Here is a 41,235-nt window from a genome sequence, read left to right as displayed (position 1 = left end):
TATTTTATATTTATGTTTATTCGGCTGTTTACTTATAATACCGAGCTCTTTCATTAAGCTAGCAGCTTTATAGCGACCAACATTTTCACCCTCTTGGGTAAGCTGGCCAGCTATTGTCCTTGCACCCGCGGAGCCTCTGCTACGACTATGTATATCAACAACTTTTTGACGCAGCAATGCTTGCTCAGGTGTAACAATACCCCGATATTTAAGTCGATAATGATAGCTACTACGAGGTATTTCAAATAGCTTACATAATGGCTTTATTGAATGAGGCTCTTTTGATAATGCTGCTATCAAATCTATCGTTTGATGTTGTCCTGCATTAAAAGAGCGGAAGCTTTTTTTAGAATATCGTTTTCCCACTCAATCTGTTTAATTTTTGCTTCGAGTTCTTGAATGCGTTTTTGTTCTGGTGTCATGGCTTTTGAAGTTGGTGTTATTCCACCATGTTCTTGCTTTAGCTGAGCAACCCAGCGACTCATTGCTGTATATCCGACACCAACAGCATTACATGCTTCTTGTATTGTGTAGCCTTTATTTAGGACTAAATTAGCAGCATCGTGCTTGAATGCGACTGAATAAGTTGTTCGAGCTTTTTTCATTATGTACACCATTTTGATATTAAGAGTATTTTATCCTATTTAGGTGTACAAGTTCATTAAGCCACAACAGTTGAAAGGGAGAGTGGTCTAGCTTAGTTTCTGATTAAATAAATTTTATATTATAGAGCGCAAGGTTAGGAAACATCTTAAAGGGCGTTTATAATATTAGCCTAAAAGTTTTATAAGAGTTATGAGTGATATGGACAATACGTTATTTGAAGATGTAAAAGAAGAACTTTCAGAATCAGGGGAAAAAATTGGCATTGAAGCAGAAAATGATGAAGATGTAATTGAGCCATTTGATCCTGAAGAGATTTCAATTCAGCAGCGTGTTGTATCTATGGATGTCATTATCCGTCGATTAAAACAAGGTTCTATTCAATTAGCACCATCATTTCAGAGAAATGAAGTATGGGATATAACTCGTAAAAGTCGATTAATTGAATCATTAATGTTAAATATTCCTTTACCTATGTTTTATGTGGCATCAGATGAAAAAAGCCAGTGGGAAGTTGTTGATGGTTTACAACGGTTATCGACTATTCGCGATTTTATGATTGGAGACAAAAATGGAGAGATGCTTAGACTTAAAAATTTAGAGTTCCTTGGCGAGAAGTATGAAGGGAAGACTTTTCTTGCAATAGAAAATGAACCAAGTGCACAAAAATTAGTTAATGATATTTATGAAACTGAAATGCGTTTTACAGTTATTAATCCGGGGACGCCAGAAGCTGTTAAACGTAATATTTTCAAACGTATCAATACTGGTGGCATGCCTTTAACTACTCAAGAAATTAGACATGCATTATATGAAGGTATTTCTTCTAAATTATTAAAAGAATTAGTGACATCACCATCATTTAAAGGTGTTATTGGTAAAAAAATCAATGATAGCCGAATGGGTGTTAGTGAATTAATGCTCCGCCTAATTGCCTTTATGGTAATGGATAGAAGTGCTTATAAATCAGGTATGGACTCTTGGTTGAGTAATGCTATGCGTGTAATTAATTGTTTTCCTGATCCAACAGAAGATGAATTAAATAAAATATTTCAGAAAAATGAGGTACCAAAGCTAAATATAACTTCAGTTGAAGAAATAAAAGAAAAATTTATACTCGCAATTAATCGAAGTGAAGAGATATTTGATGGGCATGCTTTTAGAAAATCATTACCTAATGAATATCGTAAGAGTCCAATTAATAAATCTTTATTCGAGGTATGGGGGAATATTTTGTCAGATTTATCTGAATATGAATATGAAATATTAAAGTCGAATAAATATGAATTAATTGAATCTTATAGTGAGTTACTAAAAAAACTTGAATTTAATAATGCAATAAGTCGTCATTCATCAACGCAAAAGGGTATCATTGATAGTTTTAATAGTATTAAAGAGTTGGTTTTAAAAAATATAACTGATTGTGAGGGAAATAAAATTGATTAATGAATTACATATTAAAGGATTAAAATCTTTTGTTGATGAGAAAATTGAATTCTCTAATTTAACATTATTAGCTGGTTTGAATAATAGTGGAAAAAGTTCTGTTATTCAGGCGTTACGTATGTATTCATCCGCATTAAATGGTATGTCCCCGTTACTTTGTGGACATGGTGATGTATCTGATCTTCGTTCTGATTTTGTAAGCAATACTGATGATATTTTAGTATCCCTAGATTTTGGTGAGGGTAAAAAAGGTAAAATGCTTCTATCTGATCATTCTGTAGAAAAACCATTAATTGGACCAGAATTTTTTTATGTAGGAGCAGATAGACTTGGGCCTCAATCTTTTTTACCTCTGAACTTATCTCTTGATGCAAGACCTAAAGTTGGTGATAGAGGTGAGTTTGTATTTGATTTTATTGAAAAATTAGAAAGATATGGCTTCTTATTACCTGAAGATTTAATACATCCAGCTTCTCGTGGCGAAACATTTGAATATGTATTACAAGGATGGCTTACTGAAATAGCTCCTGGCGTAGAGTTTTCGTTTTCAACTAATAAAAAAGCAGATATTTCCCATGCTGAAATTGATAATTATCGACCAGCAAACGTAGGCTTTGGTTTGAGTTATACGCTTCCTATTATTGCTGCCACGTTAGGTGCTACAGCTATTGCTCCTACTTTAATTGATCAGGATGATTGGGTTACTGAATGGGAAAATTTAAAACAAAAAAATGGTGTGCTTTTAGTTCTTGAAAATCCTGAGGCTCATTTACATCCTCGGGGGCAAACAGCTATGGGTAAATTGATTGGTTTAGCTGCGGCGAGTGGAATTCAAATTGTAGTTGAAACACATAGTGAACATGTGATGGATGGTATTCGAATTGCAGTTAAACAAGGACTACTAAATAGTGAAAAAGTGAAGTTTCATTATTTATCAAAAGATAAAAGCGGTTTAACTAAAGTAGATTCTCCAAATTTAGATGCAAATGGAAAACTTGATTTTTGGCCTGAAGGTTTTTTTGATCAAACATTAAAAAATCGTTCAATTTTGGCAAAAAGGACGCGCTAATAATGGATCATGTTATCTGTATAAATCAGAATAGCTTTCCTGCAGTAAATTCAATACAAGGAGCTCAATTATTTGATGACTCTTTACAAGGGGTATTAGAACTTCAAGATGGAGGACAAGATCGTTTTTTATTTTATTTAGATACTAATTCTGGTGATTTATCTAATTTTGAAATAGCTCCCAATTTCACATATGGACAGTTTATTGAAGATTGTCCAGATCAGGACTTGGCTGTTTTTTTATCTGAAGTTGAAGATAAATGCCCAGCATTAGATTCGTTATCAGAAGAACAACAAGATGAAATGACTGCGCATGATTTTTATATACCAAATGAACCTGTTGGTAACTATCCTGATGTTTATTCTATGGCTTGGTCATTATCAGGTTATTTACTAAGCATTAACACGGGTGGATGTTGGACTAACGATCAAATTAGTATTGCGCGATCTGATGGGGAGGGAAGATTTGTCGATGAAATATTAAATCTTAGGAATATTTCAAGTCAAAATCATGGAATTATTCATTATAACGCATTGAATGAGATTGATTTAGAAAGTATAGCGTCTCCTCATCTTATTTCTGAATCATTACTTACATGGTTTAATTCTCAAACGACTGAGAATAAAATCCGAATTGTTGATAAAATTCGTTTATCTTGTAATAGAGAATTTCAAGGTTCTAAACCGTTATTTGAGACATTGACTAACGGTAATGGGTTGAGAGAGATTAGATTCTCAGCATATGCAGGAGGGGCTATCAGAATTTTATTCAAACATTTTCAAAATCATCAGCAGGCTCTTCTTGTTGGTTTTATTAAACATAGTGATTCTGAAGGCTATACAGCAGCCATGCGGCAAGCTGATGATATATATAATAATTTATAAAATATAATTTATTGGGATATCTAGTTATTGACTTTGTTATGATATTTATGCAACCCCCCCCACATTGCAGAACCTCACCTACTAGGTGGGGTTTTGTCGTTTTAGGATTCCATTAAATCCATAACCGTCCTTTGAGGCGGTTTTTTTATGTCTGAAATTCGCCTATGAGAGAGAAAGTTATTAGCTGGTTTGCCTACCTGTGGGCAGGTTTAACTGGTGTAGCCTCTGGTCTTTCCATGAACGAAATAGGGGTGCTCATCTCTATTTTTGCCACCGTATTTACCGCGTTTATTAACTGGTTTTATCGACATCGAACCCTCAAAGCCCTGCAAAACCATCCAGAGGTGAAGAAAATCTATGAGCAAATTGAAGAAGACTAGTGGCGTTATTGGCTGCTTGGTTGCCAGTGTGTTGGCGGTTGTAGCGGGTACCGATCACGATTTAAAAACCACCCCTGATGGATTAGCGTTTATCAGTAATCTAGAAGGGTGTTCATCATCCGCTTATCAATGCAGTGCCGACCGTTGGACTGCAGGGTTAGGCCATACCACAGGAGTAAAACAAGGCGACAAAGCAACCACCGAAACCATTGCTGATTGGTACATTGAAGATATCAGCGCGGCGGAAAAGGTGGTTGATCGGCAAGTTAAATTACCTGCTGGCCCTCAATACGATATGGCAGTGTCATTTGTGTTTAACCTTGGGGCTGGCAATTTTCGCAGTTCTACCTATCTCAAGAAACTTAAAGCAGGGCAGTTAACCGCTGCCTGTAATGAATTTCCACGCTGGGTATTTGTGAATGGTAAAGATTGTCGACTTGATAGCAGTCACTGTGCTGGCATCGTTAAACGCCGTTTAGCAGAGCAAAAGGTGTGCTTGTATGGCTATCAGTAAGTTCAAGCTCATCGGGGCTGTTGGTGTATTAACGGCATTATCGATATTGGCGTGGACGTATTCACAGACAGTGCAAAAGCTAGAAGCGGCTCAAGCACTGGTTGTGGAACAACAAACCCAATCACAGCAGTTAGTGGACGTTAATCAGTCGATGCAATCTACCATTACCCGTTTAGAGCAAGCATCCCACCAAGAACGATTAGCCGCTGAACATAACGAACGTCAACGTCAGCAATGGCAACAACGGGCGTTAAAAGCACAACGTCAAATCGATAAGGATATTGCTCATGAAAAGTGTGCTGATTTGCCTATCCCTAATGCTAGTCAGTGGTTGTACTACACCAAGCCCACAAGTGGTCACTCAATACAAAATTGAATACATCAAACCACCTGCAGCGTATTTGATTAGTTGCAAACAACCATTCCATAAACCGCCGATGACTTGGGGTGAAGCCGCTAAGCGTGATCCAGTATGGTTACACCATTTCTCGCTGTGTGCTGCACAAAGGAGAATAAAGGATAGCCATAACTTTGAAGATCAATCATGAGTAATTACACTTAAGTCTCAAGTAGCTTATGGTGAAATCAATGACAATTTTAAGATGTAAATTGCATCTTTTATCTTGTGATTAATAAATATTTGGCGGTTTGATATTTATATTTTTTAAAAACAAATTTATAAAACAATAGAGAACACATAAATTTATATGTGTTCTCTGTTTATATTATTTTTTTGATTTAGCTAAAATTGTAACGCCTTCCGTATAGCTAAATCCATAACCCCAACCAAAACTCATATTAGGGCTAGATGAGTAATCATTTTTATACCTTCCGGATATTAAAGGTATAATGTTTATGACTTCAAATCCGCCTTTTTCTAAATCAGCAATAGCTTTTTCAATGCGCTTAGTGAATTTTTCACCATCCATTTCTTTGTCAGAATATCCTTCTGAGTGCCATACTTTTTGTTCTTCATAAATAGGGATTTGTTCTTCTACAAACCTTTTAGAGAATATCCCTTTTTCTACTTTTACTGTTTTAGAACCCACTTCGACTTGATCTGTCGACCAATAACCATATTCTATAAAGGGGGCTTCTACCCATATTGTTTTTATTGTCATAAATTTCAAAATAATAAAGATTTTTTATATTTAATCATATATGATTTTTTAAATATGATAAGAACGTTTGGTTTTTTAAAATAAATATAAATATAAATATAAATATAAATTTTAATTGGTTAGGTTCTTATGTATAAAAAGACATACAAAGTATTTAGTGTTTAATGTTTATTCCAAATTAGAATGCTAAATTTTATTAGAAGAACTACGGATAGATAAACTAAGTTAGTTATTGATATAGCTCAACTAAACAAATTTAATAATCAGACGAATATCAATTAAAAGTAAAAATGCGCCGTGTAGAATTATTTCAAATTAATCTATAGGGGTGATTATATGAAAAATTGTTCGTTACTTAAATTAAGTTTAGTTCTACTGCCACTGCTAGTTGGTTGCTCGACAACGAAAGAAGTTAATAATACAAGTGAAGCATATAATATTGCGAACCAAACAATTTTAACTAAAGATTATCGAATATTATTAACGAAATATAAATGTCCACTCAAGGATTATTCTGCTGATGACGTTAAAGCTATTCAAGCAGCATTTGAAAAGCGATCACCCGGTAATTTATCTATTGCTTTTGGTGTCTTATCTTTGCTCGGTGGTGATTTAATGTCTGGTGGTATTGATATTGTTGGTGGTACCACAGCGAATATTGCAAGCTCTCGGCATAGAGCCTCAAATCCAACTTGGTTTGCAGCTATTCCCAAAAAGCAGGCTAAAAATGGGTTAGATGCAACAAATCAGGTCAGAAAAACAATACAAAATGAAGCGATTAATTTATTAGAAGAATATGGTGTTGAGCTTGAAAAGGTTGTCATAAAACCGGAGAGAAAAGCTGTATTTGGTGGAGAAATATCTAGAGAAGTTGCTTATAAGGTTAAAAATTCGGATGTTGTTTACGGTTTTCATTTTAATGAAATTTATCTAAGTAATGAAAGAGTTGAAATGGTAGAAGGAAGAACAAATTTTATTGCTGATAAAGAACAATTTGTTCTTGGTCCTGAAACTCAATTCTATGGATTAAATATTTTTAATAAAGAATTTTTTATTAAAAACAAGATTGCACCATTTGATGAAAAAGATGGATATGACGTATTTATGAATAAATTAACATCACGATTGCCTCAAGGTTATTTCTATTATTCATCACCATCTGAATCAGCGAATTTTATTCCTGCTATTTATAAGAATGGTAAAAAACACCTCTTTTTATCTAAAGGTATAGCACTATAAGAAAAGGTGGTGATCGTTGGACTCATAAAGGACGTCTACTTTAAAAAGCAAATTCAAGTGACCTTATAACGTTGAATATTTCGATTAAGAAACTTATAAGGCCTAATTTTGATATTCAATTGAAGTCAGGCCTTTTAATTTGATTTTGATCCGCTATCAGAAGTGCAATTTAAGACGTTTTTCCCTGAGACTTTCTCTGTTACAGAGGCCCAAATCAAAGGCTGTCGAGTGAATACTGAAGACTTGATTGATATCTTGCCGGCGATTGGCCAACAGCAACCACCACAACGATTATTACTGATGATGATGTTAGCCCATGGCTCGTATTGGTGAAACCAGAAAGGCTCTATGGAAGAACATCAGTTTTATTGAAAAGCGGTGGCTAATTCCTAAAGAAGACGCCAAGAATGGGGTAGCAATGAGCTATCCACTTACCGCTGAGATGATTGAACTATTACGCTCATATCAAGCATGGCAACGTGAGCTAGGCTATAACAGTGATCACTTGTTCCCGTTATCTCGTTGGAATAATCAGCCAATCCACAGTGCTAAAGCCAGTGAATGGGTGCGGGGAGTGTCAAAGAAAGCATGGAGTGCTCATGATCTTAGAAAGCGAGCACGTTCAATATGGGCAGAATTGGGTGTTGATTACATTGTGTGTGAATCACTGTTAAATCATGCTCGGGATAAGCTAGATCAAGCCTATATCCATACACATATGGAGTTACAGAAGAAAGAAGCGTTAGAAACGTACCATAAATGGCTTAAAAAAGGATGGTGTACCTGTCTAGCACCTGTCTCGATTCAAAATCCAATCATCGATAAACTCTTATCCAGACTGGCTTGAAGCCACTTTTCATTATAAACCTCAGCGGATGATAATAAGAATGCAGATTTGTACGAAAAACGAACAAATCAACGTTAATTTGATGGAAGCTGCACGAGCTGTTCCTCATCAAGTTGGCTTAATAAAATTGAGTAAAACCCAGTTGAAAGTTCTGCAGTCGATTATGCCTGGTGAAAAGGTAACAGCAGGGCAGATTGCCGAGCGTTGTGAGTTGTCGAGTTCGTGGGCCAGTACTTTGTTGAAGACGGTTTGGGAAAGAGGGTATTTGGTGAGAGGTGGCCATGTTCGAATGAATGGCGGACTTGAATTTGTTTATTCATCAGCGTGATTTTGAATGAAAATTGATGTATTAGCTTATTCATGATCTAGCAGCATTATGGTGTAAAAGTCACTTTGTGGCTCAGTACTTTTATATATTAGTAATATTTTCTTAATTTACTAAAAATCAAGACTATATATTGAAATTACTGGTTAATTTAAGGTGTATGCCTGTGGGGGATTATTAACTTTAGTTCTTGGCTCTCATTAATTATATATAGATATATAAAGTAAAAGTGCTACCAACATCATGATATTTAATGATTAAATTGAATACAGTTGTAATGTTTGCAGTTATATTACTGTTAAAAAATGAGAATGCATTATTATTAATATTAGTATGGATATACTGTAGATGTTTAAGAATGAAGCAAAGATGCAAGAGTGGTTAGTAGAAGCGTTAAAAGATTTAGATGGGTTAAACGATCTAATATCAAATTCTGATTATTTATATAGTTACGAACCTAATAGTGAAGAAGCAAGTAAGGTATTGAGTTCATTCATTAAGTGTAGCCGCTCTCTGAATATATTAGAACTCATATCAAAAGACGAAAATATTTCCATGAAAACCCCCGATTCTTTAAGACCTGATTTCTTATTCTATTCTGCAGAATCACAGGGAATGGTTATCGTAGAGTTGAAAAATATTAGGGGGCCGACGAGAGAAGTTGGTACCGAGTTATCTGCTTATTCCTGCGAGGTGAGAAGTTATATCCCATATTTATCTGAAGGGGATCTTTTTCATGTGATAGTCTCTAATCATTGGCCGACCTTACTGAGGCATTATATTTTCCATGAAATATTTTGGAATCAAAAAAACATCATATGTCTTCAGCCAATAAATACAGATGATGGAATAAGGTTGAAAATTATAAGTATTGATTTAGTGTTAGAGGCAAATGTTGGTTTTAGTATTTCGGAAAAACATTTAGCTGGTTATCAACTGTGTTTGTATGATAAACATTCATACGATCGTAATGCTGATAAAAATCGATTAGATGTTCATATTGAACAAATGAAAACCGCAATACATGTAATGTCCTCTGAAGGTCATAGACAAAGATCAAGTGGTTTTGCTTTTCTTTGGAAAGACTATCTAGAAATTAGTATAGCCCCATATAGTATATCTATTTTTAACATGGCCCCGTTTAAATCTATTGAACGATTTTTGCATGAAGCTAATAGTATAAATGAGTTAACCAACATACAAATGCGTTTTCTAAAATTGACCCAATGGCATGCACCAACTGGTCATGGAGATGCATTGCAAAGTATTTCTGATGCAGGTAAACCTTTTTTAGAAAAATTTTGTTCTCCGCACTTAGAGGGATTTCATGAATGGGGGGACTATAAGCCGATGATGTTAAATAGAGCAAAACTTTTGTCTTTTCACTGTTGGGGTATTTTTGAAGAGATGAGAAATATCGTTTTAAAACAAGAATACGATGCGGGAAATTTAGATCTAAGAGTGGATGATCCTCAATTAGGATTAACAGTGATTAATCGCATTATAGATGATGAATATGAGTTTATAAGTGTCGGTGATCTAGATCTTGAGTCTGTTTAAAATATGTGCAGAGAAGCTAACACTTTTTAAGTGGTTAGGTTCTTCTTGGCGTTCAAAAACGTCAAACGAGTCAGACTCTCGGGAAATAAAAATTTTTCGACTCTCTTAGCCACCACCACCGAGGTTGGTGATTTAGACTATTTTCGGTGGTGAAGGGTAGAGCGTGATGCGTAACGTAATGATGATTTGTCATGTGTACTTATAAGTTTAGAACCATCTGAATTGCTTTGGGCAGAGGCGTGTTAGTGCAATAGCACTAACACTGTAGATTAGATAAAATATCTTGCAAACTTGAACGTTTATTTATTCTTTCAATTGTCTAATTTCCAAAAATACGTCACTCACAGAATCATATTTGACTTCATTGTCTTGTGTCTTACTAAATAAGGTTAAGATACTATTGATTTGCTGTAATAAATCAATGATTTTGGCTGCTCTATTGACGTGATCAGGTTTAGCTTGGGGCCACTCAATATAATTCATTTGATAGCCTCTAGTACTATGGGACAAGATCTTATTAAATATCTTATGAGTAACATCTGCTGTTGATTTAATGTCAATTAACTCTAATAGAGAAATCATAACCTTTGAATCAAAGGGCATATTTTCCTCAATACATAACTGAAAAATGAATGAATCGTTTGCGATATTATAAGTATTGTCCCAATTAAATGTTATACCACACTCTCTATACAACCACTCGCGTAGCTTGGACTGTATTGTTACACAATGTTGATGTATCGATGGTTCTTTTAATAAGTTTGGATCTAGAATGACTGAAGAGTGAATATGGCATAAAGCGATTTCCACAAAAACTCTTACTTCGGACAATAATTCATCTAAACCCTTGTCGATTTGCATTGGTGTAACACCGCTATACGGTGATTGTTCTGGCGATATATAACGTCGTTCAAAGTCTGGTAGTCTTTCATGTAATACGTTTAGAGCTTCTTCAGATTTAGTGAGTACTTCAATATTCAGTTTCTCTTTGATTGTTAAGACGTTGGATATCTTGGCCTTATTCCACATGTTGTACACAGTACTATGCATCACTCTTAATTCTTTATCAGAATGGCCACTAATTAGATCATCAATTTGTTGGCTAACTATTGAAATTAAAGGTGAAAAATCTGGTATGTATAATACTTTGCTCTCTTTTTTCTCAGAGATCAGATTAAAAAAATCTACGATGTTACGTTCATCTATTCTCTTGATATGGCGTCCAGTTTTTGGATCAACCAACTGTGTTCTAGCAATAAGTTCTTCTTTCACTTCTAATTCCTAATATTATATTTATGGGAATAATCCGACGTTAATCGGAAATTTCCTTATCCAACCTTGTTTATGTATGTTAGATAGAGTTATGTAAAAAACTAGGCTAAATAACGAATGAGCTTGAGTTTTATGTAGTAAAGTAGCGTAAATATGTTAGTTAATCGTTCACATTATACTAATTGATTTGTATGAAAAAACTAATTTATATCAAATGTTTAGAATGTTCCAAATATATTGCAATTACACTTCAATCTCGACTTAAACAGGAATGTAAATATTATTTTATGAAATGGTGAATAATTGTTGGTATTGTAAGGTCTTTTGAAACAATATCTTCTCGAAATAGCAAAAATGGTCATGACTCCAACCTGTTGATCAATAGTAAAACTCTCGTTCGATAAAGGCACCGATGACCTTATCGTGCATTTCTTCTGATCTGGAGAAGCTGATAGTTTTTCGAACTAGTCGTTTCAAGCGAGTTATTAGGGGGTGATTGGTTCGTTCAATCCTTTGCGTGTACCGCTTACCTATGTTGTGCTTCTCTCTTGGCGAGAGTTTTTTAAAGTGCGTAAAATAGTGTTGTAAGCTCCTTTCAGTATACGCCCAGTATCTCTTACGCCAGAGCTATTCATTGCCATTTCAACAATATTATCTTTAACGTCAGGTTAAGCATAGTCGAGCTGAAAAGTACGTTTACAATTGAGGCACCGAAAACGTTGATAGCCAGCAGCACCCTTACCATACTTTCGAACAGCATTATGCTGACTGCAAAAATACAAACTCTATTTAATAACAGAAACATTATTATTCACAATAATTGAATGTAGATGAAAATTTTATTGTGGTTTGAAATTAATATATTTGATACGAGAGAGGCAATTTTATTAGAAGACGTCGATATAATTGTATATACAGTATCAAATTCAGGATCATGGAAATCATGTGGAGTGGTGGCATTCAGTTGTTTGAGGGCACTTCAATCTATACTAATTTATTTGAATTAATAACGAACTTTGTCCTTGAAGCGTCCTAGATATCAAATGAACTCGTTTAACTAATATATATCAAATAGTTACAAGATACGTATTAGAGTCAATCCAGTATAAGTTTAGCTCATTGGCCTTTTCATTATTTTTCTATCATTGCGGAGTTAATGAAACTGCTAGTTATCTCCTAATATAAAGGTGGCATCCATGCCATTCTTACTTGAGCTAATTAGATTTGAATGCTTTTAATCTGAAAGTTAGCCATCTCAAGCTGAGTGAAATACAATGTAAACCCGTTGAATAAACCAAAATGAAGCCATAATTCCCATGATATATAACGGTGCTTGTTGAAATATCCGTTGCTGGAAAAACGCAATTTTAGAGCAAATTTTTAATATCGTTAATAATATACTTAGAAAGATAAGCTGTCCGAGTTCAACGCCAACATTAAAACATGCCAGAGCTAAAGGAATACTGGTTTGTTGCAGTCCCGCAGCTTTTAATGCGCTTGCAAAGCCTAAACCGTGTAATAGTCCAAATGAAAACGAGATCAGCCACGGGAATCGTCGGCTCAATGTTGGTTGATCTTTATTGTTAGGCCGTGTTAACTCATAGCATAAAAATAAGATACTCAACGCAATACAGGCTTCGACGGGTGGCTCGGGTATCTGAATTAAATTAAGTGCCGATAAACTTAACGTAATACTGTGTGCCAATGTAAAACACGTAATAGCTTTTAAAAAGGTACGAAAATCACGAGTAAATAGCAGTAGACCAGCGACGAACATAAGGTGGTCGATGCCAGTTAAAATATGCGTTATGCCTAAGGTTACAAATAGCTTTATAGTCGACCAAGTGCTTACTTTGCCCGCTAATAATAAATGACTATGGCCTTTATAAAGTACTAGGGTGTTTATTTGGCCGTGTTGGCTGGTGGTTTGCGTTAAGAGCTGAATATTGTTTAACCCTTGGAATGTAATCATTGGGGCGGTGCTTGTGATTGGAAATACCAATAAATAACGTTGTAGATCCATTCCAAAACCATCAAGACTATTTTGGGTGCTTAGTAAATGAATTTTACCACCATCGGTAAGTACTGGAGTAATTTTGGTGTGTTCTCCAGCCACTACGGGTAGTTTTAGGGTTAATTCATATTGATGGTTATTTATTTGGCTTATTAAGCCTACCGCTGGCTGATAAGGATGAGCCACTACTTGTGGGCTCCACACCAAATTCAATGTCATATATAAAACCGCACATAGAGCAGTGTAAAAGTTATGCTTATACATTTTTAAGTAAGGTCTTTGTTGTGACTACGATGCCAGAGTTAGCGGGAAGTTCAATACGGTATTTGTTTATCACGTTGGCTATTTTTGTATGAATAACAGCATTGGTATAGTCATTTGTTAACATTGATTTTGCATCTTCAAAGCTTAGAATTCCCGCTTTTTTGTATTGAATTAATTTAACGGTAATCGGGCCAAATGGAGTATTGATTGGCTTAGACCATGTTTTAGGCGTGATAGTATTTAAAGTTGTCACTATCGATGAACCTAGTTTAGATAATAGATCTTGCTTGGTGATACGACTTAAGCATTGTTGAGATGCGGGCACTTGTTTTGAATGTACTTGCTCTTGAGGTGATAGGAAGTGATAGCAAAGCGAATACATATCTGGATAACGGTAGTTTTGACGATGTGCAACATAATAGCGGTGTAATAACGTGGTATTCGCCGCATTTATTTTAGCTATTTGGGTTGTATAAGAGATGAAACGTTGCATTAACATCGCGTTAAGGTTGGGATCGCCTTTTTCTAAGCCAAGCTTAAGTGCTTCTTGAGAAAGTATTTGTTGCAAAACAGCTTGGTTTATATCGCTATTTAACATTACATGGGAAGGTGGGGTACCAAAATATTTTATGTCATCACGTTTTTGTTGGGTGATTTGAGATGGTGTGATTATCACTTCATTAGTAGAAGAAGTGCTTGAATGATAGAACGAATAGCAAATAAACAGGATCGCACCAGCTATTAGGAAGTGTGAAAATGGATCTTTAATGAATTTTTTAAGCCAAAACAAAGCGATGTTTAACATGTTACGGAGTCTTTTTAAGTAAAATACCCTATAAGCATACATAGACAATCTGTATGATTAATGAATACGATTGTTTTTCATTATCAACGGTAATTGTATTTTTTATTATATAAAGCTATTGAATGCTCTTTCATATATTAATGATAACAACTCGTGTGGTTATGGATTCAATTAAAGATGATCGAGCATAAGCCCTTTGATGTATTTAGTCTTTAAAACTATACATAGATCGAATATTAACAAATTGCCTCATGTGTAGGGCTGGTTTATTGCTCTTATAAAAAAGTGATATGATATAGTTCGATATGCAATTGGTTTCAATTATTAATTCTAGGTGCATATATGGACTTTATCGATCATTTACAGAATTTATCAAAAAAAATATCGCAGATAGGTTCTACATTAGAGACAGAAGAAGCAACAAAGAATGCTCTTATTATGCCATTCTTACATACAGTATTGGGTTATGATGTTTTTGACCCAACAGAAGTTGTTCCTGAATTTAATGCAGATACTGGTACTAAAAAAGGAGAGAAAGTTGATTATGCTCTTCTTAAAGATGGTGATGTTCAAATACTCATTGAATGTAAAAAGTTCGGTGAAAAATTATCAACTAAACATGCAAGCCAGCTTTTTCGCTATTTTTCAGTTACTAATGCTCGTATTGCTATTCTTACAAATGGTGAAATTTATGAGTTTTATACAGACTTAGATGCACCAAATAAAATGGATGAAAAGCCATTTTTGATATTGAATATGTTGGATTTAGATGAGCATATTGTTCCTGAAGTAAAGAAACTGACTAAGTCTTCATTTGATGTGGATTCAGTTGTTGATGCCGCTGGAGAGCTTAAATATCTAAATCAGATTAAAGGTGTGTTGAAAGAACAGTTTAATGCTCCAGAAGAGGAGTTTGTTAAGTTCTTTACATCTCGAGTATATGAAGGGGTTCAAACTGCGAAAGTTAAGGCTCAATTCTTAGATATTACAACAAAAGCTTTAAAGCAATTTTTAAATGACAGTATTAATAATCGTTTGAAGTCTGCAATTGGAACTAATGATGAGATTTCAATGAAGGCACAGTCAATATCTGAGTCTGTAGCTGAAATCGAGTTAGAAGTAGAAGAAAAATCAAAAGTTGATACAACTCAAGATGAGTTAGATGGCTTTAATATTATCAAAGCAATTTTACGCTCAAAATTTGAAGTATCACGAATTACTCATCGAGATACGCAAAGTTACTTTGGTGTGTTATTAGACGACAATAATAGAAAACCATTATGTAGATTACATTTTAATGCAAAACAAAAATATCTAGGTGTTGTTGGTGAAGATAAGAAAGAAGTTCGACATCCAATTGAAGCATTAGATGATATTTTTATGCATAGCGATTTATTGTTAGAAGCTGCATCTAAATTTGAATAGTATATAGAAGCCATCTTAATGATGGCTTTTAATCAATTTCTTTGGTGGATGTTATGTGAAGTATTTTTTATTTAACTATTTATACTCTAAATATTAAAATGTAAATTCTTACTTATAGAGTGTGAAAGTGATAGTTGTTTATTTTTTTTGTGATATATATGGAATAGAAAGATAAAGTTCAGTTATGAATTCCAATAAAAATATTATCAAAATAATAAAGGAACTGTCATGAAAGACTATTTTAATACTGCATATCCATCCATCGATCTTCTAAGAAAAAAAGCCAAATCACGGTTACCGAAGTTTGCGTTTGAATACGTAGATGGCGGTTGTAACAATGAAATTGGTTTAAGACGAAACACTGATGATATTCGTAAGCTTGAACTTATTCCTTATTATTTAAGAGATTATAAGGATGTGTCTTTAAAAACTACATTGTTTGGTGAAACGTATGATGCCCCATTTGGTGTAAGTCCTGTTGGGCTTCAAGGCTTAATTTGGCCGCAAGCACCTGAGATTTTAGCTAAAGCGGCTTTTGATCATAATGTACCGTTTGTATTGAGTACCGTTTCTACTGCGTCGATTGAAACTATTGCTGAAATCACTGAGGGTAAAATGTGGTTTCAACTTTATCACCCTGTTGATGATGCTATTACGGATGATTTACTTGCCCGTTGTAAGGCGGCAGGGGTTAAAACCTTAGTATTATTATCGGATGTTCCCACCTTTGCTTATCGTCCTAAAGAAATAAAAAATGGATTGGCGATGCCGCCAAAAATGACAGCAGAAAATATGCTGCAAATTATGCTTTCTCCTGAATGGGCATTGGAGACATTAGTTAAAGGTAAGCCGGAATTTAAATCGTTAACCAAATATATGTCTGGTTCAATGAATATGCACCACTTAGCGTTGTTTATGGATAAAACATTTAATGGACGTTTAAGTGAAGAGAAAGTACGTAAGTTACGTGATAAGTGGGACGGTAACTTAGTGCTAAAAGGGTTATCTACTGTTGAAGATGCGAAAAAAGCGATTGAAATCGGTCTTGATGGGATCATCGTTTCAAACCACGGTGGGCGTCAATTGGATGCGGGTCCATCAACCATTAGTAAAGGTATTGAAATTCTTAATGCTTGTAAAGGCCAAACAACTATTATGATGGATAGTGGTATTAGAGAAGGTTCTGATATTGCTTGTACGCTGGCTGCGGGTATGGACTTTACATTTATGGGTCGTAGTTTTATGTACAGTGTGGGTGCTCTTGGTCAAAATGGGGGCTATCACGCAATGAATATGTTGAAAAAACAACTTCAGCAAGTCATGGAACAAGTGTGTTGTGAAAAACCACAAGATTTGCCGAATCATCTGGCTCAAATTAAAAATCTTTGGTAATTAACTGTTTATTGATATTACAAATAAGCATGATAAGAAGGTGTACTGAGTGCACCTTTTTTATTGGTTAATGATGAAACGGTTAAATTCTATTTTTATCTTTAAATGAAATATTTGTACACTGCACCATTGCGTGATGTTCTTGCTGATGTTGGTGTAACAGAAGATATGGCACACTATAAAGTGCAACGTCGCTGTAAAAAATCACAGGGTGACGGCAGTATTTTATGTGACGTTTAAAACGACACTAAAGTAGTTGTTAACTACTGCTTGAATATAATCAGCATCTTTAAATTGTGAAATAAGCATAGAACCTTCTAATGACACAAAATAAAGGCGTGCGGCATCTGTGGCAATTAATTGTGATGGAAATTCACCGTTGTTAATACCTGCTGTTATTACTTGTTCTATCCATTGCTCATTAAAGGTAACGAATCGATCAAGCTGAATTTCTAAGCTATTAGTGAGAGAATAAAAATCCGATGCATACATACCACATAAACAAAGTTTATCTTTATCACGCACTGTAATAAAAATATTAGCTAACGCTTTTAATTTATCGGCAGCGGTTACATGTTGTTGTTCGATGGTTATTAACGCCGTTTTATACCGTGTAAGGTAACGTTCAAATACAACGATGGCTAAATCTTGTTTAGTTTTATAATGATAATGAATGCTGGCTGTTTTTATACCCAGTTCATCTTGAATATCACGAAAACTAAACCCGTTAAAACCACGACATTGAATGTATTTTTCGGCAATATCAGCAATTTTTGCTGCTGTAGGATTAATGTCTTTCATCATTGATATTCACATTACTAAGAAGATCAATAATCTATCATTTAGAATTAAAGATCACAATTTTTTCTACCTATGAGTAGAAAGGTAATGGCGACGTATTCATCGCCATTATTCAATAAGAAATGACTGTTATTGTTTCTGTGTATTAATTGCGTCCCGCCATCACGCCGCCATCGACGTCAAGCACCGTACCTGTGATCCATTTTGCTTTATCTGATAATAAAAACTCAATCGCATCTGCAATATCGGTGGTTGAGCCGATGCGTCCAATAGGGTGAAAATCATTAAATCCTTGTAGAGCGGTTTCAATTTCATCTTCAGCAATGAATGACTTATAGATAGTTGACAGTACAACCGCAGGGGCGACAGCATTAGCACGAATATTGTAATCTGCTAATTCCATCGCTAAATTGCGGGTGAACGCATGTAAGGCTGCTTTTTGCATTGAATAAGCCGATGATGGGGTTGCTTTAATTGCTTGATGTGCCCACATTGAACCAATATTTACGATTGAACCACCACCATGTTGTTGCATGTTTTTTGCAACGGCTTGAGTAATGAAGAAAAATGCTTTGTTGATATCTAATTGAAGATTGTAATCTTTTTCAGTATGTTCTAGAAAACTTACCGGTTTAAAAAAACCAGCAGCGTTAACTAGATAGCCAATATGGCGGTTTTCGTTTTCAAGTTGACCAATAAAAGTATTCACGTCTGCAGGGTTATATAAATCAACTTGTGCTGTTTCAACAATGCCGCCTGTACGTTGTTCTAAATCGGCTTTTGCAGTGGCTAGGTTTTCTGCATTGTGAGATAAAATCATAACAGGAATCCCTGCGGTTAATAAGCGTTCTGCGGTTGCTTTACCCATACCTGATGAACCGCCAACGATGAGTGCAATTGATGATGTAGTAAACATAATGTATCCCTTTATTATTTGACTACCTACTAGTTGGTAGGTGTGTGGCTAAAAAAAGAAGCGAGCATCTAAGTTAAATAGTTTGTGCTTCGCTTCATTGGTTTTAAATATAAGGTGATTTGTTTTTAACGTCAAATCATTTATCTACCTATCAGATGGTAGGTTTGTTATCATTTTGATTTTTAAAGAATTAAAATTATTACCTTTTGGCGCAACTGTTTTGTATTTTCGACTAAGATCACACTGCTATAAAGTGACTATGTATGCTCACATCCAATATGTATAACTCAAATAAGAGTGAAAAGGCATCGTATTTAAATTGGGCTTGCTCTGTTTCTTGAGATGTTAAGGTAAGTTATTAATGGTTTTATGCTAGATCATTGGCACTAACCGAAAGCTAGTGCCAATAGTATTAAGACTCTTTAGTTTATTGAAACACTGGTAATAATTTTTTGAGCGATATATTTGTGCATCGCTGTGGTTGGGTGGGTAACACCCCAGAAGACATATTTATCTGAACCGTGTTGTGCGCAATCATTGGTTAAACTATGGCTGATGAGATAATCCTTTGATGAACTACGATTGATATCCATACAAGCATCTTTTGCATTCACAAAACCATATTTTTGAGGTTCAGACGTGACGTTTTCAAATATCTGATATGCATCGACAAATGTAATATTGATGCCTTTTTGTTTATAATAAGCCGCCTGTTCTTTTATGAAAAGATTGAATTGTTTAATTTGCTGACTGACTAAAGCAACTTTATCTGCGGTGGCGTATTTAAATTGAGGTGCTTTACTCGCATCTGGTAACGTCATTAGTAAAATGTTTTTGGCACCCGCATCGGTTAAACGAATCAACGCTGTACTGTAATCACTTTTTACTTCAGTCACATTACGGTCGTAATTCATAAAATCATTAAGACCAAACTCTAGAGTAAATAACGTATTTTCAATGTGATAATTTTTTGCAGATTTCATGTATGTGTTGAACGATGAAATCTGATCATAAATACCAGTAAGAATGCCATATTCATTTACACCTGCAGCACCACCAACAGCCCAGTTATATAATGGCAGTTGTTTTGCGTTGGCAAGATATTCTGTCCAAACTAGACCATTACTGAAATGGCCTAGGAACCAGCTATTACTATTTGGAAATAGCCATTGTGATCCATTAAAAGTATTACCCGTATCTGAAAGACTATCACCAAAAGCAACAATTCTATTGATTGTATTAGCTTGATTCGCAGTATCATTAGTCCAGATTGTATGACTATAAGATGCCTTTATATCTGAAGCATAGAACGTAATGTCAGCATTTTTATTATCAGTATCGATAGATGCAGCACAGCGTTGTGCGATTGCTTTATTTGATACATCAGTATAGAACATATTCTTAAATGAAATAGACGACCACCAATAACCTGGTAGTTTATAATAACTATTATCATTATTTTTAGCCCATGCCCAATCCGTTGCGGGTTCATCATGGCTGACACTGGTGCGATACCAGCATTTTACATAGGTATAAGTATTGTTAGTATCGGGTGTGACATTTTGTTGTGATGGATGATTTTCAATATGTTGAACGTTATCAGAAGCAGTTGCAGCAAAAGGGGTTAGTAACGTTAATAGTAAATATGCCTTGTTCATGACAGTCCTTTATTTTAATAATTCTTTTTTAATTACAGTTGTTAATTACAGTGATAAATAACATCCACAGACAATGTCAGTGGTTGCATTGTTTTGCTACATTAATAGAGCCAGCAATAAGAGTCATGTTTTATATTCCACAATGGGATATTCTTCTAATAAATTGATTAATTAGACTATTTTGGTTTTGATATTCAAGCATATCGTATCTTTATTCAATCAACTGTAAATTGACGTTATTCTTTATGTGAATAAATGAAGGTATGGTTTGCGGTTAAGGCGCTAAGAAAAGTGGTTGTGAGCGATGTTTTACCATGATGGCTAAGTTATCATGGAAAATAACTAATATGCTGAAATATATTATTAAACAGTGATGATATTGTTAATTTTATGCGGAGTAATTGGGTCAGTCACGATGGGGATATGACAATTCTGTTTTATGTTATAATACCGTCAGTGTTTCCAATTAGATAAATGAACTATGCTTGGCTATTACCTTCATACAAAAAATGCGCAACAGGCATTAGATGCCATCAAGCAAGGACTTTCTAGCGTCCGAATATCGACAGATCTTAATCTCACAGAGCAAGACTTTATCGTAAATGATCAAGGTTTAATTCTTGATGAAGAGAATCATCTTTCTATTGCTGATCTGAAAAAAATCGTTAAAAAAACGCAAAGAATTTATCTTTGTAATGATGGCGAGATGGATCCGTTAGAAGATCGCAGTGTAGGTTATTACAAATTAGCACCAACAGAGGGTGCGCCACTGCTTGAGATCAGTGGTGTTAAAATGCACATTTCAAAAGGCACTGATCCTTTTAAAAGTGCGTCAGAAATGGCCAAACAAGCAGTTCGCTGTGGTGACAATGTTCTCGATTGTTGTAGTGGTTTAGGTTATGCCGCGATTGCTGCTCACCGTTTAGGTGCTAAAAAAGTATTAACGATTGAATTAAGTGAATCGGTAATGGGTTTACGTGCACAGAATCCTTGGTCCAGTGATTTGAATAATGATGGGATTGAACAACGTCAGGGCAGTAGCTTTGAGTTGATAGAGACAATGCCTTCGATGTCTTTTGATGCTGTTATTCACGATCCACCACGTTTTTCTCTTGCTGGTGAACTGTATAGCGAAGAGTTTTATAGTGAGATTTACCGCGTGTTACGTCAAGATGGACGTCTTTTTCATTATACGGGTAATCCGCATATCATGAAAAAAGGCAGCGGTTTTGTTGATGGGGTTATCCGTCGATTAAAAGCGGCTGGTTTTAAAAATATACAGAAGATTGATCACTTAATGGGTGTGAGTGCCCAAAAGTAATGCGATAGAGTAGGAGCCGAAAATAATTATGCGCAGTTGCGAGTAATTGTCACGGCTCCTTTTTTATTGGTGCTTAATCACGATTATTTGTTTTTGTTTTTCTTTATAACATGATGCGCTTTATTGCCAGGATGATGAAATTTTGAATTGATCACTCTATTGTCAATAACGGTTGGTATTTCTATTTTTTGGCTGATCTTTTTGTTATTTGGGTTATGGAATTTTGAATTTATAACGTCAGTACTAGAGAAAGCAGATGTTGAAACAAATAATAAACAGAAAATAAAAGAAAGTTTCATATGAATTGTCCTTTTTTCATGTGCATACTTATAATTCTATATGTTATAGCTATATTAAATTATAGCTGTTATACATGTATGCGAATAAACTTACATTTATCCTTATGCCATTATAATGATTATTATCAAAGACAATTATTATTGATATGTGACCGACGTCAAACGTGAAATTATTTAAAATATGACATTATGGAAAGAGGCTAGATGGCCATTATGTTTTTATAATGGCTATCTCATTAAAATAACTACTTATTATCATTAAGAATAATATTGAGATACATTTCTTTTGCCATCGGAATTAAATTGGTGTTTTTTGTTATTTGTAACGATGCAAGTAGGCCATTAAAGATTAATTCTGCTTGCTGTGATTTAAGTTCAGCATTATTAATATTATTTTCAATTAACAACGCTTTAATCATATCGACACGCATATTCTTATAGCCACTGCATATATCTGCAATACCATCGTCAGTATGGTTAAATTCACTATAGGCTAATTGAAAATAACACCCATTAAATAAATCATCTTTTACTAATGCGACTAAGAGATCAAACCGTTCTGATAGCTTTTGTTCGAGTGTTAGCGATGGGTCAGAAAACGTAAGATCGAGGTGATTCAAGGCGCGTTCACTGAATAAAATAAGCGCTTCTTTTATAAGATTTTCTTTTGAAATGAAATATTTATATATGGTTGCTTTTGATACTCCTGTTGCAGTCGTAATCGTATCCATGCTGGTGCCATGGAAGCCATATTGCGCACATAAAGTGATTGTTTTATTAATAATATTCAATCGCTTTTCTTGTTGTTTATTCATGAATCTTACCTCTTTTGTCATTCCCTTGATCATAACAAAATAAACTGTTTAGTTCAAAACTCTTGACAGATAAACGCTCACACACTAGATTGAACTGAACAGTTTAGTTTAACTTAGTTAGGTAGGATCAATATGGAAAGTTTAAGAACAAATACAGTAGCACCACCAGCAACAACGGTAGGGTATAAATTAGGTGTTTTCGGCGTTGTGTTAGTTTTATTGTGGATTGGTATTTTTAAATTTACGCCAACGGAAGCGGCAGCAATTGAACCGCTTATTAAAAATCATCCCTTAATGGGGTGGACATACCATTTCTTCTCAGTCCAAACCGTGTCTAATCTGGTTGGTTTAAGTGAGATAGTGGTGGCCATTGGGCTTATTTATGGTTTCTTTAATCCTAGAGTAGGTTATTTTTCTGGTCTTATCGCTAGTGCTATTTTTATCATGACACTTAGTTTCTTATTTACGACACCTAATACTTGGAAAATAGTTGATAGTGTTCCTGTAGCGAACTTCTTTTTAGTTAAAGACATTCTATTTCTAGCAATTGCAATAATGGTTGTTGAACACAATAAAAAACTATTATCAGCGGCAAATAAACAATTATAAAACTCAACTCATTCTATAATATATAGCGATGCTCTTTGAACATAAAGAGGGTCGCTGTTATATGCTAGTTGAGACTTTAGGGGTAATATATTGTCACTTAATTAGTTTACATATAATCGGAGTAATAATAGTAATGGCATTACCGATAAAATTTATTGCAACAGATATGGACGGTACTTTACTGAATGATGTAAATGAGCTTCCGCATGATTTTTTAGACGTATTTAATGCGTTAGATGCCAAAGACATTTTATTTGCTGCCGCGTCTGGTCGACAATATTTCACGTTATTAAAAATGTTTGAATCCATAAAAGATAAGATACTTTTTATTGCCGAGAATGGCACTTTAGTGATGTATCAAGGTAAAGAACTTTACAGTGCAACCATTCCTAAAATTGAAACGGATACTATTATTAATACCGTCCGCAATATTGAACATACGCACATTGTTTTATGTGGCAAAAAATCAGCTTACACAGAGACTAAGGATAAACAGGCTCAGCAAGAAATCATGAAATATTGTCATCACATTATGTTTGTTGATGACTTATTAGATGTCGATGATGAGGTGATTAAAATATCAGTATTAAACTTTAACGGTACTGAAGAACATGTTTATCCATTCGTCACTCCTTTATTTTCTGATACCCATCAAGTTGTTGTTAGTGGTAAAACATGGCTAGATTTTATGGATAAACAAGCATCTAAAGGGCAGGCGATTAAGGCTATGCGTGATCAATTTGGATTTACATTTGAAAATAGTATGAGTTTTGGTGACTTCTTCAATGATGTTGAAATGCTTAATGAAACCTATTTTAGTTACGCAATGAGTAATGCCCATCCTGATATTAAAACATTAGCTCGGTTTATTGCGCCAAGTAATAATGAGCAAGGCGTTGTTACTGTAATTAAACAGCAGGTATTACAGTGTCACGAATGATGGGTAATAGATGCTCTTTTTACGCTTAAGTGAGGCGATAAATTCCATTGACAAATATTGGTAATGAATTACATTCTTATTTGGGTTGTTGATACGTTGCATAACCAAGGCGCATTTTATGAATACAGATGAACTATTTCCTTTATATGTCATTATTTCTGTCGTTGTTTTTTTATTCTTTATGTTCTTTTTATTTATACAGTTATACCTAAAAGCAAAAAAAGAAAATATTGGGGGTTGCTGTAACGCAGACGTAAAATCATCATCAAAGAAAAAAAGGAGCAATCATCATTAATTGTTCCGTTGAAAGAACACCATTATGCAATGTGATGGTGTTTTTTGTATTGAAAGATAAATAGATAATATGATGTGTTCGTTTTACTATAAATTTTGAGCATATTATTTAATGTAGATCAGCTTTTATCGCTCAAGTCATTGGCTTTTTGATTAAAATTAACCTCATTAACAGGTAGAATATTCAATATTAATAATAAAATGTTGGAATAATTACTGTTTATGACATCTTCAATCAAATTTATCGCAACAGACATGGATGGCACGTTACTGAGTGATGATAAGGTACTTCCTGCTGATTTTTACGAAGTATTTAATCAATTGGATGCTAAAAATATTCTGTTTGCTGCGGCGTCTGGCCGACAGTATCAGAGTTTAGCGAATACGTTTGAGCCAATTAAAGACAAGATGTTATTTATTGCTGAAAACGGTACATTAGTGATGCACCAAGGCAAAGAGCTTTACAGTTCAACCATTCCTACTCCTGAAATTCATGCCATTATTACTAGTATTAAAATGATTGATAATACCTTCATTGTTCTCTGTGGTAAAAATTCTGCTTATACTGAAACAACAGACGAACACGCGCTAGAAGAAATTAAAAAATATTACCATAATCTTGAATTCGTTAATGATTTACTGGCTGTTAACGATGAATTTATTAAGATTGCGGTACTTAACTTTAATGGTACCGAGGCGCTGGTATATCCCATTATTGCGCCATTATATTCTCAAACTCATCAAGTAGTGATCAGTGCTAAAGTATGGCTTGATGTGATGCATAAAACCGCCTCTAAAGGTGCTGCGATTAAAGAATTACAACGTATTTTTGATTTTACGTTTGAAGAAAGCATGAGCTTTGGTGATTTCTTAAATGATGTTGAAATGCTAAAAGAAACCTATTTTAGTTATGCAATGGACAATGCTCATCCTGAAATTAAACAACTAGCGCGCTTTCATGCACCGAGCAACAATGACCAAGGTGTAATGACAGTGATTAAAGAGAAAGTATTAAACTAAATATTGGGACAGAGTATTGATTTTATTTAGATATTAACAAATTATTCAAACTGTTTTGATGATGATGTTTTTAAATATAATGAAGCAATACAGTGAGTTGTATTTGTATACTTAAATAAAGGGAAAGGAATGTCACCTCAACGCATATTTGCCAGTGTTGCACTTGTTATTGCTTTAGGATCGCTAGAAAAAAGTATTGTTACTACACCATTATCTCTTATTGGTCAGGATCTCAATGCAGGACAGGCATTAACTTGGGTCGTAACGGCTTATTTATTAGCAGCAACCGCTGTTCTTCCTGTTTACGGTAAATTGAGTGATATTTTCGGCCGTGTAAAGATGCTCAATGTGAGTATTGTCTTATTCATGTTAGGGTCTATCGCATGTGGATTATCTGACACGTTAGGCCAATTAATTGCAAGTCGTGTTTTGCAAGGACTGGGTGGCGGAGGCTTAATTGCATTAGCCTTTACGGTGATTGCAGACAGTATTCCTGCTCGTATTGTCGGTAAATATCAAGGTTATATTTCGATTGTTTATGCGGTATCCAGTATTGCAGGGCCATTACTGGGTGGTTTTTTTGCAGAACATCTTAATTGGCGCTGGATCTTTTGGATCAATTTACCATTAGGTTTACTGGCTTTATTGATGGTTAATCGTACTTTATCTCATTTAAGTAAAGGTCGAAAATCGCCATTTGACTGGAAAGGGGCGGCACTGCTTATCAGTGTGACGACACTGGTGTTATTACTGTTATCTCCTGAATCTCAACTTCCAATAGGTTGGGTGTCAGGTGCGTTATTGTTATCGTTAATACTGCTTTATATTGTGGAAAAATTTGCGAAAGATCCAATCCTTCCTGCTCGTTTAGCGCGTTTGCCTGGTTACTTAGTTAGCGTGAGTTTAATTTTATGTTCACAGTTACTGATGTTTGCCGTGTTGGTTTATTTTCCTTTACAGCTTCAATGGCAAAAAGGATTAACCGCATCAGAGAGTGGATTATTTATGATGATCTTCATGTTTAGTATTACAACCGGCGCATTTATTGGCGGTAAGTTAATCGCACGTTGGGGTAATTATAAAATTTTCGTCATGCTTGGATTTTTAATGACTGCCTTGGCTTTATGGCAATTACATTTTGATTTTGAAGTGAAATTAGCACTTATTTTTGCCGGTCTTGGATTGGGTTTTACATTGCCAGCTTTAAGTGTGGTGGTACAAAATGTATTACCACCGCGAGATCGTGGTATTGGTATGTCATTATTTAATTTTGGACGTGAGTTAGGCGGTGCTATTGGTGTTGCTGTTTGTTCTGCGGTTTTCCATTTCCAATTGCCTGATAATGTGTTGGCGAGTAGTGAAAATGGTTTAGCGGGGGTTGATTCTCGTCTGTTAGAGTCTGGGTTTACTTCAACTTATCTTATGATGGCAGTCGTCGCTGTCGTTGCCTTGATTTTGGCTGTGTTTGCCTTAAAGAAACGCCCATTATCAGATGAAGTTGAGATAGATTCATAGATAAATCCATTGTGGAATAATGTGATACAAAGACTGAGGGTAATATCTAAATAAAGCGGGTTAATCACAGTATTATTATTCAGAGGCGAATGTTGCCAACTGAAAGTGATACAAATCTAACTATTGGGATTATTGAGTATCTCCTACAATTTGATAGGAGTAATGTCTTTATTCAAGAATACTACTATTCAGAGGTGATTATGAGTTTGTTTTATGTTGATAAAAATGCGCAAGATAACGGCGATCATGAAATTCATACAGCAACATGTAGCCACAGCCCAGGTTCAAAAAATTGTGATGCGCTTGGTTATCATACTGCCTGTAGTACTGCATTAGAGGCAGCTAAAAAGATATATCCTCAATCAAATGGTTGCTATTACTGCTCATATTCCAGTTATACATCTGAAAGTAAGTAAAATATTACTAGTGACGTAATAATACTGATTATTACGTCATTATTTTTTTGCCTGTAATTTCCTCCCTGTATTTCATCTTTGAACCTTATAGCAGTAAATTAATTGTTGATATTGGCACGTTATAATCACAATCTAGTGTAGTATTCACGTCATAGAAAGCGTTAGTGTCAAAGGGTTAAAATGGAAATCGATTATAAAGTTAATCATCCGATTACAGTAAATCAATACATTGAATTAATGAACAAAACAGCACTAAATGAATGTCGATCAATTGATGATGAAGCGATTGTCCAAGGCATATTAAACAACAGTAATTTAATTGTAACGGCATGGGTTGATGAGCAGCTTGTTGGTTTGGCGCGTGCAATGACAGATTTTTATGATTGTTGTTATTTATCTGATCTTGTGGTTGATGAAAGTGTTCAATCGATGGGCATTGGTAAATACCTTATTTTAGTGGCTGCAGAATCTGTGGCTGAGCGTTGTAAAATAGTTTCATTATCCGGCCTAAAAGCAGCAGGCTATTATTCTAAAATTGGTTTTAAAGAACAGAATAGTGCGTGGGTATTAACGGATATTAGTGAGTTAGTCCTGCCTTAATATAATGGTTATATTGCTTGTTATGAGTAGTACGTTATATAAAGTCATAATTACAGTGTAATAAGAAGATCTGATTATTGTCTTGTCTATCTATTGACCATGTTAGTAGATCAATGCAAAAAAATAGAGATTGGACTATCATATTACTTGCTATAAATCTGTATCTTGGTGTAATTTCTCACCACTATTTATTTTTGGAATAATGATCATGCCAAAGGCTAGTGATATTAAAAAATTTGCTGCTATTGAACTTAACGGTAAAGTAGCTTTAGTTAAAGAAATTACTAAGCTAACGCCTAGTGGTCGTGCAGGCGCAAGTCTTTACCGTATGCGTATTTATGATGTTGCAACGGGCTCAAAATCAGACGTTAGCTTTAAAGCTGATGAAATGATTACATTGGCAGATTTCCGTCGTCAAAAAGCATCTTTCTCATACATCGATGGTGAAGAATATGTGTTTATGGATGATGAAGACTACACTCCATACACTTTCACTAAAGAAGCAATTGCAGAAGAATTACTGTTCATCACTGAAGATACTAAAGGTATTGAAGTATTGACTGTAGACGGTGCACCTGTTGCACTAGAACTACCAGCAACAGTAGAACTAACAATTGTAGAGACAGATCCGTCAATTAAAGGCGCATCTGCAAGTGCTCGTACTAAGCCTGCAACATTGTCTACAGGTCTTGTTGTTCAAGTTCCTGAGTACATTGCAAATGGTGAAAAAATTAAAATCAACACCGCTGAACACAAGTTCATGAGCCGTGCTGATAAATAATAATTAGTTATTATTGTTTTATAAAGCCAGTGTCGTTTATTCGACGCTGGCTTTTTTATACTCATCGTAAACATAATGCATAGGGAATAATGTGGTTCAGACAATAACGATTGGTGTTGCTAAAAAAGAAGATTTATACGCAGTGTATCAGTTAGAACAGCGGTTGTTTGGTGAGCATGGCTATCCTGATTTTTTTATTCGCCAAGCTTATGATTGTTGGTCCGCTGGATTATTAGTCGCTCGTGATCTCGATAATGTTGTTGGCTATGTGCTGTGTGCGCCTCAGTTTAATGATCTGTCATTAACAGCATCAGAAGGGTGGATATTGGCATTAGCAGTTGATACTAGCGTACAGGGACGCGGTGTGGGTAAAAAATTAATGCAAGAGGCCATGGCTACATTAGCTGGATGCAAAAAGCTCTGGTTAACGGTACACCCGAATAATCATGCTAAAAAGCTCTATCAACAGTTGGGTTTTAAGGACGTTGAACAAGAAAGTGATTATTTTGGTCTCGATCAACCACGCGTAAAAATGGTACACGCAGTGGTGTGATCTGCGGTTACATAAAGAATAGTTATAAAAAAAGGGTATCTAAGATACCCTTTACTTCTTTCAACTGTTCGTTGAAAAATTAAACGCGCTCAACGTTAGCAGCTTGAGGACCTTTTTGGCCTTGCTCAACGTCAAAAGAAACTTTTTGACCTTCAGCTAGAGATTTGAAGCCTTCACCAGTGATAGCACGGAAGTGAACGAATACGTCAGCGCCGCCATTGTCTTGAGTGATAAAACCGAAACCTTTCTCATCGTTGAACCACTTAACGATACCAGTTGCTTTAGACATGTTATGTCTCCTGAAAAAATAAATTAATAGCGTGCATTACGCTGTTTTACTTATGTACAAAAGAATAATGAACCGCTTCAGGACAACTGTGAACATTTGAACAGTGTATCGAAGTTTTCTCTTTCAATTTGTTGCATAAATAGGCCTTTAATAAAACCATGAGTATTAGGCCATTTTCACTTTAAAAGGGCAAGTTTCTCTTGTAAGAACAAACCAATAATGTGACCCCTTTAACAAAATAACATGTTGGAATGTTATGCTATTTCATGCTTATGGTGAGAAAGGTGGAAGTGGTCAAAAAAGGATAAGGTTTTTATGCTATATCAAATAGTATTAGTGTTTATTAAGCTTGCATTTATGCGGAGATCTATAACCAAAGAAGGTTTTTTTTATGCCTATTATAATGGCTGAAATAGAAAAAAGGGCCTAATGAGCCCTTTAATATTGTTACTGTTCAAGGTTACGTTATTAGACTCTTTCAACGTTTGCTGCTTGAAGACCTTTAGGACCTTGTTCTGTTTCGTAAGACACCTTCTGGCCTTCAGCTAAAGTTTTAAAGCCATCACCACTAATCGCACGGAAGTGTACAAATACATCAGCACCGCCGTCATCTTGAGTGATAAAACCAAACCCTTTTTCTTCGTTAAACCACTTAACGGTACCTGTTGCTTTTGACATGTTGTCTCCTGATCAATCTATTCATCACACGGTATAGCCAATATTTGATTACGGAGCGATTTGAGTGTTGAACTCTGTTGCTGATCATGAAGATGACAGCGAAGATATCCTTGTTCAGATTGCTTTAAATGTAAATAAGTACTGGTCTACTATGAAGATTAGGCGGTGATTGGTGATTTGCAAATCAAATTGATTATTTTTATGCAGAAAACATCATTAATTGTCGTGTCATCATTATTTCTTTGGTCTTTCATCTAAATGTCTTGTTTGTCAGTAATTATCTCAAATGTTTCTTGAACGAAATCAAAGCAAACTTAAATAAGAAAGGGCATAATTTAGCCAAGGAAATATCTTTGAGCGTATGTTAACGCATCACCTAGATGATAATCTGCGGGTATTACTTGAGTTTACAGCAGATTTTCTGTTATAACGATTTTAGAAAAAAACTGAGACTCGACGGTTATGTACTAGGAAGTGCATTTTTCCTAATTATTAGCATTAAATCAGTTTCACAAGGCTTTATTTTCAGACTAAGGACAAAACATGAACAACATCCTTGAACTTGTTCGTCAGACTCGCCGTAAAAATAAACTTAAACGCGAGATTCTAGATAACGATCGTAAAATTCGTGATAACCGTAAGCGTGTAGAATTACTAGAAAACATGCTGGATTATATCAAACCAGATATGAGTCACGATCAAATTTTAGAAATCATCGAAAACATGAAAGGTGATTACGAAGATCGTGTTGATGATCATATCATCATCAGTGCTGAGCTATCTAAAGAGCGTCGTGACGTTAGCAAAAACGTTAAAGACCTTAAAAAAGCAGAAATTACAGCACACAAACATAACTAATTTTATGTATGTAGGCTAATAAAGACCTGGGCTATTATGCTCAGGTTTTTTTTGCTTATTTTTTATGGCAATGTTTAGGTAAGAGTAAGCAAATAATGACAAGGCATAAAAAGAGCCCGAAACGATTCCTGTGTCGGGCTTAGGGGAATGGCTCACTAATGAGCCTTGCGCTAACTGGTTATGTCTGGAATTTGATTACACTATCAATATTAGTTTAGCTTTGACGATTTTCCAGTTTTTATGACAAGCTATTGCTTATTTCATCAATAAATTGGTGGTTAACTTTGGCGCATTGAATAAAATTAGATATCAAACAAGTTAGTATCGCGTACTAATTCGCGAGGTAAACCATTTTTAATTCGATTTCCAACCCATTTACCGATGCCAATAGGGTAATCACGGTAAGTGACAATAACTTCACCTTTACCGGTTAAGTCTTCAGGGCGAATATCTCGTCCCATAAACCACTCTTTAGCTTGTGCTGCGGTTAATGCGATAACAACGGACTCTTGACCTGTCGCCAGTGTCATGATCGCTTCATGCTGCCAGCGATAACCTTTCTTATGTTGTTCAGCAAGCTTAATACCGATACGTTGGAAACGAATTTCACCAATTAATGGTTTAATTTGTGACGGGAATAGCCACACTTCTTTATCACGTAGCCAAATATCACTGTTGGTTGATAACGTGATATTAAGATCGGTATTGAGTTGTTCAGCAATCAGTTGTTGTTCATCGGCTTTAACTTGAGTAAATGGGAATTTACCCATGCGCTTTTTAACTGGATCGGTATCAACGGAAGCATGTTTACGAATCCGTGCAACAAAGAAGCCTTCACTATCAAAAACCTGAGGATAAACGTGTAAGAAGCCTTCAGTCGTTAATGCTTTGGGTGCGCCTTCAAATAACCCCCCTAAAGATTCAAATTCAACGGCATCACCAAAGGTTTCTTTTAGGTAATGACAGACTTCTTGGTTTTCACGCTGGTTAAGGGTACAGGTTGAATACACCATAACGCCGCCAGGTTTTAGTGCTTGGAATGCACTAACAATTAATTTGCGTTGTACTGCGGCAATTTCATCGATGGACTCAAGGCTCCAGTTCGCCATAGCATCATCGTCTTTACGAATCGCGCCTTCACCAGAACACGGTGCGTCGAGTAAGATTGAGTCAAACGCTTCAGGTGCCCATGTACCAAAGACACAACCATCAAAGTGCGTTAAAGCCGCGTTATGGACGCCACAACGCTGTAGATTGGCGTGTAATACTTTAATGCGGCTTGCAGCAAGTTCATTTGCTACTAATGCGCCTTTGTTTTGCATCGCACAAGCAATTTGAGTTGTTTTAGAACCTGGTGCTGATGCCATATCGAGCACGCAATCAAGGGCGTTGTTGTTATCAAGTAAAGCGGTAACCGGCATCATTGAACTGGCTTCTTGAATGTAAAACAATCCAGCCATATGTTCAGCAGTGTTACCTAATGAAACGCTTTCTTCATCCTCACGTTTGATCCAAAAACCTGTATCACACCAAGGAACAGGGGTTAAGGTCCAATCTTTATCAGCAACGCGAGTAAGAAAGTCAGCTACAGTTATTTTAAGTGTATTAACGCGAATGCTGCGACGTAGCGGCGTTTTACAACAGCTAATAAACTCATCAATACTCAGATTTTCTGGCATTGTATGCTTGATGAGATCAATAAAAGCGTCAGGAATATAGATATTAGGATGCAAGGTAGCACTCTCTGTCAAACTAGCAATGTCGGGATTCTATACTAAATAGGAACAAATATATATCAGCTATCAATGCTTCTAAGTTTGTTATAGATAAGGGCTGATTATCCGTTTTATATTGTGTACAAAAACCGTATTCATTTGCGTTAAGCGATCAAAAAAGGAGCATTAGATGCTCCTTTTATATAGGGTGTTTATGTGACTATTTAATAGGAATAGCGGTGCGCCAACTTACCCATTGTGGATTCACTTCTTTATTAAGTAAAAAGTGTTTACCTTGTTTTGCCTGTGGTGCCAATGGTTGTGTTGCAGGTGTTGCAAATGAAATCCCACCGCGTAGTAAGCTATCAAATGTTCCTGCTTTGACTTTAGCACCTGTAATACCTACATCAACATTTAATCCAGAAGCATTCCAGAAAACGCTGTTAGCACGAACAAGGTGACGATATTTTTGTTCAATTTGAACGGTAATTAATACCCGATCAGCCAATGTGCCTAAAGCAACATTAATGACTTGTCCAACTTGAATGTCACGGTAAAGTAGTGGTGTTCCTTCACTGACTGAGCCTCGTTGTTCACTTTCAAGAATAAAGGTTTTTCCTGCGTCAAATAATTCAGCAGAGCCTAATGTAAAACGATTAGCGCTGACACCATTACCCGGTTGCACTGCAATGTAGGAGCTTAATAATGAGTCTAAGTTTTCACTGCCACTTAAACTGATTTTTGGCTTCACAATCCAGAAGTAACTATCTTTACGCGCAATGATATTGGCATATTGAGGGAATAAGCGTGCTTCTACAGTGACATTATTATGGTTAAAGTTTGGCTTGATATTATCCACTTTACCAATGATGACACCTTGGTATTTGATCGCGGTTGATTTTGAAATCGAACGCGCATCATCAGCCGTTAAGGTGATCATTACACCAAAATGTTGAGCATCACTTAAACTTGAGTAAAGCTTATAATCATTACCTGAACGATTAACTACACCTTTAATTGAATCAAATGCAATGCCACCTTTTAATAGCGTTGAGAGTGGATCTGCTTTGATTTTAACGCCGTTAAGTCCGGCTTCAACTTCAACCCCTGAGCGGTTCCAAAAGACGGTATTACTGTCGATTAGATGGCGGTATTGCTTTTGTATATTGAGTTTAATTTCAACCCCTGAGGTTGTAAGTGAAAAACTGGTGATTTCACCTACATGTAAATTACGATAAAGCACGGGGCTACCTTCAGAGATAGGTGGCAAGTTTTTCGCTACAAGTGTTAGTGTTGTAAAGCCTTTTAATTTATCATCAGCAAGTTTAGCTAAGTGTCTATTTTTAAATAGCGAATATTGCTTTTTAATCCCCGGTTTGCCACTTGCAGTAAAGCTTATTGCACTGCTTATTAGTTGGTCTGCTGCGGGAATAGAAACATCGACACCTTTATTACTGATATTGGCTTCAATACCCCCATCAATAAAGAATCGACTGTGAGATCGAACTAAATGGGTATATTGCGGTTGAATTAATGCATCAAATCGAACCTGATCACCATCGAGTTTTACTGCTGTTATATGACCAACATTAATACCACGGAAACGCAGTGCTGTACCGGATTTTAAGCCATAGCTCTTGTCTGCAAAAAGAGAGAACACAGCAACACCGGGTTGTTGTTCTTCAAGTGCATTTTGGGTAATAGCGGTAAAGTGACGGGCTTTTTTACCTTCGCCGGGAATTAAGCGTAAATAGTTACCGCGTACAAGGTTACCAATATTTTTAACTCCAGAAAGTGAGACTTGTGCTTCTTCAAGTAATAATCGAGACCCACTATTGAGCAAATCACTCATGCTTGGCTCAATTGCAGCGTGAGCAATAATTTTATTGGTTTTATCATCTAACTTTAGATCGGAAATTTTACCAATTTGTAAGCCTCGATACATAATGGGCGCGCCTGAATTACTGACGTCATTGTTATCTGGCAATGTAATAGTGATCGCAATACCACGCCCAGCAGTATTAATGTCTGGATAGAGGTTAAATAAGTGTCCTTCATCAATCGGCTTACCAGCATCAGGTGAATCAAAGGCAATTGCTCCGGCAATGAGTGCTGATAGACTTTCAAATTGAACATCAACACCATTAAAACCAATATTGGCATTTACACCGCTAACATTCCAAAAGCGACTTTTATTGGTGACTAAGTTGGCATAACGAGGCTTGATAAGTGCGTCAATTAAGACTTCTTTTTTATTAGCACTAAGTGTGTAGTTATAAATTTCACCAACAGGGATCTTTTTATAAAAAATTTGGGAGCCAATACTTAAGGAACCTAAATTAGGGGCTTTTAATTGCAGGGTTAAACCATTGTGTGCAGGTAAGTTGGAGGGTTGATTTTCAAGTGCAGTAAACTTGGTCGCAAACTCACCAGTACCTGGTTGAAGGGCAATGTAGTTACCAGATACAAGCGCATCTAACCCGGAAATACCAGTAATGGATGCTTTGGGTTTCACTAACCAAAATTGAGTATGTGTGTGTAACGTTTTGACTGCTTCCGGATAAATATCAGCAGACACATAAATACTTTTAAGGTCTTTTGATAGTGTCACATCTCGAACGATACCGACTTCTAAGCCTTGATAACGAATTGTTGTACGGCCTGCAACTAAACCGACAGCATCATTAAAGTGAATTTGGATACGTTCGCCACCTTCATTAACTGCTTTATATAATAACCAGCCTGCGACAATAATGGCGAGAAGAGGTAATAACCATAGGGGAGATAAGCCGCGGTCACGACGAATATTAACCTTTTGGGGTTGTGTGTTATTTGCTTCGTTGTTCATATTTGTCCCAGATTAGACGAGAATCTAAGCTCTCTGCTGCTAACATTGTTAAAATAACGACCATGGCAAAAGCGATTGCTCCTGGTCCTGGCGTGAAATCAAGAATTTGTCCACGATCGATTAAAGCGACCATAATCGCGATAACAAAAAGATCCATGACTGACCATTTTCCAATCCAATGCACAATTCGAAAAATACGCATACGTTGTAGGCGGTGTCGATGCTGTTTAAATTGAATGCATAACAATATATATGCTAATCCAATAATTTTAGCGACGGGAACAACAATACTAGCCACAAATATAATGATGGCAATGCCTGTCATTCCTGTTTTAACGAGCCCAGCGACTCCTGAAAAAATAGTATCTTCAATACGCTTGCCATTATTCATAAAGATAGAAATAGGATAAAGGTTTGCGGGTAAAATGAAAATACTGGCGGTAATAAGGTAAGCCCATGTTTTTTGTAGCGACTTAGGAATTCGATGATGCAAGTGGCTATTACAACGGCGGCAATTGGGTAATGCTTCTTGAGTTAATTGACAGCAATGGCAAACAGTATCGAGCTTATCACTGATATGTTCATCTTCTGGCTGCCATGCATCCCAGTAACGACGAACACTAATTTTCGTTAGTAATACTGATAGTAAGATTTGCATACTGATTAAACAATATAACCCTACACCAACATAAATTTCAGCGACTTCTTGTACTTTAAAACATGAAATAGCCAAGCTGACTAAAAAGACTTCCAACATTGTCCATTGTTTTAAATGGGATAAAATCCATAACGATACTTTAAAAATACGAAAGTGTCGAAAGCGTAATGAGAACTGTGCACTCAAAACAGCGCTAATCAGTAATAATGGAGCAATGGCACTACAAAAAAGAATTAATATCGCAACCGAAGGAAACGTTGGTGCAAGGGCGAGTGTTCCAGATGCGAGTGTCGCTGGAATCATTTGACCAACAAGACGAATAGTAATTAGCGGTAAACTAATAGTGGGGATATAAATAATAAGACAAGCAACCGCAAGCGCTAATTCTGCATTAAAGTGTGCAATACCACCGCGATAGAGTCGAGTATGACAACGTGGGCAATAGGCACTGTGTCCTTGCGTTGCCGTTTCGGGCAGCACAAGTAAATCGCAGCCTGGGCAGCGTCGAGCCTTCGACATGGTGCGTTTCTTCCTTTTGTAATTAGGTGCACAAAAGCGCTCATTGAGTGACGAGTTATCCATTGTTTATATAAACGATGAATACTCTCAATGAGCGCCGATCGGTGACACTATATTATTTTGCGTTGACGCTGGCTACTGCTTCGTGAGAATCGATATGATGAGAAGGGACGTCAGCTGATTGAATTGACCCATAAAGTGTTTGATACAGTCCTTGTGTATTGACTAATTCTAAGTGTGTACCTGACTGGCTAACTAAACCATCTTCAAGTACATAAATAATGTCAGCTTGTTTTACTGCAGATAAACGATGAGCAACAATAAGCGTGGTTTTGTTTTTCAAAAAACCATTGAGTGCGGAATGTAGTGCTGCTTCTGTTGAGGTATCTAATGCTGATGTCGCTTCATCAAGAATAACAAACTCAGGATTGGTTAGCACCATACGCGCAATGGCTAATCGTTGACGCTGTCCACCTGATAAGCGAATACCTTGACGGCCAATTTCAGTCTCTAAACCGTGGGTTAAGCGTTCTGTTACATCAGCAAGTTGAGCGATATCTAACGCTTGCCATAATTGCTCATCACTAAATGATGCACCAAGGGTTAAGTTATGACGTAACGTTTCATTAAATAGTACGGGTTGTTGTAATACCACCGCCATTTTTTCACGTAGGGCTTCATAGCTAACCGCTTCAATAGGATGGTTGTTTATTAAAATATCACCACTGTTTTTTTGATAAATACCTAATAACAATTGAATTAATGTCGATTTACCGCCGCCAGAGGCACCCACTAAAGCCACACGTTTACCTGCTGGAATGTCAAGGTTTAAGCCGCAGAGCACTTCTTTGTCGTTATCATAAGAAAAATGTAAGTTACGAATTTTAATTGCGATAGTTTGATCATCATTAAAAGGATAAACCGTTGCTGGTGGACGGGTTTCTTCTTCCAGTGATAATAAACTATTAAGGCGTTGCATTGCCGCTGATGCGCCATACCAAGCAAATTGAATACCGAGCAATTCTTGAATTGGTCCTAACATAAACCATAGATAGCTAAAGACCGCTAACATTTCACCAATGGTTAAATTACTAAATAACACCATCAGCATAGCGGCAGCACGAAATATTTCAAATCCGATTAAGAATAAGAGAAAGGAAACACGACCAGCGGCTTCTGATTGCCATGCATATTTATCAGCGCTGTGGCGAATATCACTGGCATTACCTTTTAATTGATCTAAAAAATCACGTTCACGGTTAGATGCTCGTAATTGGTATAAGCCATCTAAAACTTCAATTAAACGATGTTGAAAGACTTCATAAGATTTGTTTTCTTTACTTTTTAAATTCTTAACACGACTTCCCATGAGCTTAGAGGCATAGACAACAATAGGGTTGATGATCAAAATAAAAAGTCCAAGCTTCCAATCTAACCATAAGAGAACGCCAGCAGTACCAACGACGGTTAATAGCCCAATAATAAAGCGGCTTAGTGTATCGCCAACAAATTTATCAATCGTCTCGACATCAGTAATAAGGTGGGAACTAATACCGCCGCTGCCACGCTCTTCATACTGACGCATACTTATACGACCTAATTTATCCAGTAAATGTTGGCGTAAGTTATAGGTTATATCTTTTGATACTAATGTAAATTGTCTACTTTGCAGTATATTCAATGCCTGACTCGCCGTACGCATTAATACAACCAAGACTAGTACTAGTAGAATATACCCCGTCGCATTGTGCCAAGCCGAAGGTAATAGGGCGTTGAGATAAGTGATGCCTTCACCGGGTTTATGTAATAAAACTTCATCCACCATTAATGGCATTAAAAGTGGAATAGGGACACTGATCAAGGTTGCGATAACCGCAATAATGTTCGCAACAATTAATCTTGGTTTATGTAACGTCGCTTGTTGTAGCAACCAAGACCAATTAATCATAAGATGGTTCTTATCTTTCACTGTGAGAATAATTCCTATTATCAATTTTATTCTTGTTATTCTAACGGCTATATACGGAGTAAGCTATGGAAAATACACCCGCTTTTTATAATCGTCTCACTCAACAGGCATTGGCGTTGATTGAAGGTGAAACGGATCTTATTGCTAATATGTCTAATATTAGTGCGTTATTAAATATGGAGTTAGAACAAATTAACTGGGTGGGGTTTTATTTACTTAAACAAGACCAATTAGTCTTGGGTCCATTCCAAGGAAATCCAGCTTGTGTTCGTATTCCTGTTGGACGAGGTGTGTGCGGTACCGCGATTTCTGAGAATAAGGTGCAACGTATTGCTGATGTACATACTTTCCCTGGGCATATCGCTTGTGATGCTACCAGTAATTCAGAAATCGTAATTCCGCTTACAGTGAAGGGGAAATTAATCGGCGTGCTGGATATTGATAGCCCAAATTTGTCAAGATTTGACCAAAATGATGAACAAGGTCTACTTTCTTTTGTAGAAGCACTACAAAAAGTACTCTAATTTCATGCTTTCGGTGGTTTTTCCTCGTTAGGTAATTATAATAGCAGCACTATTTCTTTTTGAACAAAGCACAAATAACGAGCAATCCTCGTTTATGTCAGGAAACTCCATGGAAAACTCTGAAAAGTTAACGAACAGTAAAGAAGTTATTGCATACATCGCTGAGCGTTTCCCAAAATGTTTCACTGTTGAAGGTGAAGCGAAGCCACTTAAGATTGGTATCTTCCAAGACCTTGCAGAGCGTCTTAATGAAGATCCAAAAGTAAGCAAGACTCAGTTACGTACAGCTTTACGTCAATACACATCTTCTTGGCGTTACCTTCACGGTGTTAAAGCGGGTGTGAACCGTGTTGATCTAGATGGTAACGATTGTGATGTTCTAGAGCAAGAGCACGTTGATCATGCGCTTAAAGCTTTAGAAGAAAGCAAAGCTAAAGTACGCACTCGTCGTAAAGAGCAAGCAATTGCAAAAGCGGCAAAAGAAGGCGAAGCTAAAAAAACACGAGCAAAAACAGTTAAATCTAACAACACTAAGCCAAAAACAGCTACTATTAAAAAGAAGCCTGTAGAGACAACACGTGTGCTTAATGCTGATGAAGTAATCGTAGGCAAAAATGTTCAAGTGAACATGGGTTCAGGTAACATGCCTGCGACTATTGTCGAAATTAACAAGGACGATGTGCGAGTTCGTTTAAATAATGGCCTAGTAATGGCTGTTAAAGCGGAGCACTTGCGTTCATAAAGGAGAATGCGCGACACATGAATTGTCGATTCCGTTTCTCACTGATAGCTGCTGGCATGGTACTAGCAGCTTCGGTTCAAGCCTCTGAGGCTAAGTATTCATTAAGTGATGTGCCGCATCTTGCTTCTGAAAAGCAGCATGCAACGGCGAGCACTAGGGTGGCTTCGCGTTATATGCGTTCTCACTATAAGCATTTTACGCTTGATGATCAGTTTTCTGGACAAGTATTCAATCGTTATATTGAAATGCTTGATTATAATAAAAGCTTTCTTAACGCAACAGATGTCAAACAGTTTGGTAAATGGAAAAGCCAGTTAGATGATCAACTGAAATCAGGGAATACATCAGCTGCGTTTGATATTTTTAATAAAGTCCTTCAACGTCGTTTTGAGCGGTATCAGTTTGCGCTTACGCAATTAAATACTGAAATAAAATTCGATGGTAAAGATGATTTTGTTATTGATCGTTCAGAGCTTGAATGGCCAAAAGACAATACTGAACTGAATGAGATTTGGCGACAACGCGTTAAATATGATGCGCTAAATCTTAAACTAGCAGGAAAGAAGTGGCCTGAAATTCAAAAGACGTTAACTAAACGCTATAACAATGCGATTAAACGTCTAACACAAACACACAGTGAAGATGTATTTCAATTATATATGAATGCTTTTTCACGTGAGGTCGATCCACATACAAGTTATTTATCGCCACGTAATGCTGAACAATTTCAGGCAGAG

At 36.1% G+C, this 41,235-nt stretch carries 44 protein-coding genes and 1 pseudogene (1 of these 45 only partly in view); 27 read left to right on the top strand and 18 right to left on the bottom strand.

The features are described 5' to 3' along the window. Window positions 1–300 (bottom strand): IS3 family transposase (locus C9I86_RS05760; protein WP_158258921.1); only part of this gene is annotated, 300 nt, incomplete at its 3' end. A 2-nt stretch (window positions 301–302) separates the two neighbouring features. Next, window positions 303–605 carry a transposase gene (locus tag C9I86_RS05755; protein ID WP_158258920.1) on the bottom strand — a complete coding sequence of 101 codons (303 nt, stop codon included), beginning with the start codon at window positions 603–605 and terminating at the stop codon, window positions 303–305. Between the two features lie 199 nt (window positions 606–804). Here C9I86_RS05755 and C9I86_RS05750 point away from each other — a divergent pair, with 199 nt between their 5' ends. The 6 genes from C9I86_RS05750 to C9I86_RS05725 all read left to right on the top strand — a co-directional run bounded on the left by C9I86_RS05750 (window position 805) and on the right by C9I86_RS05725 (window position 5,272). Next, the gene (locus C9I86_RS05750) at window positions 805–2,049 is read left to right on the top strand and encodes a DUF262 domain-containing protein (protein WP_107275887.1); all 1,245 of its coding nucleotides are present in this window, start codon (window positions 805–807) and stop codon (window positions 2,047–2,049) included. After that, a complete protein-coding gene (locus C9I86_RS05745; RefSeq protein ID WP_107275886.1) occupies window positions 2,042–3,118 on the top strand; it encodes a DUF3696 domain-containing protein in 1,077 nt (358 codons plus the stop codon). The genes C9I86_RS05750 and C9I86_RS05745 overlap by 8 nt, the downstream gene beginning before the upstream one ends. Window positions 3,119–3,120: 2 nt before the next feature. Beyond that, a complete protein-coding gene (locus C9I86_RS05740) occupies window positions 3,121–4,002 on the top strand; it encodes a type II toxin-antitoxin system RelE/ParE family toxin (RefSeq protein ID WP_107275885.1) in 882 nt (293 codons plus the stop codon). Between the two features lie 164 nt (window positions 4,003–4,166). Further along, window positions 4,167–4,382, top strand: coding sequence for an HP1 family phage holin (locus C9I86_RS05735; RefSeq protein WP_036794948.1), 216 nt, complete (start codon window positions 4,167–4,169; stop codon window positions 4,380–4,382). Further along, window positions 4,360–4,896 (top strand): lysozyme, encoded by a 537-nt coding sequence (locus C9I86_RS05730; protein WP_107275884.1) that lies wholly within the window; start codon window positions 4,360–4,362, stop codon window positions 4,894–4,896. The genes C9I86_RS05735 and C9I86_RS05730 overlap by 23 nt, the downstream gene beginning before the upstream one ends. Continuing rightward, window positions 4,883–5,272, top strand: a complete 390-nt coding sequence (locus C9I86_RS05725; protein ID WP_107275883.1) for a hypothetical protein — start codon at window positions 4,883–4,885, stop codon at window positions 5,270–5,272. Before C9I86_RS05730 ends, C9I86_RS05725 begins: the two co-directional genes overlap by 14 nt. A gap of 349 nt (window positions 5,273–5,621) precedes the next feature. Here the strand turns inward: C9I86_RS05725 and C9I86_RS05720 are convergent, their stop codons facing one another. Beyond that, window positions 5,622–6,017: a hypothetical protein gene (locus C9I86_RS05720; protein WP_107275882.1), complete on the bottom strand. Its 396-nt coding sequence runs from the start codon at window positions 6,015–6,017 to the stop codon at window positions 5,622–5,624. A gap of 336 nt (window positions 6,018–6,353) precedes the next feature. Here C9I86_RS05720 and C9I86_RS05715 point away from each other — a divergent pair, with 336 nt between their 5' ends. From C9I86_RS05715 to C9I86_RS05700, 4 genes are all read left to right on the top strand, one after another. Beyond that, window positions 6,354–7,256, top strand: a complete 903-nt coding sequence (locus C9I86_RS05715; protein WP_107275881.1) for a hypothetical protein — start codon at window positions 6,354–6,356, stop codon at window positions 7,254–7,256. 316 nt (window positions 7,257–7,572) lie between these two features. After that, window positions 7,573–8,103, top strand: a complete 531-nt coding sequence (locus tag C9I86_RS05710; protein ID WP_107275880.1) for a tyrosine-type recombinase/integrase — start codon at window positions 7,573–7,575, stop codon at window positions 8,101–8,103. A gap of 40 nt (window positions 8,104–8,143) precedes the next feature. Further along, on the top strand, window positions 8,144–8,431 hold the full coding sequence (locus tag C9I86_RS05705) for a MarR family winged helix-turn-helix transcriptional regulator (protein WP_107275879.1): 288 nt from the start codon (window positions 8,144–8,146) through the stop codon (window positions 8,429–8,431). A 345-nt stretch (window positions 8,432–8,776) separates the two neighbouring features. Further along, complete coding sequence (locus tag C9I86_RS05700) at window positions 8,777–9,988, top strand: hypothetical protein (RefSeq protein ID WP_107275878.1); 1,212 nt, start codon at window positions 8,777–8,779, stop codon at window positions 9,986–9,988. 303 nt (window positions 9,989–10,291) lie between these two features. Here the strand turns inward: C9I86_RS05700 and C9I86_RS05695 are convergent, their stop codons facing one another. The 4 genes and pseudogenes from C9I86_RS05695 to C9I86_RS05680 all read right to left on the bottom strand — a co-directional run bounded on the left by C9I86_RS05695 (window position 10,292) and on the right by C9I86_RS05680 (window position 14,343). Then, window positions 10,292–11,260 carry a hypothetical protein gene (locus tag C9I86_RS05695; RefSeq protein WP_107275877.1) on the bottom strand — a complete coding sequence of 323 codons (969 nt, stop codon included), beginning with the start codon at window positions 11,258–11,260 and terminating at the stop codon, window positions 10,292–10,294. Window positions 11,261–11,638: 378 nt separating this feature from the next. After that, a pseudogene (locus C9I86_RS05690) lies at window positions 11,639–12,042 on the bottom strand (IS1 family transposase). A gap of 473 nt (window positions 12,043–12,515) precedes the next feature. Then, window positions 12,516–13,493: a HupE/UreJ family protein gene (locus tag C9I86_RS05685; protein WP_241956849.1), complete on the bottom strand. Its 978-nt coding sequence runs from the start codon at window positions 13,491–13,493 to the stop codon at window positions 12,516–12,518. 37 nt (window positions 13,494–13,530) lie between these two features. Next, window positions 13,531–14,343 (bottom strand): peptidylprolyl isomerase, encoded by an 813-nt coding sequence (locus tag C9I86_RS05680; protein WP_107275875.1) that lies wholly within the window; start codon window positions 14,341–14,343, stop codon window positions 13,531–13,533. Between the two features lie 342 nt (window positions 14,344–14,685). Here C9I86_RS05680 and C9I86_RS05675 point away from each other — a divergent pair, with 342 nt between their 5' ends. The 3 genes from C9I86_RS05675 to C9I86_RS20330 all read left to right on the top strand — a co-directional run bounded on the left by C9I86_RS05675 (window position 14,686) and on the right by C9I86_RS20330 (window position 17,400). Next, window positions 14,686–15,768 carry a type I restriction endonuclease gene (locus C9I86_RS05675; RefSeq protein ID WP_107275874.1) on the top strand — a complete coding sequence of 361 codons (1,083 nt, stop codon included), beginning with the start codon at window positions 14,686–14,688 and terminating at the stop codon, window positions 15,766–15,768. Window positions 15,769–15,996: 228 nt separating this feature from the next. Then, window positions 15,997–17,160 (top strand): alpha-hydroxy acid oxidase, encoded by a 1,164-nt coding sequence (locus C9I86_RS05670; protein WP_107275873.1) that lies wholly within the window; start codon window positions 15,997–15,999, stop codon window positions 17,158–17,160. A gap of 105 nt (window positions 17,161–17,265) precedes the next feature. Continuing rightward, window positions 17,266–17,400: a hypothetical protein gene (locus C9I86_RS20330; protein WP_255418358.1), complete on the top strand. Its 135-nt coding sequence runs from the start codon at window positions 17,266–17,268 to the stop codon at window positions 17,398–17,400. Here the strand turns inward: C9I86_RS20330 and C9I86_RS05665 are convergent. The 3 genes from C9I86_RS05665 to C9I86_RS05655 all read right to left on the bottom strand — a co-directional run bounded on the left by C9I86_RS05665 (window position 17,386) and on the right by C9I86_RS05655 (window position 20,535). Then, window positions 17,386–17,961 (bottom strand): TetR/AcrR family transcriptional regulator, encoded by a 576-nt coding sequence (locus C9I86_RS05665; RefSeq protein WP_107275895.1) that lies wholly within the window; start codon window positions 17,959–17,961, stop codon window positions 17,386–17,388. The two genes, C9I86_RS20330 and C9I86_RS05665, sit on opposite strands and share 15 nt — an antisense overlap. A 145-nt stretch (window positions 17,962–18,106) precedes the next feature. After that, window positions 18,107–18,877 (bottom strand): SDR family NAD(P)-dependent oxidoreductase, encoded by a 771-nt coding sequence (locus C9I86_RS05660; RefSeq protein ID WP_045040727.1) that lies wholly within the window; start codon window positions 18,875–18,877, stop codon window positions 18,107–18,109. Between the two features lie 422 nt (window positions 18,878–19,299). After that, window positions 19,300–20,535: an SGNH/GDSL hydrolase family protein gene (locus tag C9I86_RS05655; protein ID WP_107275872.1), complete on the bottom strand. Its 1,236-nt coding sequence runs from the start codon at window positions 20,533–20,535 to the stop codon at window positions 19,300–19,302. Window positions 20,536–21,016: 481 nt separating this feature from the next. Here C9I86_RS05655 and C9I86_RS05650 point away from each other — a divergent pair, with 481 nt between their 5' ends. Beyond that, entirely contained in the window at window positions 21,017–21,856 is an 840-nt protein-coding gene (locus tag C9I86_RS05650) for a methyltransferase domain-containing protein (protein ID WP_107275871.1), read from the top strand. Between the two features lie 83 nt (window positions 21,857–21,939). On the opposite strand, the gene C9I86_RS05645 is transcribed toward C9I86_RS05650, so the two are convergent. Together C9I86_RS05645 and C9I86_RS05640 are read right to left on the bottom strand one after the other, a co-directional pair. Then, the gene (locus C9I86_RS05645; RefSeq protein WP_080157497.1) at window positions 21,940–22,155 is read right to left on the bottom strand and encodes a hypothetical protein; all 216 of its coding nucleotides are present in this window, start codon (window positions 22,153–22,155) and stop codon (window positions 21,940–21,942) included. A 245-nt stretch (window positions 22,156–22,400) separates the two neighbouring features. After that, window positions 22,401–22,970 (bottom strand): TetR/AcrR family transcriptional regulator, encoded by a 570-nt coding sequence (locus C9I86_RS05640; RefSeq protein WP_107275870.1) that lies wholly within the window; start codon window positions 22,968–22,970, stop codon window positions 22,401–22,403. Between the two features lie 132 nt (window positions 22,971–23,102). On the opposite strand from C9I86_RS05640, the gene C9I86_RS05635 reads away from it, so the two are divergent. The 9 genes from C9I86_RS05635 (at window position 23,103) to C9I86_RS05600 (ending at window position 29,698) form a co-directional block, all read left to right on the top strand. Beyond that, entirely contained in the window at window positions 23,103–23,579 is a 477-nt protein-coding gene (locus C9I86_RS05635; RefSeq protein WP_080157494.1) for a DUF417 family protein, read from the top strand. A gap of 133 nt (window positions 23,580–23,712) precedes the next feature. Continuing rightward, a complete protein-coding gene (locus C9I86_RS05630; RefSeq protein ID WP_080157492.1) occupies window positions 23,713–24,519 on the top strand; it encodes a Cof-type HAD-IIB family hydrolase in 807 nt (268 codons plus the stop codon). A gap of 118 nt (window positions 24,520–24,637) precedes the next feature. Continuing rightward, entirely contained in the window at window positions 24,638–24,814 is a 177-nt protein-coding gene (locus C9I86_RS20140) for a hypothetical protein (protein WP_199190746.1), read from the top strand. Between the two features lie 221 nt (window positions 24,815–25,035). Continuing rightward, on the top strand, window positions 25,036–25,833 hold the full coding sequence (locus tag C9I86_RS05625) for a Cof-type HAD-IIB family hydrolase (RefSeq protein WP_107275869.1): 798 nt from the start codon (window positions 25,036–25,038) through the stop codon (window positions 25,831–25,833). A gap of 129 nt (window positions 25,834–25,962) precedes the next feature. Further along, complete coding sequence (locus tag C9I86_RS05620) at window positions 25,963–27,348, top strand: MDR family MFS transporter (RefSeq protein WP_080157488.1); 1,386 nt, start codon at window positions 25,963–25,965, stop codon at window positions 27,346–27,348. A gap of 200 nt (window positions 27,349–27,548) precedes the next feature. Then, window positions 27,549–27,764 (top strand): hypothetical protein, encoded by a 216-nt coding sequence (locus C9I86_RS05615; protein WP_080157772.1) that lies wholly within the window; start codon window positions 27,549–27,551, stop codon window positions 27,762–27,764. 180 nt (window positions 27,765–27,944) lie between these two features. Further along, window positions 27,945–28,364, top strand: coding sequence for a GNAT family N-acetyltransferase (locus C9I86_RS05610; protein WP_107275868.1), 420 nt, complete (start codon window positions 27,945–27,947; stop codon window positions 28,362–28,364). 208 nt (window positions 28,365–28,572) lie between these two features. Beyond that, window positions 28,573–29,145 carry an elongation factor P-like protein YeiP gene (gene yeiP, locus C9I86_RS05605; RefSeq protein WP_080157483.1) on the top strand — a complete coding sequence of 191 codons (573 nt, stop codon included), beginning with the start codon at window positions 28,573–28,575 and terminating at the stop codon, window positions 29,143–29,145. 91 nt (window positions 29,146–29,236) lie between these two features. Next, entirely contained in the window at window positions 29,237–29,698 is a 462-nt protein-coding gene (locus C9I86_RS05600; RefSeq protein ID WP_306341422.1) for a GNAT family N-acetyltransferase, read from the top strand. Window positions 29,699–29,777: 79 nt separating this feature from the next. Here C9I86_RS05600 and C9I86_RS05595 read toward each other — a convergent pair whose 3' ends face one another. Then, complete coding sequence (locus C9I86_RS05595; protein ID WP_080157481.1) at window positions 29,778–29,987, bottom strand: cold-shock protein; 210 nt, start codon at window positions 29,985–29,987, stop codon at window positions 29,778–29,780. A 468-nt stretch (window positions 29,988–30,455) separates the two neighbouring features. Next, window positions 30,456–30,665, bottom strand: coding sequence for a cold-shock protein (locus tag C9I86_RS05590; RefSeq protein ID WP_080157479.1), 210 nt, complete (start codon window positions 30,663–30,665; stop codon window positions 30,456–30,458). Window positions 30,666–31,208: 543 nt separating this feature from the next. On the opposite strand from C9I86_RS05590, the gene C9I86_RS05585 reads away from it, so the two are divergent. Continuing rightward, window positions 31,209–31,523, top strand: coding sequence for a DUF496 family protein (locus C9I86_RS05585; RefSeq protein WP_080157478.1), 315 nt, complete (start codon window positions 31,209–31,211; stop codon window positions 31,521–31,523). Window positions 31,524–31,825: 302 nt separating this feature from the next. Here the strand turns inward: C9I86_RS05585 and rsmF are convergent, their stop codons facing one another. From rsmF to C9I86_RS05565, 4 genes are all read right to left on the bottom strand, one after another. Continuing rightward, a complete protein-coding gene (gene rsmF / locus C9I86_RS05580; RefSeq protein WP_107275867.1) occupies window positions 31,826–33,256 on the bottom strand; it encodes a 16S rRNA (cytosine(1407)-C(5))-methyltransferase RsmF in 1,431 nt (476 codons plus the stop codon). Between the two features lie 202 nt (window positions 33,257–33,458). Then, window positions 33,459–36,086, bottom strand: a complete 2,628-nt coding sequence (locus C9I86_RS05575; protein ID WP_107275866.1) for an MlaD family protein — start codon at window positions 36,084–36,086, stop codon at window positions 33,459–33,461. Continuing rightward, on the bottom strand, window positions 36,067–37,263 hold the full coding sequence (locus C9I86_RS05570; protein WP_107275865.1) for a paraquat-inducible protein A: 1,197 nt from the start codon (window positions 37,261–37,263) through the stop codon (window positions 36,067–36,069). The genes C9I86_RS05575 and C9I86_RS05570 overlap by 20 nt, the downstream gene beginning before the upstream one ends. 115 nt (window positions 37,264–37,378) lie before the next feature. Continuing rightward, window positions 37,379–39,211: an ABC transporter ATP-binding protein gene (locus tag C9I86_RS05565; RefSeq protein ID WP_107275894.1), complete on the bottom strand. Its 1,833-nt coding sequence runs from the start codon at window positions 39,209–39,211 to the stop codon at window positions 37,379–37,381. An 86-nt stretch (window positions 39,212–39,297) separates the two neighbouring features. Here C9I86_RS05565 and C9I86_RS05560 point away from each other — a divergent pair, with 86 nt between their 5' ends. The 3 genes from C9I86_RS05560 to prc all read left to right on the top strand — a co-directional run. Beyond that, window positions 39,298–39,756 carry a GAF domain-containing protein gene (locus tag C9I86_RS05560; protein WP_107275864.1) on the top strand — a complete coding sequence of 153 codons (459 nt, stop codon included), beginning with the start codon at window positions 39,298–39,300 and terminating at the stop codon, window positions 39,754–39,756. Window positions 39,757–39,865: 109 nt separating this feature from the next. Continuing rightward, on the top strand, window positions 39,866–40,498 hold the full coding sequence (gene proQ, locus C9I86_RS05555; protein ID WP_080157469.1) for an RNA chaperone ProQ: 633 nt from the start codon (window positions 39,866–39,868) through the stop codon (window positions 40,496–40,498). A gap of 17 nt (window positions 40,499–40,515) precedes the next feature. Further along, window positions 40,516–41,235: the 5' portion of a carboxy terminal-processing peptidase gene (prc, locus tag C9I86_RS05550; protein ID WP_080157468.1), read on the top strand. The gene runs 1,284 nt beyond the window's last position; the window shows 720 of its 2,004 coding nt (coding positions 1–720); it begins with the start codon at window positions 40,516–40,518; its stop codon lies beyond the right edge, outside the window.

Source organism: Photobacterium sp. NCIMB 13483 (assembly GCF_003025475.1).
GTDB lineage: Bacteria > Pseudomonadota > Gammaproteobacteria > Enterobacterales > Vibrionaceae > Photobacterium > Photobacterium piscicola.
Note: the sequence above shows the minus strand (reverse complement) of the source record. Positions and strands in the feature narration are given on the sequence as shown.

Bases quoted from the DNA above. Each gene is read 5' to 3' on its own strand.
- C9I86_RS05755 (WP_158258920.1), bottom strand. From the start codon at position 605: ATGAAAAAAGCTCGAACAACTTATTCAGTCGCATTCAAGCACGATGCT.
- C9I86_RS05750 (WP_107275887.1), top strand. From the start codon at position 805: ATGGACAATACGTTATTTGAAGATGTAAAAGAAGAACTTTCAGAATCA.
- C9I86_RS05740 (WP_107275885.1), top strand. From the start codon at position 3,121: ATGGATCATGTTATCTGTATAAATCAGAATAGCTTTCCTGCAGTAAAT.
- C9I86_RS05735 (WP_036794948.1), top strand. From the start codon at position 4,167: ATGAGAGAGAAAGTTATTAGCTGGTTTGCCTACCTGTGGGCAGGTTTA.
- C9I86_RS05730 (WP_107275884.1), top strand. From the start codon at position 4,360: ATGAGCAAATTGAAGAAGACTAGTGGCGTTATTGGCTGCTTGGTTGCC.
- C9I86_RS05725 (WP_107275883.1), top strand. From the start codon at position 4,883: ATGGCTATCAGTAAGTTCAAGCTCATCGGGGCTGTTGGTGTATTAACG.
- C9I86_RS05720 (WP_107275882.1), bottom strand. From the start codon at position 6,017: ATGACAATAAAAACAATATGGGTAGAAGCCCCCTTTATAGAATATGGT.
- C9I86_RS05715 (WP_107275881.1), top strand. From the start codon at position 6,354: ATGAAAAATTGTTCGTTACTTAAATTAAGTTTAGTTCTACTGCCACTG.
- C9I86_RS05710 (WP_107275880.1), top strand. From the start codon at position 7,573: ATGGCTCGTATTGGTGAAACCAGAAAGGCTCTATGGAAGAACATCAGT.
- C9I86_RS05705 (WP_107275879.1), top strand. From the start codon at position 8,144: ATGCAGATTTGTACGAAAAACGAACAAATCAACGTTAATTTGATGGAA.
- C9I86_RS05700 (WP_107275878.1), top strand. From the start codon at position 8,777: ATGTTTAAGAATGAAGCAAAGATGCAAGAGTGGTTAGTAGAAGCGTTA.
- C9I86_RS05685 (WP_241956849.1), bottom strand. From the start codon at position 13,493: ATGACATTGAATTTGGTGTGGAGCCCACAAGTAGTGGCTCATCCTTAT.
- C9I86_RS05680 (WP_107275875.1), bottom strand. From the start codon at position 14,343: ATGTTAAACATCGCTTTGTTTTGGCTTAAAAAATTCATTAAAGATCCA.
- C9I86_RS05675 (WP_107275874.1), top strand. From the start codon at position 14,686: ATGGACTTTATCGATCATTTACAGAATTTATCAAAAAAAATATCGCAG.
- C9I86_RS05670 (WP_107275873.1), top strand. From the start codon at position 15,997: ATGAAAGACTATTTTAATACTGCATATCCATCCATCGATCTTCTAAGA.
- C9I86_RS20330 (WP_255418358.1), top strand. From the start codon at position 17,266: ATGAAATATTTGTACACTGCACCATTGCGTGATGTTCTTGCTGATGTT.
- C9I86_RS05665 (WP_107275895.1), bottom strand. From the start codon at position 17,961: ATGAAAGACATTAATCCTACAGCAGCAAAAATTGCTGATATTGCCGAA.
- C9I86_RS05660 (WP_045040727.1), bottom strand. From the start codon at position 18,877: ATGTTTACTACATCATCAATTGCACTCATCGTTGGCGGTTCATCAGGT.
- C9I86_RS05655 (WP_107275872.1), bottom strand. From the start codon at position 20,535: ATGAACAAGGCATATTTACTATTAACGTTACTAACCCCTTTTGCTGCA.
- C9I86_RS05650 (WP_107275871.1), top strand. From the start codon at position 21,017: ATGCTTGGCTATTACCTTCATACAAAAAATGCGCAACAGGCATTAGAT.
- C9I86_RS05645 (WP_080157497.1), bottom strand. From the start codon at position 22,155: ATGAAACTTTCTTTTATTTTCTGTTTATTATTTGTTTCAACATCTGCT.
- C9I86_RS05640 (WP_107275870.1), bottom strand. From the start codon at position 22,970: ATGAATAAACAACAAGAAAAGCGATTGAATATTATTAATAAAACAATC.
- C9I86_RS05635 (WP_080157494.1), top strand. From the start codon at position 23,103: ATGGAAAGTTTAAGAACAAATACAGTAGCACCACCAGCAACAACGGTA.
- C9I86_RS05630 (WP_080157492.1), top strand. From the start codon at position 23,713: ATGGCATTACCGATAAAATTTATTGCAACAGATATGGACGGTACTTTA.
- C9I86_RS20140 (WP_199190746.1), top strand. From the start codon at position 24,638: ATGAATACAGATGAACTATTTCCTTTATATGTCATTATTTCTGTCGTT.
- C9I86_RS05625 (WP_107275869.1), top strand. From the start codon at position 25,036: ATGACATCTTCAATCAAATTTATCGCAACAGACATGGATGGCACGTTA.
- C9I86_RS05620 (WP_080157488.1), top strand. From the start codon at position 25,963: ATGTCACCTCAACGCATATTTGCCAGTGTTGCACTTGTTATTGCTTTA.
- C9I86_RS05615 (WP_080157772.1), top strand. From the start codon at position 27,549: ATGAGTTTGTTTTATGTTGATAAAAATGCGCAAGATAACGGCGATCAT.
- C9I86_RS05610 (WP_107275868.1), top strand. From the start codon at position 27,945: ATGGAAATCGATTATAAAGTTAATCATCCGATTACAGTAAATCAATAC.
- yeiP (WP_080157483.1), top strand. From the start codon at position 28,573: ATGCCAAAGGCTAGTGATATTAAAAAATTTGCTGCTATTGAACTTAAC.
- C9I86_RS05595 (WP_080157481.1), bottom strand. From the start codon at position 29,987: ATGTCTAAAGCAACTGGTATCGTTAAGTGGTTCAACGATGAGAAAGGT.
- C9I86_RS05590 (WP_080157479.1), bottom strand. From the start codon at position 30,665: ATGTCAAAAGCAACAGGTACCGTTAAGTGGTTTAACGAAGAAAAAGGG.
- C9I86_RS05585 (WP_080157478.1), top strand. From the start codon at position 31,209: ATGAACAACATCCTTGAACTTGTTCGTCAGACTCGCCGTAAAAATAAA.
- C9I86_RS05575 (WP_107275866.1), bottom strand. From the start codon at position 36,086: ATGAACAACGAAGCAAATAACACACAACCCCAAAAGGTTAATATTCGT.
- C9I86_RS05570 (WP_107275865.1), bottom strand. From the start codon at position 37,263: ATGTCGAAGGCTCGACGCTGCCCAGGCTGCGATTTACTTGTGCTGCCC.
- C9I86_RS05565 (WP_107275894.1), bottom strand. From the start codon at position 39,211: ATGATTAATTGGTCTTGGTTGCTACAACAAGCGACGTTACATAAACCA.
- C9I86_RS05560 (WP_107275864.1), top strand. From the start codon at position 39,298: ATGGAAAATACACCCGCTTTTTATAATCGTCTCACTCAACAGGCATTG.
- proQ (WP_080157469.1), top strand. From the start codon at position 39,866: ATGGAAAACTCTGAAAAGTTAACGAACAGTAAAGAAGTTATTGCATAC.